The organism is Candidatus Methylacidiphilales bacterium (genome assembly GCA_025056655.1).
GTDB lineage: Bacteria > Verrucomicrobiota > Verrucomicrobiia > Methylacidiphilales > JANWVL01 > JANWVL01.
In genome coordinates, this window is the sequence record JANWVL010000141.1 from 1 (window position 1) to 57671 (window position 57671).

The 57671-nt window shown below is 50.3% G+C and carries 55 protein-coding genes and 1 tRNA gene (1 of these 56 running past the window's edge); 29 read left to right on the top strand and 27 right to left on the bottom strand.

Annotated elements, in window-relative coordinates; genetic code table 11:
- Positions 1 to 505, bottom strand: a 505-nt coding sequence (locus NZM04_08925; protein ID MCS7064145.1) for a metal-dependent hydrolase, incomplete at its 3' end; no start/stop codon positions are given.
- A 75-nt stretch (positions 506 to 580) separates the two neighbouring features.
- Here NZM04_08925 and NZM04_08930 point away from each other — a divergent pair.
- The 3 genes from NZM04_08930 to NZM04_08940 are packed head-to-tail and all read left to right on the top strand — an operon-like array spanning position 581 to position 3302.
- On the top strand, positions 581 to 1747 hold the full coding sequence (locus tag NZM04_08930; GenBank protein ID MCS7064146.1) for a biopolymer transporter Tol: 1167 nt from the start codon (positions 581 to 583) through the stop codon (positions 1745 to 1747).
- Between the two features lie 30 nt (positions 1748 to 1777).
- A complete protein-coding gene (locus tag NZM04_08935) occupies positions 1778 to 2347 on the top strand; it encodes an OmpA family protein (protein ID MCS7064147.1) in 570 nt (189 codons plus the stop codon).
- A complete protein-coding gene (locus tag NZM04_08940; GenBank protein ID MCS7064148.1) occupies positions 2322 to 3302 on the top strand; it encodes a flap endonuclease in 981 nt (326 codons plus the stop codon). The genes NZM04_08935 and NZM04_08940 overlap by 26 nt, the downstream gene beginning before the upstream one ends.
- Before the next feature lie 3 nt (positions 3303 to 3305).
- Here the strand turns inward: NZM04_08940 and NZM04_08945 are convergent, their stop codons facing one another.
- The 3 genes from NZM04_08945 to NZM04_08955 form a co-directional block, all read right to left on the bottom strand.
- A complete protein-coding gene (locus NZM04_08945; protein ID MCS7064149.1) occupies positions 3306 to 4076 on the bottom strand; it encodes a hypothetical protein in 771 nt (256 codons plus the stop codon).
- Positions 4077 to 4299: 223 nt separating this feature from the next.
- A complete protein-coding gene (locus NZM04_08950) occupies positions 4300 to 5154 on the bottom strand; it encodes a transglutaminase family protein (GenBank protein MCS7064150.1) in 855 nt (284 codons plus the stop codon).
- 11 nt (positions 5155 to 5165) lie between these two features.
- Complete coding sequence (locus NZM04_08955; protein ID MCS7064151.1) at positions 5166 to 6062, bottom strand: transglutaminase family protein; 897 nt, start codon at positions 6060 to 6062, stop codon at positions 5166 to 5168.
- 145 nt (positions 6063 to 6207) lie between these two features.
- Between NZM04_08955 and ychF the strand changes: the two genes are divergently transcribed.
- Genes ychF through NZM04_08980 form a run of 5 tightly spaced genes read left to right on the top strand, consistent with a single transcriptional unit; the run spans position 6208 to position 10016 of the window.
- On the top strand, positions 6208 to 7311 hold the full coding sequence (gene ychF / locus NZM04_08960) for a redox-regulated ATPase YchF (GenBank protein MCS7064152.1): 1104 nt from the start codon (positions 6208 to 6210) through the stop codon (positions 7309 to 7311).
- Positions 7312 to 7335: 24 nt separating this feature from the next.
- Positions 7336 to 7551, top strand: coding sequence for a hypothetical protein (locus NZM04_08965; GenBank protein MCS7064153.1), 216 nt, complete (start codon positions 7336 to 7338; stop codon positions 7549 to 7551).
- A complete protein-coding gene (locus NZM04_08970) occupies positions 7521 to 8480 on the top strand; it encodes a permease (protein MCS7064154.1) in 960 nt (319 codons plus the stop codon). The genes NZM04_08965 and NZM04_08970 overlap by 31 nt, the downstream gene beginning before the upstream one ends.
- A 4-nt stretch (positions 8481 to 8484) precedes the next feature.
- Positions 8485 to 9204: a GNAT family acetyltransferase gene (locus tag NZM04_08975; protein MCS7064155.1), complete on the top strand. Its 720-nt coding sequence runs from the start codon at positions 8485 to 8487 to the stop codon at positions 9202 to 9204.
- Positions 9201 to 10016 (top strand): polysaccharide deacetylase family protein, encoded by an 816-nt coding sequence (locus tag NZM04_08980; protein ID MCS7064156.1) that lies wholly within the window; start codon positions 9201 to 9203, stop codon positions 10014 to 10016. The genes NZM04_08975 and NZM04_08980 overlap by 4 nt, the downstream gene beginning before the upstream one ends.
- Here NZM04_08980 and NZM04_08985 read toward each other — a convergent pair.
- The 12 genes from NZM04_08985 to fabD all read right to left on the bottom strand — a co-directional run bounded on the left by NZM04_08985 (position 9940) and on the right by fabD (position 25897).
- Positions 9940 to 10920: a ketoacyl-ACP synthase III gene (locus tag NZM04_08985; protein MCS7064157.1), complete on the bottom strand. Its 981-nt coding sequence runs from the start codon at positions 10918 to 10920 to the stop codon at positions 9940 to 9942. The genes NZM04_08980 and NZM04_08985 overlap by 77 nt on opposite strands.
- A 95-nt stretch (positions 10921 to 11015) precedes the next feature.
- Positions 11016 to 11696 carry a hypothetical protein gene (locus tag NZM04_08990; protein MCS7064158.1) on the bottom strand — a complete coding sequence of 227 codons (681 nt, stop codon included), beginning with the start codon at positions 11694 to 11696 and terminating at the stop codon, positions 11016 to 11018.
- 47 nt (positions 11697 to 11743) lie between these two features.
- Positions 11744 to 12199, bottom strand: a complete 456-nt coding sequence (locus NZM04_08995) for an acetolactate synthase (GenBank protein ID MCS7064159.1) — start codon at positions 12197 to 12199, stop codon at positions 11744 to 11746.
- Positions 12200 to 12220: 21 nt separating this feature from the next.
- Positions 12221 to 12763 carry an isochorismatase family protein gene (locus NZM04_09000; protein MCS7064160.1) on the bottom strand — a complete coding sequence of 181 codons (543 nt, stop codon included), beginning with the start codon at positions 12761 to 12763 and terminating at the stop codon, positions 12221 to 12223.
- 68 nt (positions 12764 to 12831) lie between these two features.
- The gene (gene recG / locus NZM04_09005; protein ID MCS7064161.1) at positions 12832 to 14958 is read right to left on the bottom strand and encodes an ATP-dependent DNA helicase RecG; all 2127 of its coding nucleotides are present in this window, start codon (positions 14956 to 14958) and stop codon (positions 12832 to 12834) included.
- Complete coding sequence (locus NZM04_09010; GenBank protein ID MCS7064162.1) at positions 14949 to 16373, bottom strand: FAD-dependent oxidoreductase; 1425 nt, start codon at positions 16371 to 16373, stop codon at positions 14949 to 14951. Before NZM04_09010 ends, recG begins: the two co-directional genes overlap by 10 nt.
- A gap of 2 nt (positions 16374 to 16375) precedes the next feature.
- A complete protein-coding gene (locus NZM04_09015) occupies positions 16376 to 18367 on the bottom strand; it encodes a DEAD/DEAH box helicase (protein MCS7064163.1) in 1992 nt (663 codons plus the stop codon).
- A gap of 5 nt (positions 18368 to 18372) precedes the next feature.
- Positions 18373 to 21963: a 2-oxoacid:acceptor oxidoreductase family protein gene (locus tag NZM04_09020; GenBank protein MCS7064164.1), complete on the bottom strand. Its 3591-nt coding sequence runs from the start codon at positions 21961 to 21963 to the stop codon at positions 18373 to 18375.
- A gap of 73 nt (positions 21964 to 22036) precedes the next feature.
- Complete coding sequence (gene fsa / locus NZM04_09025; GenBank protein ID MCS7064165.1) at positions 22037 to 22681, bottom strand: fructose-6-phosphate aldolase; 645 nt, start codon at positions 22679 to 22681, stop codon at positions 22037 to 22039.
- A gap of 23 nt (positions 22682 to 22704) precedes the next feature.
- Complete coding sequence (locus NZM04_09030; protein MCS7064166.1) at positions 22705 to 24123, bottom strand: glucose-6-phosphate isomerase; 1419 nt, start codon at positions 24121 to 24123, stop codon at positions 22705 to 22707.
- Positions 24124 to 24190: 67 nt separating this feature from the next.
- Positions 24191 to 24931, bottom strand: coding sequence for a 3-oxoacyl-[acyl-carrier-protein] reductase (fabG, locus tag NZM04_09035; GenBank protein ID MCS7064167.1), 741 nt, complete (start codon positions 24929 to 24931; stop codon positions 24191 to 24193).
- Between the two features lie 33 nt (positions 24932 to 24964).
- The gene (gene fabD / locus NZM04_09040) at positions 24965 to 25897 is read right to left on the bottom strand and encodes an ACP S-malonyltransferase (protein MCS7064168.1); all 933 of its coding nucleotides are present in this window, start codon (positions 25895 to 25897) and stop codon (positions 24965 to 24967) included.
- 104 nt (positions 25898 to 26001) lie between these two features.
- Here fabD and NZM04_09045 point away from each other — a divergent pair, with 104 nt between their 5' ends.
- The 5 genes from NZM04_09045 to NZM04_09065 all read left to right on the top strand — a co-directional run bounded on the left by NZM04_09045 (position 26002) and on the right by NZM04_09065 (position 30255).
- On the top strand, positions 26002 to 27252 hold the full coding sequence (locus NZM04_09045) for an MFS transporter (protein MCS7064169.1): 1251 nt from the start codon (positions 26002 to 26004) through the stop codon (positions 27250 to 27252).
- A gap of 89 nt (positions 27253 to 27341) precedes the next feature.
- Complete coding sequence (locus tag NZM04_09050) at positions 27342 to 28031, top strand: thioredoxin family protein (protein MCS7064170.1); 690 nt, start codon at positions 27342 to 27344, stop codon at positions 28029 to 28031.
- Between the two features lie 25 nt (positions 28032 to 28056).
- Positions 28057 to 28806: a MotA/TolQ/ExbB proton channel family protein gene (locus NZM04_09055; protein MCS7064171.1), complete on the top strand. Its 750-nt coding sequence runs from the start codon at positions 28057 to 28059 to the stop codon at positions 28804 to 28806.
- Positions 28807 to 28837: 31 nt separating this feature from the next.
- On the top strand, positions 28838 to 29254 hold the full coding sequence (locus NZM04_09060; GenBank protein ID MCS7064172.1) for a biopolymer transporter ExbD: 417 nt from the start codon (positions 28838 to 28840) through the stop codon (positions 29252 to 29254).
- Positions 29254 to 30255, top strand: a complete 1002-nt coding sequence (locus NZM04_09065; GenBank protein ID MCS7064173.1) for a TonB C-terminal domain-containing protein — start codon at positions 29254 to 29256, stop codon at positions 30253 to 30255. Before NZM04_09060 ends, NZM04_09065 begins: the two co-directional genes overlap by 1 nt.
- Positions 30256 to 30257: 2 nt before the next feature.
- On the opposite strand, the gene NZM04_09070 is transcribed toward NZM04_09065, so the two are convergent.
- The 4 genes from NZM04_09070 to NZM04_09085 all read right to left on the bottom strand — a co-directional run bounded on the left by NZM04_09070 (position 30258) and on the right by NZM04_09085 (position 35318).
- The gene (locus NZM04_09070) at positions 30258 to 31001 is read right to left on the bottom strand and encodes an acyloxyacyl hydrolase (GenBank protein ID MCS7064174.1); all 744 of its coding nucleotides are present in this window, start codon (positions 30999 to 31001) and stop codon (positions 30258 to 30260) included.
- Positions 31002 to 31124: 123 nt separating this feature from the next.
- Complete coding sequence (hydA, locus tag NZM04_09075) at positions 31125 to 32510, bottom strand: dihydropyrimidinase (GenBank protein MCS7064175.1); 1386 nt, start codon at positions 32508 to 32510, stop codon at positions 31125 to 31127.
- 48 nt (positions 32511 to 32558) lie between these two features.
- Positions 32559 to 33881: an NAD-dependent dihydropyrimidine dehydrogenase subunit PreA gene (gene preA, locus NZM04_09080; protein MCS7064176.1), complete on the bottom strand. Its 1323-nt coding sequence runs from the start codon at positions 33879 to 33881 to the stop codon at positions 32559 to 32561.
- A gap of 15 nt (positions 33882 to 33896) precedes the next feature.
- Positions 33897 to 35318 (bottom strand): NAD(P)-dependent oxidoreductase, encoded by a 1422-nt coding sequence (locus tag NZM04_09085; GenBank protein MCS7064177.1) that lies wholly within the window; start codon positions 35316 to 35318, stop codon positions 33897 to 33899.
- 191 nt (positions 35319 to 35509) lie between these two features.
- Between NZM04_09085 and NZM04_09090 the strand changes: the two genes are divergently transcribed.
- A complete protein-coding gene (locus NZM04_09090) occupies positions 35510 to 36379 on the top strand; it encodes an acyltransferase (protein MCS7064178.1) in 870 nt (289 codons plus the stop codon).
- Between the two features lie 20 nt (positions 36380 to 36399).
- Here NZM04_09090 and NZM04_09095 read toward each other — a convergent pair whose 3' ends face one another.
- Complete coding sequence (locus NZM04_09095) at positions 36400 to 37185, bottom strand: thiazole synthase (GenBank protein ID MCS7064179.1); 786 nt, start codon at positions 37183 to 37185, stop codon at positions 36400 to 36402.
- A 99-nt stretch (positions 37186 to 37284) separates the two neighbouring features.
- Here NZM04_09095 and NZM04_09100 point away from each other — a divergent pair, with 99 nt between their 5' ends.
- Genes NZM04_09100 through NZM04_09110 form a run of 3 tightly spaced genes read left to right on the top strand, consistent with a single transcriptional unit; the run spans position 37285 to position 39300 of the window.
- The gene (locus tag NZM04_09100) at positions 37285 to 37599 is read left to right on the top strand and encodes a hypothetical protein (GenBank protein MCS7064180.1); all 315 of its coding nucleotides are present in this window, start codon (positions 37285 to 37287) and stop codon (positions 37597 to 37599) included.
- A gap of 51 nt (positions 37600 to 37650) precedes the next feature.
- The gene (locus tag NZM04_09105; GenBank protein ID MCS7064181.1) at positions 37651 to 38667 is read left to right on the top strand and encodes a GTP-binding protein; all 1017 of its coding nucleotides are present in this window, start codon (positions 37651 to 37653) and stop codon (positions 38665 to 38667) included.
- Positions 38668 to 38673: 6 nt separating this feature from the next.
- Complete coding sequence (locus NZM04_09110) at positions 38674 to 39300, top strand: TRIC cation channel family protein (protein ID MCS7064182.1); 627 nt, start codon at positions 38674 to 38676, stop codon at positions 39298 to 39300.
- Here NZM04_09110 and NZM04_09115 read toward each other — a convergent pair.
- The gene (locus tag NZM04_09115) at positions 39293 to 40069 is read right to left on the bottom strand and encodes a hypothetical protein (GenBank protein ID MCS7064183.1); all 777 of its coding nucleotides are present in this window, start codon (positions 40067 to 40069) and stop codon (positions 39293 to 39295) included. The two genes, NZM04_09110 and NZM04_09115, sit on opposite strands and share 8 nt — an antisense overlap.
- Positions 40070 to 40088: 19 nt before the next feature.
- On the opposite strand from NZM04_09115, the gene NZM04_09120 reads away from it, so the two are divergent.
- Both NZM04_09120 and NZM04_09125 read left to right on the top strand, forming a co-directional pair.
- Positions 40089 to 41165 carry an alanine--glyoxylate aminotransferase family protein gene (locus tag NZM04_09120; GenBank protein MCS7064184.1) on the top strand — a complete coding sequence of 359 codons (1077 nt, stop codon included), beginning with the start codon at positions 40089 to 40091 and terminating at the stop codon, positions 41163 to 41165.
- Between the two features lie 17 nt (positions 41166 to 41182).
- Positions 41183 to 42250: a M42 family metallopeptidase gene (locus NZM04_09125; protein ID MCS7064185.1), complete on the top strand. Its 1068-nt coding sequence runs from the start codon at positions 41183 to 41185 to the stop codon at positions 42248 to 42250.
- Here NZM04_09125 and acnA read toward each other — a convergent pair whose 3' ends face one another.
- The gene (acnA, locus tag NZM04_09130; protein ID MCS7064186.1) at positions 42251 to 44941 is read right to left on the bottom strand and encodes an aconitate hydratase AcnA; all 2691 of its coding nucleotides are present in this window, start codon (positions 44939 to 44941) and stop codon (positions 42251 to 42253) included.
- Between the two features lie 123 nt (positions 44942 to 45064).
- Here acnA and coaE point away from each other — a divergent pair, with 123 nt between their 5' ends.
- Both coaE and rho read left to right on the top strand, forming a co-directional pair.
- Positions 45065 to 45658 carry a dephospho-CoA kinase gene (gene coaE / locus NZM04_09135; protein MCS7064187.1) on the top strand — a complete coding sequence of 198 codons (594 nt, stop codon included), beginning with the start codon at positions 45065 to 45067 and terminating at the stop codon, positions 45656 to 45658.
- Between the two features lie 476 nt (positions 45659 to 46134).
- On the top strand, positions 46135 to 47376 hold the full coding sequence (gene rho, locus NZM04_09140; GenBank protein MCS7064188.1) for a transcription termination factor Rho: 1242 nt from the start codon (positions 46135 to 46137) through the stop codon (positions 47374 to 47376).
- Between the two features lie 206 nt (positions 47377 to 47582).
- Here rho and NZM04_09145 read toward each other — a convergent pair whose 3' ends face one another.
- Positions 47583 to 47816, bottom strand: a complete 234-nt coding sequence (locus tag NZM04_09145; GenBank protein ID MCS7064189.1) for a ferredoxin — start codon at positions 47814 to 47816, stop codon at positions 47583 to 47585.
- 107 nt (positions 47817 to 47923) lie between these two features.
- Here NZM04_09145 and NZM04_09150 point away from each other — a divergent pair.
- A tRNA-Gly gene (locus tag NZM04_09150) sits at positions 47924 to 47994 on the top strand.
- A 7-nt stretch (positions 47995 to 48001) separates the two neighbouring features.
- Here the strand turns inward: NZM04_09150 and NZM04_09155 are convergent.
- The gene (locus NZM04_09155) at positions 48002 to 49381 is read right to left on the bottom strand and encodes an MBL fold metallo-hydrolase (GenBank protein MCS7064190.1); all 1380 of its coding nucleotides are present in this window, start codon (positions 49379 to 49381) and stop codon (positions 48002 to 48004) included.
- An 82-nt stretch (positions 49382 to 49463) separates the two neighbouring features.
- Between NZM04_09155 and NZM04_09160 the strand changes: the two genes are divergently transcribed.
- A complete protein-coding gene (locus NZM04_09160; protein ID MCS7064191.1) occupies positions 49464 to 50285 on the top strand; it encodes a thymidylate synthase in 822 nt (273 codons plus the stop codon).
- Positions 50286 to 50307: 22 nt separating this feature from the next.
- Here NZM04_09160 and bioA read toward each other — a convergent pair whose 3' ends face one another.
- Positions 50308 to 51717, bottom strand: coding sequence for an adenosylmethionine--8-amino-7-oxononanoate transaminase (bioA, locus tag NZM04_09165; GenBank protein ID MCS7064192.1), 1410 nt, complete (start codon positions 51715 to 51717; stop codon positions 50308 to 50310).
- A gap of 136 nt (positions 51718 to 51853) precedes the next feature.
- Here bioA and NZM04_09170 point away from each other — a divergent pair, with 136 nt between their 5' ends.
- On the top strand, positions 51854 to 53347 hold the full coding sequence (locus NZM04_09170; GenBank protein ID MCS7064193.1) for a protein kinase: 1494 nt from the start codon (positions 51854 to 51856) through the stop codon (positions 53345 to 53347).
- A gap of 33 nt (positions 53348 to 53380) precedes the next feature.
- On the opposite strand, the gene rpsT is transcribed toward NZM04_09170, so the two are convergent.
- On the bottom strand, positions 53381 to 53638 hold the full coding sequence (gene rpsT / locus NZM04_09175) for a 30S ribosomal protein S20 (protein ID MCS7064194.1): 258 nt from the start codon (positions 53636 to 53638) through the stop codon (positions 53381 to 53383).
- 155 nt (positions 53639 to 53793) lie between these two features.
- Here rpsT and NZM04_09180 point away from each other — a divergent pair, with 155 nt between their 5' ends.
- The 5 genes from NZM04_09180 to NZM04_09200 all read left to right on the top strand — a co-directional run.
- Positions 53794 to 54048, top strand: a complete 255-nt coding sequence (locus tag NZM04_09180; GenBank protein MCS7064195.1) for a 4a-hydroxytetrahydrobiopterin dehydratase — start codon at positions 53794 to 53796, stop codon at positions 54046 to 54048.
- 30 nt (positions 54049 to 54078) lie between these two features.
- A complete protein-coding gene (locus NZM04_09185) occupies positions 54079 to 55443 on the top strand; it encodes an aminotransferase class III-fold pyridoxal phosphate-dependent enzyme (GenBank protein ID MCS7064196.1) in 1365 nt (454 codons plus the stop codon).
- Between the two features lie 74 nt (positions 55444 to 55517).
- Positions 55518 to 56375: a 3D domain-containing protein gene (locus NZM04_09190; protein ID MCS7064197.1), complete on the top strand. Its 858-nt coding sequence runs from the start codon at positions 55518 to 55520 to the stop codon at positions 56373 to 56375.
- Positions 56376 to 56399: 24 nt separating this feature from the next.
- Positions 56400 to 57581, top strand: coding sequence for a 3,4-dihydroxy-2-butanone-4-phosphate synthase (gene ribB, locus NZM04_09195; protein MCS7064198.1), 1182 nt, complete (start codon positions 56400 to 56402; stop codon positions 57579 to 57581).
- 13 nt (positions 57582 to 57594) lie between these two features.
- Positions 57595 to 57671, top strand: partial view of a 6,7-dimethyl-8-ribityllumazine synthase gene (locus NZM04_09200; GenBank protein ID MCS7064199.1) — the 5' portion only. The gene runs 343 nt beyond the window's last position; 77 of the gene's 420 nt are visible here — the first part of the coding sequence; its start codon is at positions 57595 to 57597; the stop codon falls past the right edge of the window.

Genomic DNA, 57671 nt, shown 5'->3' on the forward strand with positions numbered 1-57671 from the left:
TGATGAGGAGGGCTATTTTGGGTGCAAGGGAAACTATTTTTTTAAGTGGTGCAGGCCAAAGGGCTAAAATAGAGGCTGCAAGGAGAGGAAGCGTGAAGATGGGGTCGATGATAAAGATGAGGTTCCAACTGAATCGGTGGTTGGAAAAGGGTGCGAGGAGGAGGGTGCCATAGACCGTGCAGGCGTCGAGGAGGGCGTGAGTTGCGAGGATGAGGAAGAGGGTAAGGGTGAGTAGGGTTGAAGGGATTGGACGGGTGGTGGGGTCGAGTTTCTTCAGTAGAAAGGCTAGAGGGGGCGAAGCTGCGGCAAGAACAGGAAGACTGTGTGAGAGGCCGCGATGCGATTGGAGGCGCTGGAGGGGGTCGAGCCAGGGGTTGGCGAGGATGTCGAGGTCTGGGATGTTGCCGACGATCGCGCCGTAGAGGAGGGCTCGGCGGCCGATGCGTTTTCCCAGGAGGGCATGGGAAAGGCAGGCACCGAGGGTGGTGTGGGTGAGGGTATCCATGGTGTGGAGGGGGGAGGCTGAGGGTATTATAGAGGGAGAGGTTGCATTTATCAAAAAACGTTTTAGAAGGCAGGTATGATTTTTTTCAGGATGAAGATTTGGCGTGAATCGGTGCTGGGGATTTTGGTTGGGCTTGGCTTGGCATGGGGTCTGCCGGAGGTGATGGGACAAGTGGACGTGGTGGGGAGTGGGAAGATTTCTGTGGATGTGAGTGGGGTGAGCGAGGCGGGAGGGTTGCAGGCAAGGATGGTGCGGTTGTTGCGGACGACAATGATGTTGACGCCGACTCGCTCTGAGGAGACGCGGTATGGGATCAGTGGGAGGTTGGTAGAGGAACGGGTGGAGGGGACGCTGGAGGATCGGGTGACGGGAAGGAGGATGTTTTCGAGGAGTTATCCTGGGGGCCTTACGATTGGTGCGGGACGATTTGCGGATGATGTGCTGGAGGCGATTACTGGGGTGAAGGGATTTATGGGATCAGAGATTGCCTTTATCTCAGCGGATACGGGTTTCAAGGAGCTGTGTGTGGCGGCGATCGATGGGGGTAGAGCGAGGAGGTTGACGAATGATCGGTCGATCAGTAATGCTCCTGCGTGGTCACCAGATGGTAGGCGAATTGCTTACACGTCGTATCGGTTGGGTTATCCAGATGTGTATGTGGTGAATCTGGATACTATGCAACGGACAAGGGTGGCTTATTTTAATGGATTGAATAGCGGAGCTGCGTTTTCTCCGGATGGTTGGCGGTTGGCGTTGACGTTGAGTCGGGATGGGAATCCGGAGATTTATGTTATGAATGTTGGCGGCGGTGGGGAGCAGAGATTGACGCGGACGCGTGGGACCGAGACTTCCCCTCGTTGGTCGCCGGATGGGCGGAGAATTGTCTTTAGCTCGGACGACCGCGGAACGCCGCAACTTTATATTATGAATTTAGGTGGTGGGGGTGTGCAGAGGTTGGTAACGGGATATAGTTATAATACGGAGCCAGATTGGTCGCCGGATGGGAAGCGAATAGCGTTTACTGTGAGGCAGGGTGGGGTTTTTAGTATAGCGGTTTACGAAATAGATGGCGCCCAGACGGCAGTTATGTGCGTCGGGGAGTCTCCATCATGGACGAGAAATTCGCGTCATTTAGTTTTCAGCAGGGGAGGGCAGCTCTATATATTGGATACCGAGACGAAACAAACTCAACGGATTGATGTTGGCTTGACAAAATGCACGGAGCCTGCAGTGTCGAGGTAAGTCTTTGAATCCAGGAAGGAGTTGAGCATCATGAAAGAGGAATTTGTGAAGGTATTGTGTTTGATAGCAGTCGTTAGTTTGATAAGCGCTTGTTCTCCAAGCTCTAAGCGTTTTGGGGGAGCAAATTACGACGGGGGAATGTATGGTGAGAGTCTTCCTGAGACCGATAATTTGGGTAATCCCTATTATGGGTCCGAGAATATCAATGACATGCCTGCGGCTGACCGACCATCGGGCGCGGCTCTGCGAGATGCGAATTATTCAATTTTCAAAAATCAAACGATTTATTTTGAATTTGACTCAACTGGAATCCGTGCTTCAGAAAGAGGTAAGCTTGAGGAAGTTGCCAGAGAGACTAAGGTATCAGGCTATCGTTTGCTTTTGGCAGGACATTGTGATGAAAGAGGCACATTCGAATACAACCGGGGTCTGGGGGAGCGCAGAGCATTGTCTGTGCGAGAATATCTTGTAGGTCTAGGGCTTAATCCTGGGGATATTTCTACGATTTCATACGGTGAAGAAAGGCCTGCAGTAAGCGGCAGCAACGAAACTGCATGGGCGAAAAATCGCAGAGTTGAGATTGCAGTGGTTGGGCGTTGAAAAAGGAATGGAATGCTCCGAAGGCAGAGGGGAACGTTTTTTGATAGTTGATGGTCATTATTACGCTTACCGTTCTTACTTTGCAATCCCTGGGCTGAAGAATTCTAAGGGTAAGCCCACGAATGCGATATTTGGTTTTGCAAAAGCTCTTCAAAGGATGCTTGAAGAGCTTAGGCCCGTATATGGTATTGTGATTTGGGATGGAGGACTTGCTGCAGAGCGAGTGGCATTAGTGTCACAATATAAAGCGAATAGGTTAGATATGCCCAGGGAATTGCGGGAGCAGATGGACGAGTTGGTCGATTTAGCTTCTGCTTTTGGGATTCTAAGCGTGTGCTTGGAAGGCGTCGAAGCTGATGATTTAATAGCTAGCTATGCACGGGCGGCGGCTACAGAAGGAAAGCAGGTTATCATTGCTACCAACGACAAAGACCTCTTTCAGATAGTATCTAATTCCATTTTTATCTATACACCACAGAAACGCGATTTTCGGCTTCAAGGCCCACAGGACGTTATTGAAAAATGGGGGGTGACTCCGGAATTGCTACCAGTTTTACTCGCTCTTACAGGGGATACCTCGGACAATATACCTGGCGTAACAGGGGTAGGGCCTAAAACTGCCGCCGCATGGATCCAAAAATATCGCACACTCGATAACATAGACCAGCATTTAATGGAAATCGGGACAGAATCCCAAAGGTCGGCGTTAGCCGCTGCTTGGGATCAGGTTAAGAAAAATTATCAAATGGTGCTCCTGCAGTCTAATATCCCACTACCTCTGAGTGTGAATAAGTTAAAAATCCTCCCAGATAAGGAAAAGCAAAGAAAGCTTTTCGAAAAATGGGAATTTAAGGAGATTCAGTGCGCAGATTCTTCAGATCAAAACTACAGAAAACCTTCAGAGATTCGAAAAAAACACAATCAGAATGATTTATTTGGCGACCAAGTAACCTAAAAGCTAGGCCGAGAGTGATTTTTCAACTGCCTGCACTGAACCCAGCCAAGTCCCGAAAAACTTCTTCTTACAAGCTGCAGCAAAGAGACTCGGGTTACGTTTTGCTACTTCTGTGCTAATCAAAGGCACACCTTCCAATTTTAGCTGACGCAATCCTTCAACAATGCTTTCCCGCGTCCAGCGCTTGCGTTTTCGAACTTGCTCATAGTCAATGCCAGCAGCTTTTAACGCATTTTCCCACCCACCAAAACGCCGTCTTGCTGTTGCGATCAAGCTGTTATGAGTGAGGTCCATGTTCTTAGAACTTAGGTCATGGCCCAGGGCATGGAGTCGGCGAATCTCTTTAATAATTGTTTCGTTATCCCATGAGCGATAACGATAAATTTCCTCAGCAGGTAGCCCCGCTGCCTCCAACGCATTTTTCCAAGATCCAAAATATGTTTTTCGAATAGCCGCATACACCATCGAAGCATATCCTGTCAGCATCATCGAGCGAAACGACAAATCAACCCCATCAGCATACAACCTCTGCAGCGTCTGCACTATCGCTTCTTTCGTCCAATGGTTATAACGCCGCACCTGCTTGTATTCTATCCCTGCAGCCTCGACAGCCTGCTTCCAGTTTCCGAAATATCGAATGCCAGCTGCTAAAAGCTCCTGATAATTTTTCCGCATAAAATGTGAATAGAGGGGGTTACCCTTTGCATGCCATGCTTTGATTTCATCGATTACCCGCTGCTCGTTCCATGATTGATAACGTCTCGTCGTCTTCATAATAATTCCAACTATTAGCTTATCTGATAATTAGTCCAAAAGCCCAATTCGTCAATAAAGAACTTTTGCTCTTCTAAGCAAACATGCACCCCCTTACTTTAATCCGACCCCTTACCCATAAAAATAAAATGTATGAATGAATTTTTGTCCCATACTATGCAACAAACACAAAAGGAATAAAAAAAATACTCCACCGCTTCATATTGGAACCAATCAGATTAGATTAACATACCCTTTCAAACGAGACGTCTACATCCATACCCAAAAACGCTTCGCCCTTTCCGGCAAACGCCCCCTTTATTGTTGCTGCCTGTGAAGCATTTCGAGTTGTTGCAAGCGTCACGTGATAATACTCTCTCTCATCCCGAACGGTCGGATCCACCCCTATCCATCCCTCGTCTGGAAGATAAACCTCGACCCAAGCATGCGTGCTCATCCCCGCTTGTTTTACAACTGCTTTCGGAATAGCATACCCGCTTACAAATCGTGCCGCTAACCCCAAAAAACGATACGCCTCCATTAGAAAAACAGCAAAATCCCGACATGACCCACTCCCTTTATCCAGAGTTTCCTTGGGACTTTGCACCCCCATCTCTTCTCGACGTTGATAAGAAAAAGACTGATGCACTTTATCTTTGATCCGCATCAATAAATCCACCGTCTTAGTCTCTTCCATCGGTCTCCATAGCCCCTTCATCCATTGTCTCAAAAAAATTCGTTCCTCAGGGTATGCAGCATCAATGTATGGCTGCAGATCCCTATGCTCTTGCACATCATAGACGAATGGGAACAACCCTACCCCCTCCCTCCGCTGTCTCGCCCCCACTTCATCCACTCGCACCCTAGAAACACTAATAAATTCCAATTTCTCCCCTTCGACCCCATATTCCACCCAACCAATCCAATTCCCAAACACATCAGTTCCCCACCGCACTTCACCATTCGGATCGAGAATCAAATCAAAATCCAACACCCGCACCCCCACCTCCTCCCTCGGTCGCAACATCAGCCGATGCACCCCAAATCGCACCTTCTCACTATACCGGTAGCACGTCCTATGCCTAATTACAAAAACCATAAACCAAATACCTAGTCCACACTCTCCTCACTCCTCACACGCGAAACCGTCACCAACACACTCAACTGCTGCTTCTCCGACCCCTTAAACACTCCCCTCAACGGCGGCACATCCTCGTAATCTCTCCCTACAGCTACCTGCACATGCTGCTCACCCTCCTTGCAATTATTCGTCGGATCCAGCCCCACCCACTCTCCCAACGGCGTAAACACTTCCACCCAAGCATGACTCGCCTCTGCTCCCCGCAAAATAGCCCTCCCACCGCGACCTCCATCCCCAGACCCATGGCCACTCTCAATATACCCACTCACATAACGCGCGGGTATCCCCGTAGCCCTCAAAATACTAATCATCACATGCGCAAAATCCTGGCACACCCCACGCCGCATCCTCAACACCTCCTCCACCGGCGTGCTCACAGTCGTCACCCCCGGCCGATACTCGAACTCCCGATAAATCCATTCATTCAGCCCCAACACCGCCTCACCAAAACTCCCCATCGAAGGAAACATCCTCGCCGCAATCTCATCCACCTCCGCAGAAAAACGACACAACCTGCTCTCCATCAAAAAATCATACAACTCCCACTCCCTACTAATAAAATAATGCACCGCCTCACTCACACTCATATCCGACGCCTCAAGATACATCGAGGCCCCCTCCGTCTCCACCACACTCCGCGCCGTCACACACAACCGCGTATGCTTCACCGGCACCGAAAGTGTCTGCACCCGATTCCCGTAGCAATCCTCATACACCTCAAGCGGCATCTGCGGCTGCACCTCCGTATGATGCGCTAACAACCGCTGCCGCGCAGTATTTCGCGGACACACCCTCAACTCACTCACCGACTCTATCGCCGGCGCCGAGTATTCATACTCCGTCGTATGCGTAATCTCCAACTTCATACACCTAGCTCCGATCCAACCTCACACACAATTAAAACACATCCCCACCTCCTTCCAAAGAAAAACACACACCCCACACACCCTTCCCTCACCGCCACACAATCACTTGCTATTTCCCCTCACCTCCCATAAACACATTCCCCCTATGCTACGCGCAGGCATCGTCGGCCTCCCCAACGTCGGCAAAAGCACCCTCTTCAACGCCCTCACCCGCTCACGCAAAGCCCAAGCAGCCAACTACCCCTTTTGCACCATAGACCCCAACACCGGCATCGTCACCGTCCCAGACCCACGCCTCCAAAAACTCTCCGCCCTCAGCCGCTCCGCCAAAACCACACCCGCCATCATCGAAATCGTAGACATCGCCGGCCTAGTCCGCGGCGCAAGCCAAGGCGAAGGCCTCGGCAACCAATTCCTCTCCCACATCCGAGAAGTCGACGCCATCGTCCACGTCGTCCGATGCTTCACCGACGACAACATCCATCACGTCTCCGGCAACATAGACCCCATCCGCGACATCGAAACCATCACCACAGAGCTCATCCTAGCCGATCTCGCCAGTGTCCAAAAACGCATCGAGCGAAACCAAAAAAAATACCGCTCCGGCGACCCCGAGGCTAAAGCCGAGCAACCCCTCCTCGAAAAACTCCTCGCACACCTCAACCAAGGCCTCCCCGCCATCACCCTCCCCCTATCCCATGAAGAAAAAAACATCATCAAAAACCTCTTCCTCCTCACCGCTAAACCCACACTCTTCGCCTGCAACGTCGCAGAATCCGACCTCGCTCAAGCCGACCACAACCCTCACGTCCAAGCCGTAAAAAACCACGTCCGCCACTCCCACCAAGCCTCCACCGTCGTCATCTCAGCCCAAATCGAAAGCGACCTCATCGACCTCCCCGAAGAAGAACAACGCGACTACCTCGCTGCCCTTGGCGTCCCAGAATCCGGATGCGGCAACCTCATCCGCTCCATCTACACCCTCCTCGGCCTCCGCACCTACTTCACAACAGGAGAAAAAGAAACCCGCGCCTGGACCATCCACGCAGGCGACAAAGCACCCCGCGCCGCCGGAGTCATCCACTCCGATTTCGAGCGCGGATTCATCGCAGCAGAAACCGTCCACTACGACGACCTCATCTCCTGCGGATCCTTCGCTAAAGCCAGAGAAGCAGGTAAACTACGCATTGAAGGCAAAGATTACATAGTGCAAGATGGCGACGTCATCGAATTCCGCTTCAACGTCTAACGTCACTACATCCCCTCTCCTTTTATGATCCAATCTATCTTCAATCGCTTTCTCGAATGGCTCGACGCTAAACTCCTCGCCAAGGCCAAAAATTCCCCATGCTGCTGCGGAGGCACATGCAATCTTCCTCCCGATACGCCGCCCCACTCCCACACAACCACAACATCTACCACAACATCAAACCCACAGCCTTCTAGCTCTCCCACATCATGCCCGCCTCCTCCCCCATCGGACAAATAACTTCCCACCTCCACAACCTTCTCTCACAAAGCCAACTCAACCACGCCGCTGAATTTTTCATACACCAAAGCCTCAAAATCCTAGGACTCCTAAGCCTCATGATCTTCATCATCGGCTGGCTACGCACCTATCTCCCTCAAGACAACCTTCGTCGATTTCTCTCACAACACTCCGTTTTAGGCTACCTTGCAGCCGCCCTCTTCGGAGCCATCACGCCATTTTGCTCCTGCTCCTCGATCCCCATATTCATCGGCTTTCTACAAGCACACGTCCCACTCGGCATCGCATTCACCTTCCTCGTCACATCACCGATCATCAACGAATACCTCGTCGTGCTCATGATCGCCAACTTCGGCCTCTGGATCACCGTCACATACGTCCTAGCTGGCCTTCTCATCGGCATCAGCAGCGGCATCATTCTCCATCGCGCCTGTTTAGAAAACGAACTCGACCCCTCTCTCTATACCTCGTGCTCCCCAACAGACACCCCATCACACTACACCCACCTCTCTCAGCGCCTCCATCGTGCCATGAATGATGTCATAAACATACTCCACAAATTATGGCTATGGATCCTCATCGGAGTCGGCATAGGCGCTCTCATCCACAATTATATCCCAGAAGAGACTCTTCAAAATTGGATAGGAATTGCGCGCCCATTCGACGTCCCCCTCGCCACGCTTCTTGGCATCCCTCTCTACGGTAGCTGCGCCGCAATAGTTCCAGTCGCCACAGTGCTATTTCAAAAAGGCGTCCCCCTCGGCACAGCCCTTGCCTTCATGATGGCCATCTCAGCATTAAGCCTTCCCGAGGCAATCATGCTCAGACGCGTCATGACGTTAAGACTCATCTTACGCTTTTTCGCTATCGTCACACTCGCAATCATCCTTGTCGGCTACCTGATAAATTTCCTCTCATCTCAGCTCTAGCACAATGCCCTCAACCCGCCCCTCTTCTCTACACATCCGCTTCTATCGCCCCGAGGACCGTCCCCACATCCGCAAACTATGTGCCGACACAGGCTTTCTCGGAAACCCCATCGATCCAGTCTTCCAAGATCGCGAACTCTTCGCAGATTTCCTCACCGCCTACTACACCGATTGGGAACCCGAAAGCGCACTTGTCTGTGAAGTCGATGGCATCGTAAAAGGCTATCTAATTGGCTGCCGCCACCCCTTCAGACAGCGCATCCACAATCTCATACACCTTCCCATCTATCTCATCAAAATTTTATCACGCCTCTTCACCTACAACAGCGCCACACGCCGCTACCTCCGTTGGCTCCTCTTCAAAGGCCGAAAAGAAACCCCCTACACACCTCCGGCCACGCCACACTTCCACATCAACCTCCTACCAGAAGCTCGCAACGTCGCAAATACACGAGCCCTCATTGATGCTTTCCTCCACTACCTCAAGCAAAACGGAGAAAAATCCGTATACGGCCAAATCGTCACATTCGACCACCGTCGCACCCCAAGAATGTTCGAGCGTTACGGCTTCCACGTCATAGACAAACGCGAAATCACCAAATACCGCTACCTCCACCCCCAGCCCGTCTATCTCTACACCGTCATCAAAGACCTCACCCTCCACTCCACCCTCTACGGCCACAACCTTGCCCGACCCCATGAAAAATCTAAACCATCATCATGAAACGTTCACTCATCATTTCCCTTCACGACGTTCACCCCCACTCTCTCCCAAAAATCCAAGAGCAACGGCAACTCCTTCAAGAAATCGGCATCAAAACCTGCTCTCTACTCGTCATCCCACACTACCATCACCGCACCCCCTGTGATCACCACCCACAATGCATCCAATACCTCCAAGCTCGACAAGCCACAGATGAAATCGTCCTCCACGGCTACTATCACGATCGTCGCGGCTTACCCCCCAATCTGCGCAACTTCTTCTGGACACACCTCTACACCCAAAACGAAGCAGAGTTCTGCGACCTCAACGAAACCCTCGCCGAAAAACGCCTTAACCAAGGTCTGATGCTCCTCCAAAAAATCGGCCTCTCCACCCACGGTTTCATCGCGCCAGGCTGGCTTCTCCACCCACGATGTATCCCCATTCTAAAACGACTAGGTTTTCTTTACACCACAACCCTACGCAAAATTATTCGCCTCAATGACCCCAATTCCCCGATCCTCGCTCATTCCCACTGCTGGAGCGCCCGATCACTCTGGCGACGCAGTTCATCCCAAGCTTGGAACTCCCTTCTCCTCAGACACACCCTCAATCACCCCATCCTACGTGTGGCGCTTCATCCCCAAGATTTCCAGTTTCCACAATTGAAGAAACAAATCACCCGCATTATCCGTCAGGCTCTCCAGCTTGGATTTCAGCCGACAACTTACCGCGACTTCCTACTAGGCTCTACCGCTAATATTGCACCAGCACACTGCTCCACGTCAGCCCCCCACCAAACGCCACCAGCAACACCCAGTCACCTCGCTTAATCCTTCCCTCAGCCGACGCCTCATGAATCGCGATCGGAATACAAGCCGCAGACGTATTGCCATACCGATCTAGATTCACATACACGCGCTCCATCCCGATTTTAAGACGTTGCGCAACCGACTCAATAATTCGCAAATTCGCCTGATGAGGAATGACGCACGCGAGATCTTCAGCCTTGACGCCTGCCTTTTCAAGGCATGCCACAGCGGATTCATTCATCGCTGTCACTGCTTTCTTATAGACCTCGCGCCCTTCCATCACTATGCAAGGCGTCGGGACATTCTCTACAGTAGGCCCAAACGGAGAAGCCACAACAGCCCCATTAAGATACAAAATTTCATTCTGCGTCCCATCTGCTCCAAGTATCGAAGCCGCTATCCCTCTTCCCTCCCCCTCCTTCAAAACAGCTGCTCCAGCCCCGTCTCCAAAAAGCACACACGTATTTCGATCTTTCCAATTCACAATCCCAGAAAGTTTCTCCGCTCCCACTAGCAAGACATTCCTTGCCGTTCCACTCTCAATCAACCCACGAGCCACCTCCATCCCATACAAAAAACCAGAGCAAGCAGCTTGAATATCAAACGCAAAAGCTCGATGAGCACCAACCAGCCGTTGAATATGACAGGCCGTAGAAGGAAACACCGTATCCGCAGTGCATGTCGCACATATAATCGCATCGATCTCCTCTGCTCGTAGGCCCCCATTTTCCAAGGCTTGACGAGCGGCCGCAGCACCCATCATCGACGCCGTCTCATCCGGAGCCGCGATTCTGCGTTCCCTTATACCCGTTCGCTCCCTGATCCAAGCATCCGTCGTCTCCACCATCTGCTCTAAATCATGATTAGTGAGAACCCGCTTGGGCACATACATCCCCGTAGAGTGAATCGTGATAGCTCTATTCACAAAGTTACTGCTTAGTTCGTTATGTTGTAAATGATCAGCCTATCCTTACTGTCTCCGCGGAGCAAGCCTAGCTTAGCGATGTTTATCGCACACGTCTAACGCACAGGCTGAGCACGTCGCACCTCTTCTTCAGCCCTTTGCTGAGTCTCCTCACGAATTCTTCCTCGATTCAATAAATCTCTGACTTCTCCTAGAGTGAGCGGTCGATCAGGAAATTCTCCCGTCATCGAAAATGCATCGTTAATCCTCTCCAAGTCCCGTTGAATTAAGGCGAGCTCTTTACCTTGATAGGCTTTGAGCGGCAGCGATCGGTCAAAGCCTCTAGCTTTGCGGTCACTTTCAGATGTCAACTGCCGCTCAGACCAAGGATGCTCGCTTTTTTCATCACGGAAACGAGCTTTCCAACGCACATCCTCATAAAAACTATCATTCCAATGATGATTCCGTGTTCGAAATACAGCCTCAGAATCGAAGCCACGTGCTCGCCTTGAGCTTTGCAAAAAGGACTTCGAGAAACCTCCCTCTACTTCAGTTTTTTTCCATGATCGCTGCCACCACGGGCGACTATCTTTGCTTCGAGCTAAATCGGAAGGGGAGAGAATTCGAGCTCTGTATTCATCACGCTTTCGAATACCTGATTGTTTCTCTTGAATGGCTTCAATTCTCTCATCCTCAGGTGCTTTTTTCTTCTGGCCCCCAAACGAAAACCATCCCATTGCTCCAGAAGTTCCTCCTGCCCAAAAAATAAGAAGCAGAAGATAAAGAAATAGCCTCATATCCTCAACTTAAAACCAACACACCTTAAAATCAACGACCGCATACCTCAGCGCGAGATGTCGTCTTGCGACAAAATCCTAAATTGATGGCGCCGCAACACATCGCATGCAATCTCCTGATCCTCTACATGTAGCGCGAGGATCGGTTTATCATCAGGCGTGATCAAAAAAGCATAAGTGAAATAGATATTGCACTCAGCCTGCCAGAGCGCTCGCAAGACGTCTCGAAGGCTCTCCGCCCCATGGGGAAGCTCGACCGCAACTAATGGCGTCTCCGTATAAGGCAGTGTGTGTTCCTGTAAAATCGCGCGGGTCGTCTCGGGATCACTTACAATTATCCGCACAATCGCCGAATCAGCAGTATCCAATATAGTCAGCGCCACTATCAAAATGTGATGCGATGATAGCAAATTAGTTAATTCAAGAAGACGCCCTGGCTTGTTGGCTAAAAAAATAGAGAACTGCGGAATATGCGGACTCAAAGCGCCTTGAGCAGTTTCCATAGTCGGTGGCTAAAGAAGTGTTTAAATTAATCTTTTAATATGATCTTGGATAGCTTTGAAAGCTGAATGTTCAGCACTCCCCAACAGCTCATAGCTCAGAGCCTCAAGTGTGGTGATTAAAATCTGATCCGTCGCCAATTCGCGCAAGGCTACCTCATGATCAATAAGATGTCGTGACGCCACTGCATCGGCCAGAAGATAAGGAATATGCTCTCGACCACGCAGATCATAAATCGTCTGCCGCACGCACACATGGGTCTCAAGACCGCACACAATCACGTATTTGGGAAGCTTCGCGGGAAGCACCGAAAAAGCAGAAAAGGTCGTCTTATGAAATAACTGCGCAGCGTCACCCGCAGCTTCTTTGATCGAAGCAACTGTCGGACCCAACTTCTGAGGGACTTGTTCAGTAATGAAAATCGGTATCTGAAGTAAGCGCGCAATATGAGCTGCTGCTACAATTCGGTTCTCAAGCCGCTGTGGCTCCGGCATCACGGCCAAAAGTTTTTCTTGAACATCAACGATCAATAAAGCCGCATTCGACTGAGGAAGGCGCCATGACATAAAATGATCTTAAGAATGCGAAAGAAGTTTTGACGAGAAGAAATCTCAGGGAAAAGACGAAACCCTTATCAAGCAATCGCCTTGAGAAGAGGTATGCTCCCTTCCAGTTTAGTCAAGTAAGCTTTCAGCTTTGGATAACGACCGAGCTCAGGATCCTCATGAATTACCGACTCAGCTTGTTCACGCGCCCGCTCAAGCAGATGAAGATCATGGAGAGGATCTCCTATCGCCAGTGGTGGAAGACCACTCTGCTCCGTGCCTAGCACATTCCCAGGACCACGGATCTTCAAGTCTTCCTCTGCTACACGAAAGCCATCATGAGTTTCCTCAAGTATCTTCAAGCGCCGCCATCCCTCTACCTGAGCGGGATCGCCGATCAGCACACAATAAGACTTTTGATTTTTTCCACGGCCAACACGCCCACGTAACTGGTGAAGTTGAGCGAGCCCAAAACGTTCAGCATTTTCGATTACCATCATGGTAGCTTGCGGAACGTCTACCCCGACTTCGATTACTGTCGTGGAAACCAACACATGCGTGCGTCCTTCCCGAAAGGATTGCATGACTTGTTGTTTCTCCTCCGCAGACAATCTCCCATGCATGAGATCAACCTTATACGGTGAAAGGATTCGTCTTAATTCCTCCACTTGAGATTGGACTGCCTTTGCCTCGAGCTTTTCGGATTCCTCCACTAGAGGATATACGACGTAAGCCTGGTGCCCCTTCTCAAGCTCTTTCTTCATAAAGCTCCATACCTTTGGCAAATCCTCTTCACAACGGACCGCGGTGATCACTTTTCCCCTGCCTGGAGGTAATTCGTCTAAAATCGAAACTTCCAAATCACCATATACGGTCATCGCTAATGTGCGAGGAATAGGAGTAGCAGACATGACAAGCACATCCGCCTGTGAACCCTTATTAATCAAAGCTAGTCGCTGCATAACCCCGAATTTATGCTGCTCATCGATCACAATCATTCCGAGATTTGAAGCATCGTAGCTCTCATAGAGCAGCGCATGTGTGCCCACGACTATATGACCGTGCTCCCCGTATAAATTTTTAAGAAGGTCATCCGTGTCTAGCGGTGATTGATGATAAATCTTTTTTGATCCAGTGAGCAATCCGACCGAGATTCCAAGTGGCTCAAGCCAGCCACGTAGATTGTAGTAATGTTGCTCAGCCAAAATTTCCGTCGGAGCCATCAACGCTGCATTTTCTCCACGTTCTACTGCGAGAATCATCGCAGCTGTAGCGACTATTGTTTTCCCCGCACCGACATCCCCCTGAAGCAGCCGATGCATTGGGGAAGGACGCGAAAGTCCCTCTTGAATTTCCTGTATCGCTCGAGACTGTGCTCGAGTCAGTGGAAAACCTAAATTTTTCAAAAACAAGTCGAGAAATCTTTTTTTCACAGGCGGACGATGACGCGGAATCGCCAACCGAGCAGCCTTACGTTTGGCAACTAGACACTGCAAATAGAAAAACTCGTCGTAAACCAATCGCCGACGCGCCTCACGGGCTTCCTCTAGGCTTCGTGGGAAATGCACGCGCGACAAGGCCTCACTAAGACTGAGCATGTCCGTAGGTGGCGGGTATATTTCATCCACACTAATCCTCGCGGATGGTGAATCTGAACGCATGAGTTGTATCAGATCCCATATAGCGCGGCGCATGCCTCGCTGGCCGATACCCTCAGTCAATCTATAAATCGGTGTCCAGCGATCTATGTGAATATGCTCCTCGTCTCCTGCAGAAAGGACTTCATAATCTGGATGGATCATCACCCAACTCTGTTTTCCCATCTTTAAACGTCCATAGACGATAACTTCCTTCCCCTGCGTTAGAATCTTTGCCAGGTATGGCATGTGAAACCACATGCATCGAAGCACATTTTTGCGATCCAAAACGGCTTTTTGAGCAATCCATATTTCAAAAACTTCTCGTCCCCCTTTCCATCTCATCAGGCGTGCCGAGCTAATCCGGCCTCGATAAGTCAACGCCTCTCCTTCCTCTGCTTCGGACAAAGATTTCCATTGTGTGCGATCCTCGTATCGAACGGGAAGATGCAACAAAAGATCACGAGGTGTCTCAAAGCCCATTTTCTTGAGAGCTCGAATTTGTGCCCGCGGAAGACGTAAGACACGCTCCAGTTCTAGCTCCTCTGGGCATTCGAGAGAGTTCAGTTTTATGGGCATTGAGCAGCGATTTCCTCTGCTGGATAAGTCCAGATTTCGGCTAGCGTCGGATGATAATGGGGCATGGCAGCGAGATCTTTTGCTGTTGCGCCGAAATAAATGCACGGCACAATTTCATGAATCAAGTCCGACGCCATAGGCCCCACAGCTGACGCGCCCAAGATACGTCCAGTGCCTTTCTCTGCGAGTATTTTCACAATCCCGTATTCTGCCCCATGAATGATTGACTTTCCATGATCATTAAAGGGATAAGTGGCTTTAAGGTAAGGCACTCTATTTTGTATAAGGTCTCGTTCTCTAAATCCCACTCGCGCAAGCTCGGGTGAAGTGAAAATAACAGCCATACTCAAAGATTTCCACGGCATGCTAGCTCTCTCACTTTCTCCAAGCGCAACAGCTACAGCATTTGACCCAGCAATTTCACCAGCACGAACTGCGACATGGACAACCCTCTCTTCCCCTGTTACATCGCCTGCGGCAAATATGTGGCTCTGGTTTGTTTGTTGATGCGCATTGACGAGCACTCGACCGCCTTTCATCTCGATAGATGCGGCTTCTAGGTTGAGTCCACTTATTGCAGGTTGCCGTCCCAGACCATGAAAAATTTCCTCCGCGATTAATTCTCGTCGCGCGTTCTGGTGTTCAAAGGTCACCCTCTTACCATTAGGAGTATTTTCGATCGAGATAAGCTCTACTCCCTTGCATACCTTGATTCCATCAGCCTGTAGAGCTGCTTCTAACTCCGCTGCTATGTCCACATCAAAGTCACGAGCAATTTGATCGCTCCGTTGAAGCAAGGTCACTTCAGTCCCCAGCTCATGATAAAATTGGGCAAATTCAAGCGCCACGGCTCCTCCTCCGAGGACGATTAGAGATTGCGGAATGTGAGAGCGTTCCAACGCTGCATCACTCGTGAGAGGATCTGCCTCACGTAATCCTGGAATCGAAGGCCAATGAATTTCTGAACCAGTCGCAATAACAAACGCCTTAGCTTGTAATCGGCTTATGCCATCCGTGCTCTCGACTTGAAGTTGATGTGAATTAATGAATGAAGCTTTTCCTCGGATGAAGGTAAATACTCCTTGTGTAAGTTGATGGATACGATGCTCCGCAAAGCCACGTATAAGGTCATCTTTTCTTTTCCAGATTCTATCGGCATTTGGTGATGCTGAAGGATTTAGCAGTCCAAATTTCTCCGCTTCACGAATGGCCCGGTAGCGATGACTGCTTTCAAGGAGTGCTTTAGTGGGCATACAGCCTCGCAAAATGCATAATCCGCCCAGTTGCGAAGCTCCTTCTATTAAAGCAACACGGCCTTTAGGGTTGACCCCACGTTTTGTGAATTCTGACACAGCAGTGCGAGCCGCGGCGTATCCCGCGCTGCCCCCGCCAATAATGATGACGTCTAAGTCCATAATTACATTCTTACCGACCGCCATACGTGACTGACAATTCGCTTTTGTGATGAGGTTAATGGAGGAAGGGATGGAATCGTTCTAATTTCGTGCGAATCAAGATATTGATTCACCCATTGTTTTAGGGCTTGCCAACGCTTGTTTTCAAAAGTTGGCGCATGGCGAATTTGCCTCAGAAGGCTGTGCCATTCAGTAATAAGCCGATCCACATCGCCCCGACCAAGATTTTCTTGTTTGAAAGTGGGGGTCATTTTTCGACCTGTGAGCATTTCTTCAATGTATTCGGCAGCCCCAACACCGTATTGCCATGGCACTCCCAGCATGAGGTAGCCTTCAATTGTTATACGACCGTATTTAGATTGGCAGACGGTAGCTAAACGGCCAGTCCATCGAGGTTGACTTTCGCAAAAACGATCGGCAGCAAACAGGTTACCTAGATCAATGACCAGATGATCGATAGGATACTCCTCTTCTTCGATTGCTGCAGCGATAGCCAAACCTTCAGGGCCGACAAAACAACGCGCGATTCGTCCGCGAAACGTCAATCGTAGATCATAATCAATCAATCCAATCCGCTGCCATTGCCAGACCATTGTAGGTTCATTCGATGTCGCCTCGCATTCTTCACGTAAATAACAGTGCTTACAGCCGGAGAAACGCCGATATCTCCGGCGAACGAGTCGCGCACGTCCTGTATCTGTGAACTGTCCACACGGAAACGCATCACGACTTCGATTCGCTAAATTCTCAAGTCCCAACCTCGGTGGAGTGGTGTTGAATAAAGAGGCAGCTTGCTGATACAATTTATTGATATCTAGCCGTTCATGAGGAAAAGCCTTCTGAAGGAATAGATGCCAAGGAAGCAGGGGAGAACGCCGCAAGGATTGCTCACGCGCTTGACTCATTTTAGCCGAATAGCGCGTGGCTAGCACGTAGCCTCGCTCATCTAATCCGCGTCGCCCAGCTCTCCCCATCATTTGGAGCAAGCCGTGAGGCGGAATTTCACGGTCTATGCCATCTACTTTGTAGAATGTATTGGTGATAAGGACTGACCGCAGTGAGAAGTTTATCCCAGAGCTTAGACCTAGTGTAGCCACGACGGCTCGGAGTTGTCCCGCTTTCGCCAGAGGCTCGATCACTCCAGCTCGCTGAGCGTAGCTCAACCCACTGTGGTGACACCCGATTCGCGCTTTGATCCAGAAACGAAGCTGCTCCGACAGAAGCGCATCTTGTTCCTGTGTTAATTCCAAAGGCACTGCTGGCGGCAGACGTGTGGCTAATTGTTGCGCAAGTTTTTCAGCTTCCTTGCGATGGGGCACAAAAATGAGAACTGGGCCGAGATCTTCGCGAAGTGCACCTGCGACGACTCGTGTCCAAAATCCTTGAATTTCTTTCGGAACAGATGCAGCGAGCGCCTCTCCATCGATTTCTTCAAGCGGAACAGGACGGTTCGTATGTCGCACGATTACTGACTCTCTACCGATTTTTTTAAGCCAGTTGGCGATTTCGGTGAGATTTCCAACAGATCCACTCATGAGGAGAAGTTGTGTTGTGATGGGGAGCTCTATGACAACGGCCTCGTAGTGGTGGCCGCGATAAGGATCACTGATCCATTGATATTCATCGATGACGAGAAGATCGGCTTGGAGTTCTCCTGTGATCAAGCCCATGACAGCTTCCAAGGTCGCCACAATCACAGGTGCATTCGTATTGAGACTGATGTCTCCCGTCATAATCCCAACTGGCCAGCCTTTGGTTTTCCATTCTAAAAACTTATCGTTAGCAAGAGCCCGTGTCGGCACGGTGTAGATGGCGCGTTTTCTGAATTTGTGGGCTTCGACGACCTTTTCAAAGACTAACGTTTTCCCCGCACCAGTAGGTGCTGAGAGAATCACATTTCTGCCATCTAGCAAATATTGAATGGCTTGCTGTTGCCAAACGTCTGGAATGACGATCTGGGCTAACGTCTGAGATAGATCGTGGAAATGGCTCAATGCTACTAGGCAACAAGTGTAAGAGAGCTTTTCTCTATGGAAACCTGTTTATCTCTAGAAGCGATGCGCTGCAGTAGTTCAGCAGCCTGTTTTTTACAGGCCTCCATTTTGGGGTAGCGAACTTCACGATACCCCGTCGCTTGCTCTGGAAGCCGCAATATTTCAAGCCAGAGTGCGTATTGTTCTTTTTCTAGATTCTGTGCATTGAAGCTTTCTGCAATCTGAAAATACCAATCGCGAAAAGCTTTTTCTTTTGCATGCCACTCAGGCAAAAGCTTTCTGAGAAATTTAGCTTCGCGCATAAGTCTTAACATCCAAGGCTGCGTCCGAATGTGGAATCGAATTTTGAATGAACCAAAAGCGAATTCGGGGCGGTTGAGATGGCGATAGATTACTTTATCGCCCAGTGCGGGATCGATATTGTAGCGCTCTCGATCGCGCGCGTATTTTTCCTCGGAGGTTAGTAGTTCTGCGACATAGATTTCATCTTTGATAGCCATAACACGGTGCAGATTCCATAGTGCCGCCCGTGTAGCAGCATAGCCGAATTCTTTTTTATCGCGGCGGTGAATCCGCGTAAGACGATTCAAATAATCTTCTGCATAGGGGATAGATTCGTATCGGATAAGGTCGTAGATTCGTTGAGCTAAGAGCTTTTTTTCTTCGTCGTTGAGTTCGAGGACGGCATCAGCATGGGCCATGAGTTTCCAATAGCCCTGGGCGATGGCGTTACCCCTTTTTGAAGGATAACGTTTTTTGAGAAGCTCGGCGTTTTCATGGATGACCTCTTGATATGTGTGCGAAAGTTTTGGACGCGAATTTTGCGATTCAATTACAAGGTATCGTCCGAGGTTGAAGGCGGTGTAGTTTTCGCTTGCGGCTCCGCCCATAGTTTCTCGGATCGCCCACTCGATGGAGGCCAGCGTCAATGGAAGTTGCCCACGCTGGTATGCGACGCCGAGCATAATGATATTAGCGTAGAGTTTGGTGCCGAAGAGACGTTCTGAGTAGTCAGAGATATCTGCGCTGAAATACTCATCGGCGCGGGTGTAGCGGCGTATGGTCGCTTCTAGTGCCTGAACACAAAAATCATCTTTTCCAAGTAAGGATAATATAGTGGGAGTCTTAGCAGTGTTAATGATCGCAACAGTGCGAGAAGGAGAGCCGACGCGCTGGTTAACCGACGGATCAAGTCCACGAGCAGCTTCAAGTGCATCCAAGCCAAGAATCAGGTCCGCTTTTCCATAGGGGATGATGAGTGAAGTGTGGTCGATGTGTTGTTGACGAAAAGTAATTTGGGAGTAAACGCCGCCGTTGCGTATCGCTAAGCCATTTTTATCGCTAAAGAGCACGTTGTATCCTTCCCGATGGCCAGCGCGCACCAGGACAGCTGTGGCACTAGCGATGCCCATGCCGCCTACACCGGCAATATAGACGCTCCAAGAGTCGGTGATTTTTTTGATGGTCGGTTTGGGGAAAGAGGTCGGATCAATTTCGGGAATCCGATTGCGAGGCTTTGCCTGTCGCACGATCGTCACTTCTTCAAACGAAGGGCAAGCATGAATCTTTGTGCAAGCGGTATCCGCTACGCACCAAGAGAGGTCGGTCTGAATCTTTCTGCCGTAAGGGGTTTCTAGAAAAGTGAGACCGGGACACCCCGTAGCTTTAGTGCATTCCAGACAGTATTCGCAGACTTCGGGTGTGATGTTGATAACCGTCTTGCGTCGGAGGAAACCGTTTTTTTTGATTTCAAGACGCTCTTCACGGCTTCGACGACGATGAAACGTTATGCCACATTCCTTGTCTGCAATGATCACTTTGACGCCGGGCTTGAGAATCGTGTCTTCGAGGAGTTGCCGATATTGCTCACGAAATGCTGGATTTGTACGAATCACCTCGACTCCGGGGGTTTCGATCATAGCTTGAACGATTTTCTCTATGTGTTGAACAGGGGTGTGGTTGCCTAGTAGATCGTAATCGAGCTCAGGAGTGGTCTGGTGACCGGTCATCGCGGTCGTTTTGTTGTCGAGGATGATGTAGGTGATGTCTTGTCGATTTTTAATTGAGTTGGAAATAGCAACTTGGCCTGAATGGAAAAATGTGGAGTCGCCCATGAAGACGACTTGTTTATTTGTGATGAAGGGATCGATTCCTGCACCTGTGCCACCGCCCAGACCCATACCGGAGTAGTTATGCATGAGGTCTTTGGTAGGCTCAAACATGAGCATGGTGTAACAGCCCGTATCACCATGGAAGACGAGATCAATTGGTTCTCTTCGATGCTTCGTGCGCATGTAATTTTCATCGCGAAAGTCCTTTTTCACTTCGACAAGCACTGAAGCGGTATCGCGATGAGGACAGCCTGCGCAAAAAGTGGGGGTGCGCGCAGCGAGCCGAACATCGAATCGAGACGTCTCCTGAATGAGAGCAAGCTCGCTGTCTAGGCGATCATGTTTTTCTGGCGGTAAAGCCGGCTTGAGGAGCGGAATAAGTCTTTCTATAACGATGGAAGGATTTAAACCGCGCGATTCAGGAAACGCTTCAAATGGGGCTGGGAATCTCTTCCCATAGAGAGGAATCGAAATTCGAGCTTGTGAGAGGATAGTAGCGATCTGTTCCTCGATGAAGCCACGGCGTTCCTCCACGATGATTAACGATTCACAACGGGAAGCGAAGTCTTCGATCAGGTGGGGAGAGATGGGGTAGGTCAAACCAAGTTTCAATACTGGGAATTGATCATCGAGGGCGAGTTCGTGCAAAGCGTGATTAAGATATGATGCAGCGAGGCCGGCGCTAATAAAACCGAAGCGGTAGCGTTTGGAAGGTGACTGCGCCGGTAGGGTAATTTTATTGATGTTGAGCGACTCGCTAATTTCCCAGAGGCGTTGATAGCGTTCGGGAAGGGATTGTTCCCTCCTCCAAGTGCGCGGCGGAAGAAGAACCATCTTTTCAAAATCTACTCGCCGTGTATCGAGACATATAGGCTGTTGTGTGTTGATTTTTGAAAAATGATTCCGACGAGTGAGGACTGATCCGCCTCCGTCGGCTTGGTTGGTGGTGATGAGATAGCCGATGTAGAGCTCAGCACCGCGGGCCATTTTGAAAGCTAGATCAACCCAATCTTTAATTTCTTGATTGGTCGAGGGCTCAAGGACAGGCATGTGAAGATGTTTGAATAAGTAACGTGAATCAGCAGGGACTTGTGTGGAATCGCTCCATGGGTCGTCTCCAACAACAACAATCGCTCCGCCTTCAGGATGAGAGCCTGCAAGATTTCCTAATGCAAGTGCATCAGACGCTACATGCAAACCTACGGATTTCATGACGGCAACCGCACGCAAAGCCGCCATTTGCGAGCCGTTGAGCATCGCTGCTGAGAGGGCTTCGTTGTTTGCGATCGTCGCATGTATCCCGTGTGCCTTGAGAAGCTCTGCAATGTTCTCGACTGTATCGAAGAAACCTGCTACGGGCGAACCTGGATATCCTGTCCAGAGATGAGTGCCTCCCTCTGACTCTAGGAGTCCTTTTACAAGAAGTTCATTTCCAGTGTAGACTTCGACTCCTTCCTCTTTCAAAAAGCGAGGGTCAATTTTCATTTAGGTAGGGTAGATTTTAGTCGCTCTGCGTCAAGAGCTGGCGGGTCGGAGTGGGTTTATTGAGTAGCAAACATTACTTTTGAGCCTTTGTCCAATCGTCCAGAAATTTCTTTAACCCAATGTCTGTGAGTGGATGTTTGAAGATTTGTTGAAGCACTGACCACGGTGCCGTGATGACATCACTGCCAATTTTTGCGGCACGATAAAAGTGTAGAGGAGAGCGAACTGAGGCTGTGAGGATTTCAGTCGTAAATCCATAGTTGTCGTAAATAGTGCGGATATCGTTGATCAACTCCATGCCGTCGTGGCCTATATCATCAAGCCGTCCTACAAATGGACTGATGTAGGTCGCTCCAGCTTTTGCCGCTAAAAGTGCTTGGTTAGCTGAAAAGCAAAGTGTGACGTTGGTGGGAATACCCTTGTCTGTAAAATGACGGACGGCCTTTAAGCCTTCGGGAATCAGGGGCACCTTGATAACAATATTTTTGTGCCAACTCGCAATCGCCTCGCCTTCCTTGATCATTTCTGGGGCGGTCAGGCTTACTATTTCTGCGCTGATCGGACCATCTACCAGAGCAGCGATTTCTTCGATAAGCTGACGAAACGGTTTTCCACTTTGGGCGACAAGAGATGGATTCGTCGTGACGCCGTCAATAATGCCCATGGCCACGGCTTCGCGGATCTGACCAAGGTCGGCTGAGTCTATAAAGATCTTCATAACTTGAAGTAGGTTGGATGACGCTAGAGTGAGATTAAAAATTCGCTTTTGGGTTTAGGTGCTTGAGTGACTTCTTTAGCTTTAGCTTCATATCCTTCGCGCCCCATGAGGCCGTAGGCATACTGCTTTCCCGCTTCTACACCCGGCTGATCAAAGGCATTTATGTCGTAAAGCTCGCCCGCGTAAGCGGTTTGTAACTCCAGAAGCATAAGCAGCGCGCCGACTGTGCGAGGTGAAATTTCTGAAAGTTTTATTGCGCAGGTAGGACGTTGAGCATTTTGAAGCGCGAGTTGCGTAGCGGTGTATTCTGCCTCTAGGAGCTCATTCAGCGTGTGTCCGGCAAGGTATTGGATGGAGGTCTGGTAAGTCATAGTCTCTGGAATGTATATGCGGTGATGAAACTTTTCTGTGGAGAGAAACGTTATTACCTTGTCGTAGGGACCTTCCATATAAAGCTGGAGTTGAGAGTGTTGATCAGTAACGCCGAGGGATTTGCAAGGGGTCTGTCCAGTATATATCTTTTGACCTTTTCGGTTATGGGCTTTGCCGAGACTTTCTGCCCAAAGTTGACGGAACCAATCTGCGATATCTTTCAGAGCGTGAGCGTAAGGCATCATGATTTGGATATTTTTGTTTTTAGCTGTGTGCATGAGATAGTGATACCCCGCCGCAGTGAGTGCGGGATTTTTTTCGGGAGATTTGGCAGTCATGCATGCACGCTCCATTGCGGCAGCGCCAGACAGTAGATCGTGGATGTCAATGCCGCTAACAGAAGCTGAGAGGAGACCAACTGCGCTAAGGACTGAGAAGCGGCCTCCTACGTTGGAAGGAATAGGCAGCGTTTCAAATCCTTCAACTTCTGCGATCGCTCGAAGCGAGCCATGCTGGGGATCTGTTGTGATCAGAAAATGGCGGCGTGCTTTTTTAGGCCCGAGTTTTTTGAAGAGGAGTTCCTTTATCCACATGAAAATAGACATGATTTCAACAGTGTCGCCCGATTTGCTGATGACGTTGAAGAAGGTTTTCTTGAGGTCGAGAGTGTCAAGAAGGCCTGCCAGGCGATCTGGATCGATATTGTCGGGAACGTGTATGGTTGGGACTTTGCCACGTTTCTTCCATGAGATTTCGTTGTGATACGGATGTCGAAGTGCGGTATGTAGAGCGATATTACCGAGTGCTGAACCCCCGATTCCGATAACAACGAAAGTGTCGAACTTGTTGCGAATCTTTTTTGCAATTTTAGAAATATGGTCGGCAAGGGCTAAGTCGTAGGGTAAATCTAAAAATCCAATTTGTTGAGACTGCCGAAGCTGGAGTATGGCCCTGTGTGCTGCGACAAGTCGAGGCTTCAGGGCTTCCCATTCTTTTGGCGTGATGCCATGGGTGGCGCCGATCCGTTCAGATCGAAGACCGTTGAAATCATAAGTGATGCCTATTTTCATACCTATATAAAGAGCTGAAGGCTCATGGGCTGTAGCTGTAATATTCAGCAGACAACGAATAGCGTGATTAGCTCATCACCATACCGCCATCAACTACAAAGGATTGTCCAGTAATATAATCGGCTTGAGAGCTAGCAAGGAAGGCCACAAGGTGAGCGACATCTTCCGGTTTCCCAAAGCGTCTGAGCGGAATCTGCTCGAGTATTTTGTTTTTGATCTCATCAGGCAACACACTAGTCATATCCGTCTCGATGAAGCCTGGACAGACAGCGTTGCATGTGATGTTGCGAGAGGCAAGCTCACGTGCAATGGATTTGGTGAAGCCGATAAGTCCTGCTTTTGAGGCAGCATAGTTGGCTTGGCCGGTATTACCAATCAATCCGATGACAGAGGAAATGTTAATTATCTTTCCATATCGTGCACGCATCATAGTGCGGATGACCGCCTGAGTCCAAAGGAAGGCTCCTTTGAGATTAGTGTTTATAACGGCATCCCAGTCTTCCGTTTTCATGCGCATCAGGAGAGTGTCACGCGTGATGCCAGCGTTATTGACCAATACGTCAATACGCCCCCACTCGTTTTCAATTTGAGTAACAGCTTCTTCGATTGCCGACGCTTGGGTCACATCCACAGAGAATGCGCGGGCGTTTCCACTCTTTTCTTTAATCGTTGAGACCGTATCGTTAAGTTGCTCAAGTGACCGACCAACGCAAGCTACGGTATAGCCATGCGAGGCTAGATTTAAGGCAATGGCGCGGCCGATTCCTCGACTAGCGCCAGTGACGATGGCTATGGGATTTGGATGCATAAGAATGAAGGGGGGGGCTGTTAGGATAAGTTATTATTGAGATATAGTTTCGATCAATCTCTCAAGCTCTTCAAGCGTTGCAACGCTCCGGCACGAGACTTCAGGATTGATGCGCTTGCAAAAACCAGCTAGCACACCGCCTGGCCCAAGCTCGATAAATTCCTGGACACCGGATTGAATGAGATTACGAATGGTTTGCTCCCATTTGACCGACCCTGTGATTTGTTGTTTGAGAGTCTGACGAATTTCAGAGGGAGTGTTTACAGGTTGTGCATGCACGTTAGCCCATACGGGGACTCTAGGCACTTCGATTTGTGCCTCATCAATAAATGGAGCCAAGGCATCTTGCGCTGATTGCATCAGACGGGAGTGATAAGCTCCTGCTACGTTGAGAGGAATGACACGCTTGATGCCATATTGCTGTGCTAAGGAAGGGAGTAATTGCATACGGTTGCTTTCACCCGAAAGAACGATTTGCCCTGGAGCATTGAAATTAGCAACATCTACACCAGCTTGGTCAGCGATTTTTCGTGCGGTCTCTTCATCTGCGCCAATGAGAGCAGTCATCCCACCGTGAGTTGCCTCGCAAGCCTTTTGCATAAACTCAGCACGACTACGAACTAGCCGAAGCCCTTGAGAAAAAGAAAAAGTGCCTGCCGCAGCATGCGCAGTGTATTCACCCAGTGATAGTCCTGCATAGGCAGTTATAATCAGGGACGGCAGCCTTTGGACGAGAAGCGAATGTAAGGCGTAACCGTGTAGGTATAACGCAGGTTGACAGTGCGCCGTCTGAGTGAGTAGTCCCTCTGGACCTTCAAATGAGATTTTGGAAATCGAATATCCTAAAATTTGATCAGCCTGCTCATAAAGAGCGCGAATGGAAGGCATGCGATGATACAGATCTGCTCCCATCCCTACTTTTTGAGCGCCTTGGCCAGCAAAGAGGATCGCCCGTTTGATTAACATAATTAAGAAATCTAGGCACTTAGCAAATATTAGCACTGATGGAAAGAAACGTTTCGAGCTAGGAGCTTGATGGAAGATAGCATTTGTTGCAGATTCTCGTGGATATGAGTTTTTTAAAGGGGCTACGTTCGGTCCTCCATGTGAGCGTGATCGTCGCAGCGCTGGGGTATTTTGTCGACATTTACGATCTCTTGCTTTTCAGCATTGTGCGAGTGCCCAGCTTGCGGGATATCGGCCTCTCTGAGAGTGAAATTGCGACACAAGGCTTATGGCTCTTGAACTTACAGATGGCTGGCATGCTCATAGGGGGGATCCTTTTTGGAATCATGGGAGATCGCAAGGGGAGGCTTAAAATACTATTCGGATCGATACTACTCTATTCGGTGGCAAACTTCGCTAATGCCTTTGTGCACGATGTGACCACCTATGCCGTTTTGCGTTTTATCGCTGGCATAGGCCTAGCAGGTGAGTTGGGTGCTGGAATCACTTTGGTGAGCGAAGTGTTAAGCAAAGAACTAAGAGGTTATGGAACGATGCTCATAGCCTCGGTGGGAGTGAGTGGAGCAGTGTTGGCCTACTACGTTGCAGAGCACTTTGATTGGAGAACTGCTTATGTTGTGGGTGGAGTGTTAGGATTTCTATTGCTGCTTTTAAGAATCCACGTGCACGAGTCAGGGATGTTCAAAGCTTTGGAGGCTCAAGAGCAGCGCGCCTCAGTAGGGATCTCTCGAGGTAACTTCTTTGCTCTTTTCACAGACAAAAGCCGCTTTCAACGCCTTACCTTCTGCACTCTGATCGGCTTACCTGTCTGGTATGTTGTAGGAATTTTAATAACACTTTCACCCGAGATGGCGCGCGCGTTGGGCGTCCAAGGAACAGTCAGCGCAGGCAAGGCCGTCCTTCTCTGTTACACAGGTCTGATATTTGGAGACTTCTGCAGCGGCACGTTAAGCCAAATCTTACAGACACGAAAACGTGTCATCAGCATCTTTGTAGGATTGACAGCAGCCGCTGTGGCCAGTTATTTCCTGCTACCGTGGCGAAGCTTAAAGATTGAGGTGTTCTATGGAGTCTGCTTTGCCCTAGGGTTCTCGATAGGATTTTGGGCCGTATTTGTAACAGTAGCCGCTGAACATTTTGGCACCAATCTTCGTGCTACCGTCGCCACAAGTGTGCCCAACTTCGCTCGTGGCCTCCTTGTCCCCATGAGTGCCATCTTTTCCCTCATCAAATCCTCCACCGACATCCTTACAGCCGGCTGGATGCTGGGGCTAATCGTAATCCCTATCACATTTACTGCCATATACTTCTTAGAGGAAACCTATGGGAAAGACCTCAATTTCGTCGAGAAATAATCTCATCATAACCTCCAGGAATCACGCCCTGCGCCCACAGACACTCCTTAGACGTTGACGAATCTCCATGCTTATTTAAGTTCTAAGCCATGAAAATCTCATCCTCACTATTCTCCACAATAGTCTTTTTACTTGGTCTCACCTGCTGTAACCAACCTACCCCCCCTGCCACGCCTTTCCCATCAACCACCACAAGCACTGAAAACACCGAACCACTAAACTCTTCCCCATCACCTTCCCCAAATCAACCATCACCTAACGAAACGTCCAACGAGGAGATCAATGAAGCCCTAATAAACGCCGAGTCCCCCATAGAAGACTTCGCCGAGGAGGCTGCCGAACCCCCCCTTCCCTCTACCACAACCACCGAGCCTAAAACCAACTCCACAGAGAGACATAAACTTAACAAAATCCTCGACTTCAACCAAGCCCTTCAGGCCGCCCAAAGCAACGGAAAACCCATCCTACTCGACTTCACCGGATCCGATTGGTGCCCGCCCTGCATCCGAATGGAGCGCGAAGTCTTTAGCACGCCCACTTTCGCCGAATTCGCCAACCAAAATCTCAACTTCGTCTATGTCGATTTTCCACGTCGCAAAAAAATAGACCCCGCACAAGTTCAGCACAACTCCGCCCTAGCTGAAAAATTCAACATCCAAGGCTACCCCACCCTCATCCTTCTAGATAAAAACGGCAAAGAACTCTCCCGCATCGAAGAATACCTCCCTGGCGGCCCCAAGCGTATCATCGATTGGATCCAAAAAACTACTTCGCAATAAATTCTCCCTCCCCTTCTCATCCTCAATGATCCCCTGTTCCCTCCTCGCACTAGCCGTGGGACAAGGCGACGGCTTCATCTTTGCCATACGTGAATCTAATGTCGCTGGCAAAATCATCCTCATCATCCTTTTCATCGGCTCACTCATCAGCTGGTCTGTGATCATTTCAAAGTGGTATCAACTCCACCAAGCCAAAAACAAAAATGCCCAATTCCTCCAAGCCCTCCGTTCCGACCGCAACCCCCTTCATCTCTACCTCAAAAAAATTTACTTCCTCCGCTCCCCCCTCTACGCCCTCTACGCCACAGGATGTAAAGAACTCCTCTACCACATGCAATACACAGACCGCTCTCCTGATCCCCCAGGCCCACATCCCTTTATCCCTCGAAAAATCACCTCCACCGCCATGAGCGCCGTTCGCTCCGCTCTCGAGCGCGAAGTCGGCGAACAAGCCCTCCAACTCGAAAGCCAAATGGTCGCCCTAGCTATCGCAGTCAGCGGCGCTCCATTCCTCGGTCTCCTCGGCACAGTCTGGGGGGTCATGGATACCTTCTCATCCATCGCCCTCGCAGGCAAAGCCCATCTCGCCACGATGGCTCCAGGCGTATCTGGGGCACTCGTCACAACCGTCACCGGCCTCATGGTCGCAATCCCAGCCATGTTCGGCTACAACTACCTCGTCGTTACTGTCCGTGCTCACACCGTGCAGCTCGATAACTTCGCAGCCGAGCTCATCTCCATTTTTGAGCACTACTATCTCGACACTCGCCACTAACTCCCCTCCCCATCCGCCACCATCCAAAAATATGAAACGTTTCTCCTCCCGCAGCGGCTACACTAGCATGGCCGAGCTTAACGTCACCCCGATGATCGACCTCGCCTTCACCCTCCTCATCATCTTCATCATCACCACCCCGCTGCTCGAGCAGACCATCCCCCTTCAACTTCCTGTCGCCACGATCCAGCCCGATTCCCAACCCGCGCCAGAAGCCCCACCCAAGACGATCCATCTCGACCTCCAAGGCATCATCTACGCCGAAAATCGCCCAGTCACCCCCTCCCAGCTTGAAGACATCTTGATCGAATGGAAAAACTCAGATCCCCAAGTTGCCGTCGTCCTACGAGCCGACAAAGACACCCGCTACCAGCAAATCGTTGATATCCTCGACGCCCTCAAAAACGCCAACATCAAGCGCTTCGGCCTCGTTCATACCCAGAAATAATGTTGCCACCTCACCGCTCCCATCCCACTTCTCCAGCCCTCCCCAGGCTCTCAGAATCATCCGCCCCTACCCCAACGCCTTCACCAGACATAGAAAAACTCTCTCCACCCCCGCCTCCGCCCGTTCGTAAACTCCCCACATTCACCCTCGTCTTAATCCTCCACCTAGCCGCGCTCGCCCTCCTCTTCTGGGCCACAAAACCCAAAGCCGATCACTCCACTGTCCACATCATGGAGCTCATTCAGCCTCCAAGCCCGCCCGAGTCTCCTGAGCCTGAACCCGAGCTACCCTCGCCCCCAGCCGAATCGACCCCCCACCCATTACCTACGCCTCCTCCGCCACCACCACAGCCTACTCTTCCTCCCCCACCTCCCCCACCTCCCACCCCAGCCCCTATGTCTCCACAACTCATAAACAATCAGCCTTCTAAGACTGAGACTAAATCTCAACTACCAACTCCTCTATCTCAAAAACCCGAGTCCAAACCTAAGCCTAAACCCTCTCCCTCTCCCTCTCTTCCTCCTAAGCCTGCTCCCAAGCCCCTACCCAAGCCCGAAAAACCAAAAATCGAAATATCAAAAGAAATCGTCAAGAGAAGCGCTCCCCCCAAAAAATCTCCTCAACCTCAAACCTCCAAGACCAAAAAGAAGTCAGAACCCTCAACCCCTTCCTCCTCACGCATCTCGACTTCCAGCACCCCAGCCCCTTCCTCAAAGAAACCCGATTTCACCCCCTACTACGAGCTGATTCGTGAACGAATGAACCGATTCTGGCGACAACCCGTCCAATTCGCACACCTCGACCCCAAAGCCATCATCCGCATACAACTCGATTCCACAGGAAAAATTCTTTCAGCCTCTCTGGAAGAATCCTCAGGCATCCCTGAATTCGATGAAAGCGCTCTCGAGGCCGCTCGCGAAGCCGGTGAAATCGGGGCTGCACGACCAGTAGGAATGCCAGAATTTGTGACAATTACGTTTCGCCTGGATCCAAAGGAATAAATTCAGAAACCCCACAGAAGCCCTAGCGTAGGCCCACCGACGTCTATCCCATGATTGGGATGCTCAGGTTCAGTCAACCACGCTCCCGAAATATGATAATAAGAGGCACCCAGCGTAACCGCTAAATTTTCGTTGAAGTCATAACGCACACCAGCGCCGACGTGCCAACTCACCGTAAGATCCTGCCCCTGCGCACGAATTTCACCGCGCGAGTCGATCGCTCCGACTCCAAATCGTCCCTCAAGATAAGGCACCACAAACCAATTTTCTCGGACGAAGTTATACCGCGTGCCGATCATAAAACCAAGCCATCGACTTTCAATGCCTCTAAGAATCGGGGCAAAAACCAGCGAAGCTGTCACCTCAGTATTACCACGCCACCACGCCCCACTGACTTCGTCCACTTGATAGTGAAAAGTTAACATTTGCGGCGCAATCGTGTAGTCAAACTCATTTCTCCAAAAAGGAAGATAATCCATGTAGCTCCCTTGCCATGAAATCGCCATGCGGCCCTTTTCATAGCGGCCGCGCGGACGGAGGGAACGAGTTGGTTTAACATTTGCCGTCTTTTTATTGAGCTGGACGGTATCTACTCGTGTCGAAGCCATTTGGCGTCTTGCCTCTTGTGAGGCTTTGTCTTTGTATGGCTCTGAAAGGCCGTTTTGTCGGACTTGTCGGGCTTCGGTGAAGGGAGATGATACCGTGAAAAGGATGAGGAGAATTAATGAGGTTTTCGCAAAAGGCACAGTCAGGATTTGAGCACAGATTCAGAGGCAAAGCGAGCGATTAGTGAGCCGATTTTAATGGCATCGCAGACACTCCGACACAGAAGGCTGGCTATAAAAGGTTAACCCCCCGGCGCGTCTCTTTTAGCAATGATAGTGTGGGGTGCGGCGAAGAAATTGGCCGTATCCCATTTCGCCGATGAATTGGCCATCGCGAACCATGATGCGTCCGCGAACGGTAACCGTTTCCGCTCGTCCTTCGAGTGGCCAGCCTTCGAAGGGATTGTAGTCCACATTCATGTGGTGCGTGCGAGCTGAGATCGTGGTTTTGTAGTGCGGATCGAAGATGACGAGGTCAGCATCGGAGCCGAGTTGAATCGTGCCTTTGCGAGGATAAAGGCCGAAGATTTTTGCAGCTTGGGTGCTCGCAGCGGCCACAAATTGGTGTAGGTCGATGTGGTGTCGTCTCACGCCGTAAGTGTAGAGCACAGTAATGCGATCTTCGAGGGAAGGAATGCCGTTTGGGATGAGGGTGAAGTTGTCGCGACCGAGATCCTTTTGGCCGCGGAAATCGAATGGGGCGTGGTCAGTCGCTACCGTGTGGATGAATCCTTGACGGAGGGCGTTCCAGAGGACTTCGTGATTGGCTCGATCGCGGAGAGGCGGGGACATGACGTATTTTGCGCCTTCGAAGTCGGGGCGTTGGGTATAGCTGTGGTCGAGGACGAGGTATTGGATGAGGGTCTCGATCCAGCAGGCAACGCCGCGTTGGCGTGCTCCTAGGGCCTCTTGAAGAGCTTCGGCGCAGCTTAAGTGAACGATATAAACGGGAGCCCCTGTGAGCTCAGCAAAGGTGAGCAGATGGCGCGTGCCTTCCGCTTCGACGCGCGGCGGGCGGCTGTGGTAGTGGTATTCGGGAGCTGTTTTGCCTTCGGAGAGGAGTTGCTTTTGAAGCTCGGCGATGAGGTCGGCGTTTTCGCAGTGGGCGGTGGTGATGACGCCGAGGGATCGAGCCAGCCGGAGAGTGTGGTAAAGTTCTGTGTCATTGATGCCGAGCGCGCCTTTGTAAGCGAGGAAGACTTTGAAACTGGCGACACCATCGGCGACGATTTGTCTAAGGGCATCGGGCGTGGATTCATCAAATCGTGTGACGCCCATGTGAAAGGTGTAGTCGCATGCGCTTTTGCCAGCTGCCTGAGAATGCCACAGTTGATAGGCTTCAAGAGGGTCATCGTTTCGAGCCGGGCAGATCATTTCAATGAGTGTGGTCGTGCCACCAAGAAGAGCTGCTCGGCTTGCGGTCGGATAAGTGTCTTTGGCATATGTTCCCATGAATGGAAGGTAAATGTGAACGTGGGGATCGATGAAACCAGGGAAGATATATTTGTCCCGAGCATCGATAATTGTGGCGTCGGGAGGCGGCTCAATTCGTGGAGCGATGGCGGTGATCGTCTGGTCTTCGCAGTAGATGTCGGCACGGTAACGATCGGTTGCGGTGATAATTTCGCCGTTTTGAATAAGGAGAGGCATAGGGTTTTTAAGAATTGTCTCGCCTTAGGCGAACTTTGGCGAGCGAAATCAAGGGTGAGGGGGGATCGGAGCAATAAGGCCAGCTTGGAGTTGTTCTTGATATTCCTTCCAAGTGAGCGGCGGTCGATTGGTGGGGACAGGAGTCATCGTGATGCAGCCATCTACTGGGCAGACGAGGGAGCAGAGGTTGCAGCCGACGCAGTCTTCCTGGCGTATTTTTGGGATGGGTTTACTTGGGATGGGACTCGGGCTGCGCTCGAGGCCTATGGACGCTGGATCTACGAGGTCGATGGATTGATAGGCACCGTCTTCACAGGCGATATAGCAGAGGTTGCAACCGATGCATCGGCTGTAATCAATGTGGGCGACGCGTTTGTAGTGGAGGTCTAGGTTTTCCCATTTGGTGACGTTGGGCACGGCACGTCCGCGGAAGTCGTCGAGCGTTTGGAATCCTTTGCTGGACATGTATTCAGCAAGACCATCGATGAGATCTTGGACGATGCGGAAACCATAATGCATAATGGCCGTGCAGACTTGAACTGTGGAAGCGCCGAGAGCGATGAATTCTGCTGCATCACGCCAAGTAGTGATGCCGCCGATGCCAGAGATCGGAAGATTGACTTGAGGATCGCTCGCACAGGATTGCACCATATGTAAGGCGATAGGTTTAACTGCCGGACCGCAGTAGCCTCCGGATGTGCTGAGGCCGTTGACGTAGGGCTCGGGTGTAAAATGGTCGAGGTTTACGTTGGTGATGCTTTTGATGGTGTTGATGAGCGAAATCGCGTTGGCGCCGCCTCGAGATGCGGCTCGAGCTGCATCTGTGATCTGGGTGATGTTAGGGGTGAGTTTGACGATGACGGGAATTTTGCCTGCTGCTTTTTCCATGACCCATGAGGTGATGACTTCGATCACATCTGGATTTTGCCCTACGGCTGAGCCCATGCCGCGTTCGCACATGCCATGAGGACAGCCGAAGTTTAGCTCGATGCCGTCGGCTCCTGCATCAATCGCCCGGTCCACAAAGTCATGCCAACGTTCCCGCGTATCCACCATGAGCGAGGCTACAATAGCTCGATCAGGCCAGCGTTTTTTACATTCGTAGATCTCTTTGAAGTTGGTTTCGGGTGCCCGCTCACTGATCAGCTCGATATTGTTGAAGCCGACCATGCGATGCTGATGATAATGAAGCGCTGAGTAACGAGAGCCAACGTTAGGGGTGGGATCGCCGATCGTTTTCCAGACGAGTCCGCCCCAGCCAGCCTCAAATGCACGATGACATTGGTAGGCTGTGTTCGAAGGAGGACCTGAGGCCACCCAAAATGGATTGGGTGAACGAATGCCAGCAAGACTAGCGCTGAGATCAGGCATAGTGAAAAAGAGCTTTTATGAATATGCGAGACTCGATCGGAAGTAGGCAGGCTCAGCTGTGTGGCCAGCCAAGAGAGAATTTGGATTATGAAGATTTGGGCTGTGGCTTGAATAGTGATGCGGAGAAGGATGTGTTGCTGTTTTCGCCGAAAAAATTTGATGCATAGCCTTTGCAGCTCTCTTCCCTTCAGCTACTGCGTGAACCACCTCTCGGCCGCCGTTTGCACAGTCGCCGCCGGTGAATATCCGTGGATCAGAGGTTTGCCCCGTTTGAGGATCGTGGAGAATCAGTCCTTTGGAACTGAGTTGAACGGTAGGGAAATTTTGCAGAATCCACGAAGTGAGCTTTTGCTGCCCGGTGGCTTTGATCAGCATATCGCAAGGAATCTCCCACTCTGTGCCACGTATGATTTCAAGTTCCCCATTTGAATTGTAACGAGTGCCAGCAAGCCGAAGCCTTTCTATGTGTCGGTCGGATGACAGAAAAATTTGGACGGGCAACGTATTGAAAAGAAAATTAATACCTTCTTTTTTAGCCCGCTCGTATTCAAATCGGTATGCTGGCATCTCACTTTCGCTGCGGCGATAGAGGACTGTGACGGTCTTTGCTCCAAGAAGCCGGGCTTGTATGGCCGCGTCCATGGCGGTGTTGCCGCATCCGATGATTACGACGTTTGCCCCTACAGAAATTGTGTTCTGGGTAGTTACACGAATGTTTTCAATGAAATCAAGTGCATCAAGAATGCCTTTTGAATTTTCATTGGGGATCCCTAAAGAACTTGCTCGTCCTAGCCCTACTCCTAAGAACAGGAGGTGATGTTTTTGAAGTAATTCTTCGCCAGTCAGGTCTCTTCCAATCTCTGTATGATACTGGATAGTAACACCCAATTTCTCAACAAGCGCAACCTCTTCGAGGCTAACTTGCGGAGGCATTTTGTAGTATGCTACGCCATAGGTGTTCAGCCCGCCCCCAAAAGCTTTTTTCTCATAAATAACAACCTCATGCCCCAGACGAGCTAACTCTGCTGCACAAGCTAGACCGGCTGGTCCAGCACCGATCACACCGACACTGCAGCCTGTTTTAGCAGACTTCACAGACAGAAGAGTGTGTGCCTCACCAGCAACAAAATCGGTAGCGTAACGTTGGAGACGGCCTATTTTCACGGGATCACCTTCTTTTTGCGCTACGACACAAGCGCCCTCACACAACACGGTTGTCGGGCAAACCCTCGAACAGCTTGCACCAAGAATGTTAGCTTCGAGAATGACTCTTGCTGCGCCTCTAGGGTTACCTTCGGCGATACGACGTATGAAAGCAGGCACATCGATGCCCGTTGGACAGCTCTGAACACAAGGTGCATCAAAGCAATACAGACACCTTGATGCCTCTACTCGAGCTTGCTGATCAGTATAAGGCCCTTCTTTTTCCGCAAGCATGTGGTGAGCTTTTTCTAGACTTATGCTTAGATGCGCTGCCATAAAGTTTATGTTAAATAACCATAATACACATACTATCCAAATGCACACTTATCTGAACCGAACCTACGATAAAATAAAAACACCTCCATTTGACGCGAAGCAAGCACTCGAAGTCTAATTAGTAATACAGACTAAAATTAAGTAGCACTATGAGCCGGATCGTTCGAGCAGGTCTAATCCAAGCCTCAAGTGCAGGGATTGAGACAACACAGATCAAAAAAATAAAAGAACACTTGATCCAAAAGCATCTTACGTTCGTCGAAGAAGCGGCCCGAGCCGGTGTCCAAGTTCTATGTTTGCAAGAGCTATTTTTTGCCCCGTATTTTTGTGCTGAACAAACAACGCGCTGGTATGAGCTTGCCGAGCGAATTCCCGAGGGGCCAACCACGCGGTTATTTTGTGAGATCGCTCAAAGACACTCAATGGTGATGGTGGTCCCTATCTACGAAGAAGAAGGCGAAGGATTGTTTTACAACGCCGCAGCTGTGATTGATGCAGACGGAAAGTATCTCGGTAAATATCGTAAAAACCACCTTCCTCAATGTGATCCAGGTTTTTGGGAGAAGTTTTACTTTCGTCCTGGAAACTTAGGCTATCCCGTTTTTGAAACGGCCGTCGGCAAGATCGGCGTCTATATCTGCTACGATCGACATTTCCCAGAAGGCGCACGTTGCTTGGGCCTCAATGGCGCCGAGATCGTCTTCAATCCTTCAGCGACCGTTGCTGGTCTGAGCGAATATTTATGGAAATTAGAGCAACCCGCACATGCCGCAGCCAATCAATACTTTATCGGAGCCATAAATCGAGTCGGCGTTGAAAAACCTTGGCAGATCGGGGAATTCTACGGGCAATCCTATTTCTGCAACCCCAGAGGCGAAATTATCCAAATTGCTAGCCGCGATCGAGAAGAAGTTTTAATTGCAGATCTCAATCTCGACATGATCCGAGAAGTGCGGAAGGTCTGGCAATTCTACCGTGATCGGCGACCGGAAACTTACGAAGCGATAACGGCTCCATAAATTAATTTCACTACCCATGACTATACTTTCGAAAAGACTTCCAATGGGCTAGTCGGGTCGGCAACGAGATTGCTAGCAGGCAAGCCTACTTTGTAGGCTAGTCGCCCAGCTTCTACTGCCAAGGCAAACGCTTTCGCCATTTTCAAAGGATCTTCTGCAATCGCTATCGCGGTATTAACAAGCACCGCATCTGCTCCCATCTCCATTGCTGCAGCAGCATGAGAAGGCGCACCTAAACCAGCATCCACAACTACAGGCACCGTGCTTTGTTCTATGATGATTGCAATTTGTGAACGAGTCTCTAGTCCACGATTTGAGCCGATCGGCGCACCGAGCGGCATTACAGCAGCCACTCCTACTTCCTCAAGACGTTTTGCTAATACAGGATCAGCATTGATATAGGGTAAAACCACAAATCCTTCTTTCACCAAAATCTCTGCAGCCTTAAAGGTTTCAATCGGATCGGGAAGCAAGTAACGAGAATCAGGATGAATTTCTAATTTCACCCAAGACGGCAAACCCGCTGCCCTAGCAAGACGAGCTAAACGTATCGCTTCTTCAGCGTTCATCGCACCGCTTGTATTCGGCAAAACCAAATATCTACTCGAGTCGATATGTTCCAGTATATCAGCATATGGGTCTTTTTTTCCGGAAAGATCCGCTCTTCTCAAAGCGACAGTCACAATCTCACAACCACTCGCCTCCAACGCATCCTTCATTACTCTAGTCGAAGAAAACTTGCCTGTGCCGAGTAAAAGTCGCGACTGAAAATTACGATTGGCAATAATTAGCGGGTCACAAGACATGTGACATACTCTACTCAAATCATCAAATAAATCCATGCCCGTTCAATCTACAAATGCTAAATTGCGTTGCGCCCTCTCTCACGGCATTTTAATACCCTTATGAAAACCATCCTCACAATCACTATAATCACGGCAGCACTTATCACCTACCTCTGGGCTAAGAACGACATCTCAGACACCAATCGCATCGTGCATCTTGAAAGAAAAGTTACAGCCCTCGAAAACCGCATCAACCAACTCGAAGAAAAATTAACCCAAGTTCATATCGCTATCCCCGAAATTCAGGGCCAACCCCCACTTACCCAAAATGGCGCTCCCCAAACTGACTCCACCCCGAAAGAATTGAAGAAATTGACGCTCTATGGGCAGACATTCTACATCCTCTCAATTAAGGCAACACAGTTATCTCAGTAATACAAAGCCCTAACTCTCACTGACCTACCCCTTATGAAGGCCCGCCGTAGCATGCTCCGTCAACATAGCAAACTAATCCCGCTTGTTCTCATTACTGGTTTTCTAGGAGCCGGTAAAACTACCCTCCTTCGCAAGCTCGTAGAATCGACCTGCAGCATCCTCCGCAAAAAACCTTATGTCATAATCAACGATTACCAAAACGCCAAAGTAGACTCCTCTTCATTCCAAGCGCTCACCCAAGACATTACCCCAATTGACGGATCATGCGTCTGCTGTGACTCCCGCGTCGCCCTTTTGGAAACTCTTGAACGCATCGCCGCTCAATCTTCTCGCCCTGATATTGTCTATATCGAAGTCAACGGCACCTCCGATGCTGTCGAACTCATCGAAATCCTTGCCCTTGCTGATGCTGCTCAACCTTACGAGCTCCCCATCCACATCAACGTCATTGACCTCTACCGCTGGCAACGACGCGTCTTCCACAACGATCTTGAGCGCTGGCAGACTGCGCCAGCCCACTACGTTCATTTCTCAAGGTTCGACCGCACGGAAGCAGAGCGCATCCACAAAGTCCGTCAAGAAGTTCAAAATATCAACCCACATGCCCAAGAAATAACCAACCTCGATGACTCTTCAATCAGCCAGCTCATAGAATCATGGATACAAGATTCTCCGCATTCCTCCTCTTTTCACCGAGAAAGCAAAACTCTGCATCCAGACGAGGATGTATCTCACTCCCATGTCCACCCTCATTCTCACACCGATCACCACAGTCACTCCTCACATCATCATCTCTCTCACGCCTTCAATGCCCTCGAAATAGCCCTCCCTAATCCTCTCAGTGAACAACAACTGCAAGACTGGATCATTCGACTCCCCGAAAATATTCTTCGTGTAAAAGGACTTTTTGTCGAACCCACGCGGCCGGGTGGCTATACAATTTTTCAACTCGTCCAAGGCTACGACAAAGTAGAATTTATGGACTATAAAGGGAATCCTCCCATCACCCCAACGGCTGTCGTCATCGGCCAAAACTTAAATCCAGCAGATCTCCAATTCACAGCCTAGCAACTTATGGAGCCGTATGAAAAAATCTTACAAATCGTTGATATTCTTGCGCTCTTCATTGCGGGTCTCAGTGGCCTGTCTGCAGCTCGAGAAGCCCGTCTGGATTGGGTTGGCGCGTATGTCTCTGCCCTGCTTTGTGGAATCGGAGGGGGAACGTTACGCGACCTCCTGATCGGGCGGACGCCTGTTTTTTGGCTCAACCAACCGTGGGTGCTTGCGATCCCCCTGCTGGTCATTCTCATAGGAGAAAGCTTCCTCCGTGGTCATTATCAAAACCGCCGATTCTTCCTGGTTGCAGATGCCTTCGCGCTGGCACTCTTCACATGGATAGGAACCCGCATCGCGTTGGCTCATGAGATTTTGTGGTCTGCTCCTCTACTCGGCGCCATCACAGGCACGGCTGGCGGCGTCATGCGTGATTTGATCTGCGGTCGTGTGCCAGTCGTGATGCGAAGCGAGTTTTACGTCAGCGCAGCTCTCCTCGGTGCGATTCTGCAACTCATCCTTTATCATCTGAAAACCCAGGAGATCATCACTCTTTTAGCTGTGATTTTCCTTATCATACTCTTAAGGCTACTAGCTATCCGTTATCACTGGCGCTTGCCATTGGTCGGCACACGCGAGATCACCTAGATGTTCCTCTCGGACGATGCCCGCTCATCGTCACTATTTGAGCGTGTCGGGATCGGATAGTGAGGATCCGCACTTCGTAATCCAACTTAAACATCTTCGGCACAAACCCCAGCCCCTCGATTCGCTGCGCCTCATAATCTAAACGCATAGAGCGCATCGAAGCAAAAAACCATGCCAGATCAATCGATCGACTCAACTCTGCCTCCGTTTTAAGTATGATATAATCCGTTTGAGAAACCCACATTTTGCCTGCCAAGTGTGCCAGCACCTTTTCCATACGATTCGAAAACGGCTTCTGGTCGGCCAAAGGCTTAAATCCTAGAACGTAAGCCGGATATCCGTTCCAAATCGTCTCACCTTCCGTCCACACTTCAAACCTCGGCAACAACTCACTAATCAAAAATGGAGTCACCATTTTTCGAGAATTTAACGTCTTTTCTTCAGCACCTTCACTCTCGGTCTTGACCACACCGCTTTTGTCAGCGACAACACTGAGCAAAGTGCGCGCGCCTGGCCGCACAGTCATACTAAGCTCTTTTTTTTCAATCTCTTGGCCTGCCTCGTTCAATTTACGAGTCAACACATGCTGTTCATACTCGTAGCCTTTCATTTTCTCATGCATCAGCGCATCATGTTTGATGATCAGCTCCAAGATTTTGGAAAGCGGTTTTTTTTGTGCGCAGAGAGGACTCAGCACAGCCAAACTGAAATAAAAAAAACAAATTGCCACCCTCCACGTCACCTCACGAGATTGCATTTTTAAAGCCATGCCATAGCTTGAACCTCCGATGCCACACGTAAAACTTTTTATTCCCGGTCCCGTTGAAGTTTCTGAGAAAACACTACGCGCCTACGCCTCACCTCTCATCGGCCACCGAGGTAAAAGCTTTCAAGAGCTCTACGCCCAAGTCCAACCTAGCCTCCAAAAACTCTTCTACACCCAGCGTCCCGTCTTCCTCTCCACGACTTCAGCTTGGGGCGTAATGGAAGCCGCCATCCGAAACCTAGTAGCCCGCAAAGTGCTCTGCTGCATGAGCGGCGCATTTTCCGATAAATGGTATGATGTCGCTTTGCGTTGCGGAAAAAAAGCTGAAGCACTCCAAGTTCCTTGGGGACAGCCCATCCTCCCCGAAAAAATCGAGGAAAAACTTAAAACCGGGCAATTTGATGCTCTCCTTCTCATTCATAATGAAACATCCACAGGGACCATGAATCCTCTGCCAGAAATCGCTGAAGTTGTGCGCCGTTTCCCAGAAGTCATGTTCATTGTAGACACTGTTTCTTCATTTAGCGTGCTACCTATCTCGCCCGATGCTTTAGGGATCGACGTCATGCTCACAGGCACACAGAAAGCACTCGCTTTACCCCCTGGAGCCTCACTCTTCACCGTCTCAGAGCGCGCTCTTGCCAAAGCCTCTACGATACCTGATCGCGGGTATTATGTTGACTTCGTCGAGTTTCAAAAAAACCACGAAATGAATATGACACCTTCCACACCTTCGATTGGACACTTTTATGCTTTGCGTAGCAAACTTGAAGAGATCGAAACCGAAGGACTTGAAAATCGCTACCGACGTCATCTTAAAAATGCTGAATTAACCCGCCGATGGGCTTTGGAACGAGGTTTTGAGCTCTTTCCAGCAGAAGGATATGCCTCCATCGGCCTAACCTGCATAAAAAACACCCGCAACATCGACGTCCCTAAAATGATTGCACATCTCAAAGAGCACCACTCCTGCATCATCGACGGCGGCTACGGCAAAATCAAAGGCATTACCTTCCGTATTTCCCATATGGGGGACGAAACGCCAGAAAATATCAGCGAGCTCCTCTCTTGGCTCGATGAAGCGATCGCTGCACAGTAAACTTAACTCCGCTAATTATGGATACCCAACAAAAAGAATTCCTAAAACAACTCCTCAACACCCCCAGCCCATCCAGCGGAGAACTAGCACTACAACGGCTCTGGATCGAGTTCGTAAAACCTTACGCGGACGAAATCAAAATAGACGCATACGGCAATGCTATCGCCGTCTGGAATCCTTCCGGAAGCCCACGAATCATGGTTTCGGGACATGGCGACGAAATCGGTTTCATCATTCAATACATCAACGACCAAGGCTTCCTCTATTTCACGACTGTCGGGGGCTCAGATCCCGCTCTTGCAAGAGGACAACGCGTCCACATTCACAATTCGCGTGGGACAGTGCTCGGAGTCATCGGCTCCCTTGCTATTCACATGCAGGATCGAGAAAAGGAAAACAAAGTGCCCGCTTGGCACGAGATGTTTATTGACATCGGCGCGAAGGACAAAAACGAGGCGCTCAGTAAAGTGGCTGTCGGCGATCTCGTCACTTATGCCGTCGGCTATGAACCCATCCATGACCGATATTTCATTGCCAGAGGGTGTGACAACCGAGTAGGCTCGTTTGTAGCGGCTCAAGTGTTGCGCCGTTGCGCGGAAACAAAAAAATCTCAGGCCGCGGTGATTGCCGTTTCCACAATTCAAGAGGAAAACGGACTATATGGTGCAGCAATGGTCGGATACAGCATCCATCCTGATGCAGCACTGGTAGTTGATGTCGCGCAAGCCACAGATATCCCCATTGCAGATAAAAAACGGTTTTGCGAAGTATCACTAGGCAAAGGCCCTACATTAAATCGCGGCAGTGCGAACCATCCGCTGCTAGTTGAGAAATTGCGTCAAGTCGCCGAATCGCATTCCATCCCGTTCCAATGGGCCACGGACCCCCGATCGACAGGCACGGATGCCGACGCTATCTTTCGCCAACGCGGTGGTATACCCACTGCTGCCATTGGCCTGCCCAATCGCTACATGCATTCTCCAATTGAGATGCTCGCATATGACGATCTCGATCAATGCATCAACCTCATTCAGGCGTTTTTAGAAGACATCAACCCCGACACGTCTTTTGCACATCAACTTTGATCAAGACCGAGTCGTCAAAATTTGACGAAGCACATACGGCAAGATCCCCCCATGACGATAGTAATCCACTTCAACAGGCGTATCGATTCGGCATAAAATCGGCACGCGGACGACCTCACCGCTGGAGCGTTGTATCTCTAAGGTCAGTTGCTGGCGAGGTGTCAGATTGTCCGACAGATCGGGGATAGAATAAATCTCAGTGCCATCCAGTTGTAGACTCGCGGCACTGGTGCCTTCCATGAACGTGCATGGCAGCACACCCATTCCTACAAGGTTAGAACGATGGATGCGCTCGAAGCTTTGCGCCACGACAGCCCGCACGCCTAAAAGACGCGTGCCTTTCGCCGCCCAGTCTCTTGATGAACCTGTTCCATATTCTTGGCCTGCGATGACAATCAGAGGTATCTTCCGGCGCGCATATTCAAGCGCCGCATCGTAAATAGACATTTTAGTTCCCTCTGGTTGTAGCAACGTATAGCCGCCCTCCTCTCCGCCTAGCATGAGGTTTTTGATCCGCACGTTGGCAAATGTGCCGCGGGTCATCACTCGATCGTTACCGCGGCGTGAACCATACGAATTGAAATCAGCCTCTGTTACTCCGTTTTCTAAAAGGTAACGTCCAGCAGGCGAATTTTTCTTGATCGAGCCTGCAGGAGAAATGTGATCTGTGGTAACGGAATCGCCAAAGATGCCTAAAACTCGCGCTCCGCGAATCGATGTAATCGAGTCTGGTTCAAGAGCGAACGACTCAAAAAATGGAGGCTCTTGAATGTAGGTAGATCGCGGATTCCAAGCGTAGGTTAATCCTGTCGATGTCGGTATTTCATTCCATGCAGGATTTTGTTTCTCAAAATCTCGATAGAGCGCGCGAAAGACCTCGGGATTCAATGCGGCTTTAAGTTCTGCGCGAATTTCATCGAGGGTCGGCCACAAATCGCGAAGGTAAACCGGCTCGCCTTGAGGCGTGAAGCCAAGCGGCTCCCGAGTAAGATCGATGTCAATTCTGCCTGCAATCGCATAGGCCACAACTAAGGGAGGAGACATGAGGAAATTCGCGCGTATGGAAGGATGGACACGAGCTTCAAAATTCCGATTTCCTGAAAGAACGCTCGCCACAACCAAATTGCGAGCTTGGATTTGTTGTTCCAGTTCCGCATCCAACGGGCCTGAATTTCCGATGCACGTTGTGCAACCATAGCCCACAGTGTGAAACCGCAGTTGATCAAGGTAAGCTTGCAAACCTGTCTTTTGTAAATAATCGGTGACAACACGGGACCCTGGAGCAAGAGAAGCTTTTACATAACTCGGTGTCCTCAGACCGCGCTCCACAGCCTTCTTAGCGAGGATCCCAGCTGCAAGCATCACAGAGGGATTGCTGGTGTTGGTGCAAGACGTAATGGCTGCTATGAGGATCGAACCATCGCCTATTTCCTTGTGGTTGGGTGAGACAAGTTGTGTTTTGCCAAAGCCATTTTGAATGATCGGTTGTGTGAGAGTAGCGATGAAGGTTTCCTTCACTCGATTGAGCGGAATGCGGTCTTGGGGGCGTTTTGGACCTGCAACACTCGGCTCGACCGTAGCAAGATCAAGATGTAAGACTTGGCTGTATTCAATTTCCGTATCGTCTCCAGGGATGCCAAAAATCTCTTGGGCACGGTAGTAAGCCTCTATGAGGTCCAGATGTGCCTCATCTCGCCCTGTGCCGCGCAAGTAAGTAAGGGCTTCCTCATCAAACGGAAAATATCCCATGGTCGCCCCATATTCGGGAGCCATGTTTGCTATCGTGGCACGATCGGGCAGAGGCAGCGATTGGGCGCCACTACCAAAGAATTCAACAAACTTCCCTACGACCTTAGCTTTCCTGAGCATCTCTGTCACCGTTAAGGCAACATCCGTCGCGGTGACGCCCTCTCGCAAGGCGCCGGTTAGTTTTACTCCGACAACTTCCGGAGTCAGGAAATACACTGGTTGGCCAAGCATTCCGGCTTCGGCCTCGATCCCGCCCACGCCCCATCCGACAATTCCCAAGCCGTTAATCATCGTTGTATGGGAATCCGTTCCGACAAGCGTATCGGGATAAACAGTGCCGTTAGCATCTTCCAAAACGGCTTTCGCCAGATACTCAAGGTTCACTTGATGCACTATTCCAATCCCTGGCGGAATGACCCTGAAGGTGCGGAAGGCTTGTTGTCCCCATTTAAGGAATTCGTAGCGTTCGCGATTTCGCTGAAATTCAAGCTCAAGATTTCGCGCAAGCGCATCAGGACTACCCGCTACATCCACTTGCACAGAATGATCCACAACTAGATCTACAGGCACTAGTGGCTCGATGATCGCTGGGTCTCTTTTAAGCCGACTCACAGCCGATCGCATCGCCGCTAGATCCACTAGCAAAGGCACTCCAGTAAAATCTTGCAGCACTATACGCGCTACAATGAAAGGGATCTCTTCCGGTGCCGGTGCTGAAGCTTTCCACTGCGCCAGCGAGCGTATGTGATCTACCGTAATCCGTTTTTCATCGTAATTGCGCAGCAACGACTCCAGAACAATACGAAGAGAGATCGGCAGTCTTGAGATCTTCCCGATCCCCTGTTTTTCTAGCATCGGCAAAGAGTAGTAATAAAACAAACGACCTTTACTCGTGCGTGCTGATTGTCGTGTTGAAAAAAGGTTATGCGGCGATGTGCTCATAACTTTAAATCTAGAACCGCTAGAGTGGCGAGGTTCAAGAAGAGTTTCAAGAAGGAGTTGCATCAAGCGGTCGGGAAAAGATTGGCGATCCTTTTTTCAGATATCTAGTATCCCCCCTGCTGTATGAAAAAACGTATCTGGGGGCTGACCGGTGGAATCGCCTGCGGCAAAAGCACCGCTGCTGAAATGCTCAAAAAAATGGGCTGGAAAATTCTTGATGCTGACACCATCGCCCATGAGTTGATGGCGCCAGGCCAAATAAACTGGAAATTAATCGTTGACAACTTCGGCACAAGTATTCTAAAAGACAATTTAGAAATTAATCGTTCAGCCCTAGCTGAAAAAGTCTTCGCACATCCAGAGGAATTGCAACTCCTCAACAAACTTACCCATCCTAACATCTGTGCTAACCTCCTCACTCAAATCGAACATCACCGAGCCCACCAAGCCTCAACCCCCCTGCTCGTCGTAGTGCCGCTCCTTTATGAAATCGATTTCGTTGCACCTTTTGACGCTATCCTCGTTGTCGCAGCATCCCTTGCTATCCAAAAACATCGCCTCATCCAACGCGGCCTCACAGAATCTGCCATCCAAGCACGCCTCAAAGCTCAGTGGCCCCTACAAGAAAAAATCACACGTGCCGATTGCGTCATCTGGAACGACGGCTCGTTGGAAACTCTCCACATGCAGATAAACGTTTTTCAATCCCAAATTTAATTCATCAGTGAAGTTTTCAATACTCCATCCCCAAAAAAACTATGCCTAACAACAACTATCGTCGTCGCCGTTATCGCCGCTCTCTAAGAAACCGTGACTCCAATTCTGAATACTACCCCCCCCCTTTAGACGAACACGATTACGAACAGCCTCCTGAAGAATACCTCCCATCGGCCTCCGCTCCCGCTACTACTGCTACAACGGAGACCACCACAGAGACCACCACTGCCGACCCCATCTCAGAATCTCCTACACCAAAGTCAACCCCAGAGGAAAGCGCAACGCCGTCCGCGCCGCCACCGGTTTCGCCAGAACAAACCCCACAAACAAGTTCACTAACTACCCCCTCTGTCCCAGAAAATCTCCCTCCCCCCACATCTGAGCCTTCTACACCAGCGACCCCTCAAGACTCAGAGCCTTCATCGGCCCCTCCCCCTCCACCCTTACCTCCCGGCCCTCCACTACATCTAAGCGAGTTGCAAGCTAAGCCTTTCAACGAGCTTCGCGCCCTAGCCGCTGAATATGCCATCGAAAACGCCGGCATGATACGCAAAAGCGATTTGATCTTTGAGATACTCCGCCGCAACGCCGCTCGCAACGGACCCATATTCGGATCAGGCGTGCTCGACATCTACCCCGACGGCTACGGCTTCCTTCGCTCCCCCTCCTACAACTACCTCGCCACACCTGAAGATATCTACGTCCCTAGCCAAGTCGTAAAGCGCTACGGCCTCAAAAAAGGCCACACAATTTCCGGCCCAATCCGTCCCCCAAAAGAACGGGAACGTTACTTCTCCCTCATCCGTGTCGATCTCATCGAAAACGAAGACCCAGAGCTCGTCCGCAACCGCGTTTTCTTCGATAACCTAAAACCGCTCTTCCCCAACCGCCGCATCATCCTTGAAGGCAAAAACGGTGACCTCTCCATGCGTGCCATGGACCTCATCACCCCAATTGGTTTTGGCCAACGCGGTTTAATCGTCGCCCCACCCCGCACAGGCAAAACCGTCCTCCTACAAAAGATCGCCAACGCCATTTCCGAAAATCACCCCGAAGCCATCCTCATAGTGCTCCTCGTAGATGAGCGCCCAGAAGAAGTCACCGACATGGAGCGATCCGTCAAAGGCGAAGTCATCTCCGCCACATTTGACGAGCCACCTGAGCGACACATCCAAGTCGCAGAAATGACCATCGAGCGCGCCAAACGACTAGCCGAAAACAAAAAAGACGTCGTCATCCTCCTCGACTCCATCACACGTCTCGCTCGCGCCTACAACACCGTCCAACCCCACAGCGGAAAAATTCTCACCGGTGGTATCGACGCCAATGCATTTCAAAAACCCAAACGCATCTTCGGTGCCGCGCGAAATATCGAAGAAGGCGGCTCCATAACCATCATCGCTACAGCCCTCGTAGATACAGGCTCTAAAATGGACGACTTCATCTTCGAAGAATTCAAAGGCACCGGCAACATGGAGATCCATCTCGACCGCGCTCTCGTAGACAAGCGCATCTACCCTGCCATCAACATCCCCAAAAGCGGCACCCGCAGAGAAGAGCTCCTCTACCACCCAGATGAGTTGCCACGCATCCATGTGCTACGGCGAGCCCTCGCCTCCCTCCCACCCACAGAAGGCATGGAAGTCCTCTTGCAGCGTCTCAAGAAAACGAAAAACAACGTCGAGTTCCTCCTAGCGCTAAATTTGAAAGAGTTTTAACCTCCCTACACGTCAAAGAAACAACCACCTCGAACCATTCGAAAAAACTGCAACGTGCAGCACCGAGCAGCAGAAAGCCCTACAGCCTTCTGTCCCCTTTCCCACTAAAAAACTACCACCTAGCCCGATAAGCCACCTCTTAAAACAAACAAACAAAACCAAATAATGAATTAAAAAGCCCAACAACACCCCTGGCTTCAGAGCCATCAAGCCCCATCATTCCCGATCGCCTCGACAGGACAACCTTCCATAGCTTGCTTGCACTCCTCTTCCTCCTCAGGAGTTTCAGGCTGCTTGTAAACATAAGAATATCCCCCGTCGTCTTGACGAGTGAAATTCTTAGGAGCCGTCTCACGACAAAGGTCACAGTCTATGCAGTTACTATCTACATAATAACGACCGGGAACATTCTCCGGATAACGGTTCTTGATATCTGCCATAGAAACGTCAATCTAATGCAAAACGCACAACACGCAAGTTTTTACGGCATCGACGCCCACAAAAAACTTGATTCCATAGGCCTCTCTCACCCATAATTTAACACGTCGCGGGCGTAGTTTAGTGGTAGAACGTGGGCTTCCCAAGCCTGAGGTGAGAGTTCGATTCTCTTCGCCCGCAGAGAACCTCAAAACTCAATCCTGCTCCCCAATTCAGGCAAGATTACCTCCGGCGCACCTGCACTCTTCAATGATTCCCGCAAAGCCTCCCGAGCCACTGCCTCTCCATGCACTAAAACAGCCCGCGGATGACAGGGCAGCAACTTCTTAAACCAGTCCACAAGTTCAGTCTGCCCTGCATGCGCACTAAACCCTCCCAGGGTGTGAATCGAGGCCCTTACAGCGATCTCTTCCCCCAAAATCCGCACCCTCTTTTCTCCATCCACCAGACGGCGACCTAAGCTACCTTTCACTTGATATCCCACGATGATTACGCTCGTCTCCTCCCTCCAGAGATGATGTTTAAGGTGATGAAGAATCCTGCCGGCCTGACACATCCCTGACCCCGCGATGATGATAGCAGGCCCTTCGACATGGTTGATAGCCATGGATTCCTCAGGCGTCTGCGTAAATTGGACTTGCTTCCAAAGCGCGTCCACAGCCCCTAAATCCGTGAGCCTTTGCGTGCACTCGTCAAACAAATAAGCATGCCGTTGATAAATATCCGTGGCCCGTGCAGCCATAGGACTATCTACAAAGATAGGCACTCCCTCGAGCTGCTCACTTACCATCAACTCCGCCAGATAATAAAGAAGCTGCTGGGTCCGACCGACCGCAAATGAAGGCACCAACACCTTGCCCCTCCGTGTGAGAGTAGAGAGAACGATATTCTTGAATTCCTCCGTAGTCACCTCGATCGGCTTATGATCTCGATCGCCATATGTGCTCTCCATAAACACCCCATCCGCACACTCATAAGGCTCCGGATCCTTTAAAAGAGGAAGATTACGAGGGCCAATGTCGCCTGAAAAAACTACTGTCCGCCCTTCCGCTCTCACCTCCACACTTGCGCTACCCAATATATGGCCAGCTTCTCGTAGACTTACCGTCACACCCTCGGCAATGTTCACAGGGTGACGATAGTCAAGCGGCCGCAGCAGCTGCACCACTCGCGCGACGTCTTCCATTGTAAACAAAGGCGTTTGCAGCGGCCGCCCCGCTCGCTCCAGCCGGCGATTGAGGCGGAGAGTATCCTGTGCCTGCACTTTAGCAGCGTCTGTCAAGACAAGCTCAACTAATTCTAGCGTTGCCGATGTGCCGTAGATTGGCCTGTCGTAGCCAGTTTTTACTAGCAACGGCAATCGCCCCACATGATCCAGATGCGCATGGGTCAACACCACGCCATCTAACCTCTTCCCTGCGATCGAATCGGGGATGATATTTTTTTGCGTCGCATCATCCCCGCTTTGAAAAAGACCGCAATCAATCAAAACGTCCGCTTGCTTCGTACGAAGATGAAAACATGATCCCGTCACCTCACCCGCCGCGCCATAGCACGTCACTTCCATGTCTCATAAATAGCTTTCTGTAAAAGCCCGACAAGGTTACTTACTTGTAGAGGCAGGGGGAAACTGGTTGTATCATACAGCGATGGCATCTACTTCTCTCAACCCACACGATGAGATTTACCATCAGCTCTTGCGCAATGTCTTAGACAACGGCCACCCTCGACCAGACCGGACGGGTGTCGGCACTCTTTCACTCTTTGGCACTCAGGTGCGATTCGACTTGCGAATCGGGTTCCCCTTGATCACGACTAAAAAAGTCCATTTCAAATCTATCGCCCATGAGTTACTTTGGTTTTTGAGAGGGGAGACAAACGTCCGCTCCTTACAAGCAGTCGGCGTCACGATCTGGGATGAATGGGCAGACGAAGACGGTGATCTCGGCCCCGTATATGGAGCACAGTGGCGTCACTGGAAAAAAGCTTCAGGAGGGGAAGTGGATCAAATTCGCGAGTTAATAGATCAGTTGCGACGCGATCCGTATTCACGACGTCATCTGCTCACAGCTTGGAATCCAGCCGACCTACCGAAAATGGCCCTAGCACCGTGCCACGTCCTATGCCAGTTTTACGTTCATAAAGGGCGTCTTTCTGCACAATTGTATCAACGCAGCGCGGATTTGTTCTTGGGTGTGCCGTTTAATATTGCCTCATACGCACTCTTGACCCACATATTGGCTCATCTATGCGGATATGAGGTCGGAGAATTCATTCATACCTTCGGAGACCTCCACTTATACACGAATCACTTGGAACAAGCTAAAATTCAGCTTGCACGATCGTCGTTTCCCCCTCCTCAACTGAGAATCGCCAGTGAAGTCCGCGAGATTGATGAGCTACGCTACGAGCACATTCTGCTCAGCAACTATCAACATCATCCCGCCATACCTGCCCCCGTGGCTGTTTAGAATGATTCCCCAAGCTACAGCCTCAGGCTGCCTGAACGTCAAAAGGTAAGACTTCTACCAAAGCTCGCCACAAAGCATCAATCATTCGGCTAAGCTCATCCGGAAGCGTCGTCAACGGCGGAATCAAGATCAACGTAGCGTGTATGCCACGAGTGAGAAGACCATACTGACGGGCTCGCTCGCAAATATGGTAAGCCAGACGCGCCTCCGTCGGAAAAGATTCTTTGGTATGGCGATTTTGAACGAGCTCGATGGCCAATATAAAGCCCTCCTGGCGGACATCCCCGACGTTGGGATGACGCCAAAAACGCTGAGATTCCTCGCGCATTTGATCGATTAGCGGCTGCAGTCGTGACAATGTTTTTTCTTTTTCAAACAACCGCAGATTAGCTAGGGCAGCCGCACAACTCGGCGGATGGCCGCTGTAACTGTGGCCGTGAAAAAAAGTATGATGAAAAGGCCCGTTGAATTTCTGAAAAATCTCTTCACGCACAAGTGTAGCTGCGATCGGCATCGTCCCCCCACTGAGCCCTTTCCCAAGCACTAGGATCGAAGGCGGGGTGATTTCTTGCTCAAATGCAAAAAGGGTTCCTGTGCGACCAAAGCCTGTGAGAATTTCATCCAAAATCCAATAAGCTCCGGAAGCCTCAATAATAGGCCGTGCACGGGAGAGGTAACCATGCGGATGCATCCACATGCCCGCAGCACCTTGCACGCGCGGCTCCATGATCACCGCAGCAAGTTGATCATTTTCTTGAGCGACGGCCTCTTCAAGCTGCTCGATGCATTGCCACTCACATTGACGCGAGAGCCGCGCGTCATAGGGGGAAAACGGTGCGATATTGTGCGGGCAACGGTAACATGCCGGCGCCATCACTTTTCTGGAGTCAAAGAGCAACGGTCGAAAAGGTTCATGCATGGCCTCAGAGCCACCCAAGCTCATCGCGCCTACGGTGTCGCCATGGTAGCTACCTTGAAAAGTGATGAATCGGCGGCGCTGCGGCTGCGTTGATTGTTGCCAGGCTTGGTATGCAATTTTAAGAGCAGCTTCGACGGCTGACGAGCCATCGCTTGAGTAGAAGACGCGGTGTTGTCCGCCTGAGACGCGCTCTGAAAGCGCAACGGCCAATTCAATCGCAGCAGGATGAGTCTGGCCGAGAAATGAAAGATGATCGAGTTGATGAAGCTGATCGATGATAGCACGCAAAATTTCAGGATGATTGTGCCCGTGAATATTTGTCCAAATAGAGCTGTTTCCGTCGAGAAAAGTCCGACCATCTTCAGCGATCAGTGTGCGGCCGCGGCTCGATACGATACAGAGCGGCTCGTAATTAGGGTCGAGCCACGAATTATTTGGCGTGAATGGATGCCAGAGATAACGTTGATCAAGCCGGCTCCAGTTCTGAGAATTCAGAGGACCATTCGGCGACATGAGTTTTGCCTAACGGCAATCGTTTATGGACGGAGAAGAGTAGGTTATGCAAGCGCAATGAGGTGTGACGTTTTCGCCATCTTGATGACGATATGGTCACTTGCGATGTTGAGAAAGAAAAGTTAAAAAATCATTTATGGCAACGGAAGATCCTACGAGTGAGCCGCGCTATAGCCATTTTGAAAAGATCGGGGAGGGAGGCCTAGGTGAAGTATATAAAGCTTGGGATAACCAACTTCAACGGTGGGTTGCGATCAAGCGCGTCACGACGCCCAGTGGCACACTTGACAACACCGCTTCTCTGACAGCATGGCAAGAGGCGATGAGGCTCGCATCTTTTTCGCATCCGCATATTGTCACCGTCTATGATTTTGGACGTGACGAAGCCGGCAGCTACGTCGTGATGGAGTATTTGGACGGTGAGACGCTAGAGGCTTACGTAGAGCGCAACGGCGCGTTGTCAGAAAAAGATTTCATTGAGCTGATGAAACAAATCCTGGAAGGCCTCATCGCTGCTCATCAAAAAACGCTTATCCACCGAGATCTAAAGCCAGGCAATATCATGATCACAAAGTTACCCAGCGGCCGGTTTCAGGCAAAGATTTTGGATTTTGGTTTGGCCGGGTTTTTGAAGGGAGCGCGGATCCAATCTGTAGATGCAAGCGGATCACTGTTTGGCTCCGTCTATTACATGGCTCCCGAGCAATGTCAGGGCGGCACAATTGACGCGCGGGCTGATTTATATGCTCTGGGATGTATCGGCTATTTCTGTTTAACTGGCAGACGCGCTTTCGACGGAGACAGCGTGGATGAAGTGATGCAAGCTCATTTGGAGCATCGTTTCGTGCCCTTGCTCCAACTTCGTCCCGATCTCGCTGCTCCCCTTGCCCAATGGGTTGAGCAACTTATGAGTTTATCCCCAGACCAGCGTCCTTCCTCTGCAGCCCTTGCTCTTCAAAGCCTGAATTCACTGCTGGGTGGCAGTAGCCAGACGCAACACAAAAGTCCAAGCGGAAAACCCAATTATACACATGCCTCTGCTCAACAAACCCGCCCATCCGCTCCTGTAGCTGCATCCCCAGTAGGAACGGAAAATCGTTCTGCGATATTTTGGACTTGGAGCCTTACCGCACTGGCCTTGGTCGCCGCAATCGGTTTTTGGTTCTATCATACAAACTCAAAAACCACTGCAACTCCGGCGCCTAACCAAGCATCGGTGCCTTCTGTGCCCAGCATAAGCCAGCAGGCTCCCCCTTCAGCGACTCCGCAAACAACTGCCACCGAGCCTTCCAACCCACAGGCTGAAAAATCTTCGGTTCAGCATTTTGACCCACGAGACCTAGAGGGATTGCGCGCACAGATAGGGCGTCGCGTAACGGTGAAAGGACGAGCTGAACGCTGGGGCAAAAATAAAGCCGGCACATTGTTTTACTTAAATTTTGACCAAGACTACCGCAAAGCTCTGGCACTGGTCATCCGAGCACAACGTTTCCTCGAGGAGGACCAGCAACAAGCTTTGGAGAAACTCGTTGGTAAGGATATTGAATACACTGGTAAGGTCAGTGAGTTTGAGGGAAGGCTACAAATATTCGTGGATGAGATTGAAAATATCCGCGTCCTCACGCCATAATTGGCGCAATAGCCAGAAACACACCTGAAAATCTTATTTAGCCAACAGAGCTGCCAGACGCGCTTTTCTGCGGTTAGCGTTGTTTCTATGCAAGGTGCCTTTTTTAACGGCTTTATCTAAAGCAGACTGCACGAGGGGGAATAACTTCTGAGCTTCTTCCTTTTTGCCGCTTTTGATCAAAGCGCGAAACTGCTTTTCCGCGGAGCGCGCTTTGTTCTTGATGATTCGATTGATAGCTCGGCGACGCAAAGCTTTACGGGCTTGCTTAGCTGCTGAACGTGTATTGGCCATAGTTTGCGAGCTAGCAAAAACTTTTATTCCGTCAAGCTACAGGCCGTGCAAACGAAGACACAGCCTATAGCGCACAAAGCACATGCTTCCTCGATAATCCATAGACTTTTGTGTGAACGGTGCTTAAGTTGAAATCAGAAAGCAAATCCACGATTATGAAACCCTCAATCCCGACCCCTTGGCAAGAGACATCGGACGGCCTCAAAGGCACTTTCGTTTTCAAAGATTTTCAAAGTGCGATGGCTTTCGTAAACGCTGTGGCTCAAGTCGCAGAAAACGAAAATCATCACCCCGACATAGACATTCGTTGGAACAAGGTGCACCTCACTCTGATCACTCACGATGCAGGTCACCGAATTACTGAAAAGGATTACCGCTTAGCGGCTCTCATTTCTGAGCTCAAAAAGTGAGTTGCAGAGTTTGCCTCTACCATCGGCTTCATGCTGCCGCACCTCGTCACTTCGATTCCTGGGCCGCGAAGCAAGGCTTTAGCAGAGACGTTGGCACGTTATGAATGCCGCAATATAACGTTTCTGAGCCCAGAATTTCCAATTTTTTGGGAACGGGCGCGATGGGCCAATGTGTGGGACGTAGACGGCAACCGCTACTTGGATTTCACAAGCGCTTTCGGAGTCGCCGGTAACGGTTTTACTCCACAAGCGGTAGTGGAAGCTATACAGCATCAGGCATCGCTTTTAATCCACGGCATGGGTGATGTGCATCCTCACATGCCTAAGGTGGATTTGTGCCGCATCCTCTCAGCTTTGACGTATGAAAGCTGGGGGATAGGGGAAGGCAAAACCATTTTGACCAACTCCGGCTCGGAAGCCGTAGAAGCGGCCCTAGCGACAGCCTATCTCGCCACTGGCAAACCTGGTGTGATCGCCTTTGATGGCGGATATCACGGGTTAACATTAGCCGCTCGATCCGCCACTGGACTTCAGGAATTCCGTCTACCGTTTTCAAAACTAATTTTGCCAGAAATTTTTCATCTCCCTTACCCCACTTGTTATTCCTGCGGACAATCTCCATCAGTATGCCAAACAAGCTGCCGATCCGCATGGGAAGCAGCCCTTGAAGACTTACTCAAAAAAAATCAGGATCGGATCGGCGCAGTGATTGTCGAGCCGATCCAAGGGCGAGGCGGATGCCGGATCCCGCCCGACTGGTTTCTGCCGCGGCTGCGAGAGCTTTGCGACGAAAAAGACTGGCTGTTGATAGCGGACGAAATTTTCACTGGCGGATGGCGAACGGGGCGCCGTTTCGGATGCGATTGGACAGCTACAGTGCCAGATCTGATCTGCCTCAGCAAAGCAATCACAGGAGGATTTCCGCTGGGCGCTTGTGTAGGTCCTGCTTCGTTGATGGATGCAGCTTGGCCGCCCTCACAAGGCGAAGCGCTCTTCACAAGCACACATTTAGGACACCCAATAGGCTGCCGTATGGCTATCGCTGCGATTTCCGGGCTTGAAGATGCCAATGTCCCTGTTCGCGTAACCCAAGCGGGTGATCGGTTATTGAAAATTTTAGAGGGGCTGGCGACCACTTATCCCAGCCTTTGTCGGAATGCGAGAGGAAAAGGATTGATGCTGGGGCTCGACTGCGCAGACATGACTGGGAAACCGTTACCCCAACTTTGTCAACGACTGATAAGTGAGAGTCTCAAGCTTGGCATGTTGATTTTAAGCGGAGGCGCAGAGCATCATACGCTGACGCTCACGCCGCCTTATTGCATAAATCATGAAGAACTAGACTATTTTGAAAGCCGTATGCAGATCATTCTTGCGAGTCTACAGACGCTTTAGCTCTCTTTTAGCTTGGAATTGCTGTAAGAGTTAAGGATTGTTAAAAGCAACATCAAATCGTAAGGGTTAAAGCCATGAAGCTCCTCAATGTAGGCCTACCTTATCGAATCGCGGCCGCGTTACTTATGACTGCGCTTGGATTTTCTGCACCCGCGAAATCCGAGGCTGCTGCTCAAAAGCCTAAAAAAGCTGCTTCGCAAGTTTTAAAAAAATCTGGCAGCACAAAGAAAAAACTCGTGACTAAAAAGCCTTCTGAGAAAAGATCGCGGTATCAGGCGAAGAAAAGAACAGCAAAAAAAAGCTATCGGTTGACCTTCTCTGCCAGGACTCGGAGCAAAAACCAAGGATGGAGGCGACCTTTGCTCGATCACCGAATGGTGGCCAATAAACGATTGGGAGTAGGCCAATTCAATCAAATTCTTGATCCAAGTCTTTGTCTAAAAAAAGCTATTACACATTCATCATCCTCGCCGCGGTCGTTTCATTCAAGAACCAACAGTCGAATCAGCTCCAAAGGATCACGTCTGACGACAAATTCATCACTGGCAACGGGAAGCGGCCGCTTTCCAAAAAATAGTCACCTCGCTCGGATCACCGTTTATTGGGCAAAGGGAAGAGGGACTGACCATTACACTCGGCATCTCCAAAGTGCCACGGGAGTGCGACTCATGCGCGGCCATTGCGCCGTAGATCCACAGGTGATTCCATACGGCAGCGTCGTCCGAGTGCATGGAGTCGGGGACTTCTGGGCGGTGGATACAGGAAGCGCCGTGCGAGCACGCCGTGCAGCACAGCGCTTAGGCCGAACAAAGGAAGAACGAGAGGCAATTGTGGTAGATCTATTTTTCCCGACACGCGCCGAGGCCCTTGCAATGTCGCGGCGAATCCCTCGTTTCACTATGGTGAGTTGGAAAGTGCTGCCTCGATTGTAATTTATCGGCTCAGCACTCTCACGGATGAAAACAAAAAAAAACCTCGTCCCTTCACCCGCTCAGTCTTCTGCAATTCTTAATGAAAAACGTGCTGTCGAAGCCCCCTCCCTTATCGAAGACATCTTATCAGCGTTAAGAAAAGGAGAGATGGTGATAGTGACGGATGACGTCGACCGCGAGAATGAAGGTGATCTCGTCATGGCAGCAAGCAAGGTCACTCCACAAGCGGTTAATTTTATGGCTCGGCACGGCCGTGGATTGATTTGCGTCCCGATGCGACGCGAGAGAGCTGAGAGCCTTAGATTACGGCCGATGGTTGAACAAAACCGCGAAGGATTTCAAACCGACTTCACTGTCTCAGTCGATGCTGCAAAAGGTATCACCACAGGCATTAGTGCAGCAGATCGAGCCAAGACTATTCGCCTCCTAGCCAGTCCTGAAGCGCGCGCCGAAGATTTTGTGCAGCCAGGCCATGTCTTCCCCCTGCAAGCACGTCCCGGCGGCGTGCTTCAGCGTGCAGGACATACAGAGGCCGCCGTAGATCTTATGCTGCTTGCTGGGTTACCGCCCGTTGGTGTCATTTGTGAAATATTAAACGAAGATGGGACGATGGCTCGACAAGAGGATCTAAAACGTTTCCAGAAACTCCACAGGCTGAAGATGTGCTCAATCGGGGACATTGTGCGCTATCGCCGACAGAAGGAGAGTCTGATTGAGTGCGTTCATACCGATCAAATCACAACACGTTGGGGGACCTTTACGATGAAGGTTTACCGTTCAAAACTCGACGGTCAGGAGCATATCGCCATGATCAAAGGAAAGGTGGATCCTGAGCAACCTGTGCTGGTGCGTGTGCATAGTGAAGATTTGTTGAATGATTTATTCCTACAATCAGCAAGAGGCAAACCTACGACCACGCTCGAAAAGGCAATGAGCAAAATTGCTCGCGCTAGGAATGGGGTGTTGCTCTATCTGCGACGCGGCGGCTGCACGAGGGGCGAACTTTCGTCGATCTCACCATATCTTCGCAGGCCAGGCCACTCCCCTTCCTACGAGGAAAGCCGAAGCCTAAGAGATTATGGTCTAGGAGCCCAGATTTTATACGACCTCGGCGTGCGCGAGCTTGTCCTGCTCACCAACCACCCTAAGAAAGTGATCGCGCTAGAGGGTTATGGATTGAGGCTGATTAGTCAACGTCCTCTGTAATTTTTGATTTAACATGCCCACAATTAAAAAGCCATCGGTTGCCATCGTGGTGAGTATCTACCATGCCGAATACACTCTACGACTGGTGAG

Excerpts from the sequence above, each read along its gene's own strand:
- recG (MCS7064161.1), bottom strand. The coding sequence starts at position 14,958 with ATGCCCATAAAACTGAACTCTCTCGAATGCCCAGAGGAGCTAGAACTG.
- fabD (MCS7064168.1), bottom strand. The coding sequence starts at position 25,897 with ATGTTAATCAAACGGGCGATCCTCTTTGCTGGCCAAGGCGCTCAAAAA.
- bioA (MCS7064192.1), bottom strand. The coding sequence starts at position 51,717 with ATGTCGCCGAATGGTCCTCTGAATTCTCAGAACTGGAGCCGGCTTGAT.
- NZM04_09085 (MCS7064177.1), bottom strand. The coding sequence starts at position 35,318 with ATGCTTGCGGAAAAAGAAGGGCCTTATACTGATCAGCAAGCTCGAGTA.
- NZM04_09125 (MCS7064185.1), top strand. The coding sequence starts at position 41,183 with ATGGATACCCAACAAAAAGAATTCCTAAAACAACTCCTCAACACCCCC.
- rpsT (MCS7064194.1), bottom strand. The coding sequence starts at position 53,638 with ATGGCCAATACACGTTCAGCAGCTAAGCAAGCCCGTAAAGCTTTGCGT.
- coaE (MCS7064187.1), top strand. The coding sequence starts at position 45,065 with ATGAAAAAACGTATCTGGGGGCTGACCGGTGGAATCGCCTGCGGCAAA.
- NZM04_08970 (MCS7064154.1), top strand. The coding sequence starts at position 7,521 with ATGCCCGCCTCCTCCCCCATCGGACAAATAACTTCCCACCTCCACAAC.
- NZM04_08980 (MCS7064156.1), top strand. The coding sequence starts at position 9,201 with ATGAAACGTTCACTCATCATTTCCCTTCACGACGTTCACCCCCACTCT.
- NZM04_09050 (MCS7064170.1), top strand. The coding sequence starts at position 27,342 with ATGAAAATCTCATCCTCACTATTCTCCACAATAGTCTTTTTACTTGGT.
- NZM04_09100 (MCS7064180.1), top strand. The coding sequence starts at position 37,285 with ATGAAAACCATCCTCACAATCACTATAATCACGGCAGCACTTATCACC.
- NZM04_09170 (MCS7064193.1), top strand. The coding sequence starts at position 51,854 with ATGGCAACGGAAGATCCTACGAGTGAGCCGCGCTATAGCCATTTTGAA.
- NZM04_09030 (MCS7064166.1), bottom strand. The coding sequence starts at position 24,123 with ATGAAAATAGGCATCACTTATGATTTCAACGGTCTTCGATCTGAACGG.
- NZM04_09060 (MCS7064172.1), top strand. The coding sequence starts at position 28,838 with ATGAAACGTTTCTCCTCCCGCAGCGGCTACACTAGCATGGCCGAGCTT.
- NZM04_09145 (MCS7064189.1), bottom strand. The coding sequence starts at position 47,816 with ATGGCAGATATCAAGAACCGTTATCCGGAGAATGTTCCCGGTCGTTAT.
- NZM04_09115 (MCS7064183.1), bottom strand. The coding sequence starts at position 40,069 with ATGGCTTTAAAAATGCAATCTCGTGAGGTGACGTGGAGGGTGGCAATT.
- NZM04_09155 (MCS7064190.1), bottom strand. The coding sequence starts at position 49,381 with ATGGAAGTGACGTGCTATGGCGCGGCGGGTGAGGTGACGGGATCATGT.
- hydA (MCS7064175.1), bottom strand. The coding sequence starts at position 32,510 with ATGCCTCTCCTTATTCAAAACGGCGAAATTATCACCGCAACCGATCGT.
- NZM04_09190 (MCS7064197.1), top strand. The coding sequence starts at position 55,518 with ATGAAGCTCCTCAATGTAGGCCTACCTTATCGAATCGCGGCCGCGTTA.
- NZM04_08975 (MCS7064155.1), top strand. The coding sequence starts at position 8,485 with ATGCCCTCAACCCGCCCCTCTTCTCTACACATCCGCTTCTATCGCCCC.
- NZM04_09105 (MCS7064181.1), top strand. The coding sequence starts at position 37,651 with ATGCTCCGTCAACATAGCAAACTAATCCCGCTTGTTCTCATTACTGGT.
- NZM04_09120 (MCS7064184.1), top strand. The coding sequence starts at position 40,089 with ATGCCACACGTAAAACTTTTTATTCCCGGTCCCGTTGAAGTTTCTGAG.
- NZM04_09045 (MCS7064169.1), top strand. The coding sequence starts at position 26,002 with ATGAGTTTTTTAAAGGGGCTACGTTCGGTCCTCCATGTGAGCGTGATC.
- NZM04_09000 (MCS7064160.1), bottom strand. The coding sequence starts at position 12,763 with ATGTCATGGCGCCTTCCTCAGTCGAATGCGGCTTTATTGATCGTTGAT.
- NZM04_09185 (MCS7064196.1), top strand. The coding sequence starts at position 54,079 with ATGCTGCCGCACCTCGTCACTTCGATTCCTGGGCCGCGAAGCAAGGCT.
- NZM04_09180 (MCS7064195.1), top strand. The coding sequence starts at position 53,794 with ATGAAACCCTCAATCCCGACCCCTTGGCAAGAGACATCGGACGGCCTC.
- NZM04_08935 (MCS7064147.1), top strand. The coding sequence starts at position 1,778 with ATGAAAGAGGAATTTGTGAAGGTATTGTGTTTGATAGCAGTCGTTAGT.
- NZM04_08950 (MCS7064150.1), bottom strand. The coding sequence starts at position 5,154 with ATGGTTTTTGTAATTAGGCATAGGACGTGCTACCGGTATAGTGAGAAG.
- NZM04_09020 (MCS7064164.1), bottom strand. The coding sequence starts at position 21,963 with ATGAAAATTGACCCTCGCTTTTTGAAAGAGGAAGGAGTCGAAGTCTAC.
- NZM04_08995 (MCS7064159.1), bottom strand. The coding sequence starts at position 12,199 with ATGGAAACTGCTCAAGGCGCTTTGAGTCCGCATATTCCGCAGTTCTCT.
- ychF (MCS7064152.1), top strand. The coding sequence starts at position 6,208 with ATGCTACGCGCAGGCATCGTCGGCCTCCCCAACGTCGGCAAAAGCACC.
- ribB (MCS7064198.1), top strand. The coding sequence starts at position 56,400 with ATGAAAACAAAAAAAAACCTCGTCCCTTCACCCGCTCAGTCTTCTGCA.
- acnA (MCS7064186.1), bottom strand. The coding sequence starts at position 44,941 with ATGAGCACATCGCCGCATAACCTTTTTTCAACACGACAATCAGCACGC.
- NZM04_09065 (MCS7064173.1), top strand. The coding sequence starts at position 29,254 with ATGTTGCCACCTCACCGCTCCCATCCCACTTCTCCAGCCCTCCCCAGG.
- NZM04_09110 (MCS7064182.1), top strand. The coding sequence starts at position 38,674 with ATGGAGCCGTATGAAAAAATCTTACAAATCGTTGATATTCTTGCGCTC.
- NZM04_09090 (MCS7064178.1), top strand. The coding sequence starts at position 35,510 with ATGAGCCGGATCGTTCGAGCAGGTCTAATCCAAGCCTCAAGTGCAGGG.
- NZM04_08930 (MCS7064146.1), top strand. The coding sequence starts at position 581 with ATGATTTTTTTCAGGATGAAGATTTGGCGTGAATCGGTGCTGGGGATT.
- NZM04_09095 (MCS7064179.1), bottom strand. The coding sequence starts at position 37,185 with ATGTCTTGTGACCCGCTAATTATTGCCAATCGTAATTTTCAGTCGCGA.
- fabG (MCS7064167.1), bottom strand. The coding sequence starts at position 24,931 with ATGCATCCAAATCCCATAGCCATCGTCACTGGCGCTAGTCGAGGAATC.
- NZM04_08945 (MCS7064149.1), bottom strand. The coding sequence starts at position 4,076 with ATGAAGACGACGAGACGTTATCAATCATGGAACGAGCAGCGGGTAATC.
- NZM04_08955 (MCS7064151.1), bottom strand. The coding sequence starts at position 6,062 with ATGAAGTTGGAGATTACGCATACGACGGAGTATGAATACTCGGCGCCG.
- fsa (MCS7064165.1), bottom strand. The coding sequence starts at position 22,681 with ATGAAGATCTTTATAGACTCAGCCGACCTTGGTCAGATCCGCGAAGCC.
- NZM04_09160 (MCS7064191.1), top strand. The coding sequence starts at position 49,464 with ATGGCATCTACTTCTCTCAACCCACACGATGAGATTTACCATCAGCTC.
- NZM04_09055 (MCS7064171.1), top strand. The coding sequence starts at position 28,057 with ATGATCCCCTGTTCCCTCCTCGCACTAGCCGTGGGACAAGGCGACGGC.
- NZM04_08965 (MCS7064153.1), top strand. The coding sequence starts at position 7,336 with ATGATCCAATCTATCTTCAATCGCTTTCTCGAATGGCTCGACGCTAAA.
- NZM04_08990 (MCS7064158.1), bottom strand. The coding sequence starts at position 11,696 with ATGAGGCTATTTCTTTATCTTCTGCTTCTTATTTTTTGGGCAGGAGGA.
- NZM04_09010 (MCS7064162.1), bottom strand. The coding sequence starts at position 16,373 with ATGGACTTAGACGTCATCATTATTGGCGGGGGCAGCGCGGGATACGCC.
- preA (MCS7064176.1), bottom strand. The coding sequence starts at position 33,881 with ATGCCTGATCTCAGCGCTAGTCTTGCTGGCATTCGTTCACCCAATCCA.